We start from the raw sequence: 57,671 nt of genomic DNA, 5'->3' as shown, positions 1-57,671 counted from the left end.
GTAGTACACCGCATTGATCGGCTGCCGCACTTCCTGCGTCTGCCTGGCCAACAGCTGCACCAGGCGGCCATCACGCCGATCCTGGCGGGTCAGGAAGTCGGACAGGCAGGCGATGCCCAGCCCGGCCACCGCCATCTGCCGAAGCGTCTCGCCGCTGGATGAAGCGATCGCCGGCTCGATCACGAAAGGCCCGCCATCGGCATCGTGTAGTGGCCATTCGTTCAACGAACTGGGCTGGGTAAAACCCAGCAGGTCGTGCTCGCGCAACTGCTCCACGCGCGTCGGCGTGCCGTGCCGTCGCAGGTACTCGGGGCTGGCCACCACGCGGATGCGGCTGTGACCGATCGGTCGCGCATGCAGGGTGGAATCGCGCAGCACGCCGATGCGGAACGCCACATCGGTGCGCTTTTCGATCAGGTCGGTGATGCCCTCGTTGGAATTCAACTCCAGCTCCACCTGCGGGTAGCGATCACGGAAGCCCTCCAGCAACGGCACGATCACGTGCAGCATGAACGGCGTGGCGGCGTCCACGCGCAGGCGCCCGACCGGCTGCAGCCGCCGCGCCGCCATCTGTTCCTCTGCCTCGTCCACCGTGGCCAGGATCGTGCGCGCGTACTCCAGGAACGCCGCGCCCTCTTCGGTCAGTTCCAGCCGCCGCGTGGTCCGCCGCAGCAGGGTGGTCTGCAGCTTGTCTTCCAGCCGCGCCAGGGTGCGGCTGGTGGCCGAGATCGTCAGCTCCAGCGCCTCGGCCGCCGCCGTGATGGAGCCACCATCGACCACCGCCACGAAGGCCTTCAGCTCATCCAGGGTGGTTTTCATTATTTACCTCGCCGCAAAAGCATTTCCCATATACACGGCTTAATCAACAAATGTAAAGCGCCCACACTTCGCCCTGTCCCGAGCCGCCGGCTCGCAACGAAATCCCTGGAGTCCATCATGAGCGTTCCTTCCTTTGGCGTCGGCACCTTCCGCCTGAGCGGCCAGACCGTCATCGACTCGGTACGCAACGCGCTTGACGTCGGCTACCGTGCCGTCGACACGGCGCAGATCTACGGCAACGAAGCCGAGGTCGGCCAGGCCATCGCCGAATCCGGCGTGCCACGCGACCAGCTGTTCCTGACCACCAAGATCTGGGTCGACAACTACGCTGCCGACAAACTGATCCCGAGCCTGCGCGACAGCCTGGCCAAGCTGCGCACCGGGTACGTCGACCTGCTGCTGATCCACTGGCCGGCGCCGGGCAATGGCGTTGAGCTGCGCGAATACATGACCGCACTGGCTGAAGCCAAGACGCTGGGCCTGACCCGCCAGATCGGTGTGTCCAACTTCAACATCGAACTGACACGGCAGGCCATCGAGGTGGTCGGCACCGGCGAGATCGCCACCAACCAGATCGAACTGAGCCCCTACCTGCAGAACCCGGCGCTGACCGCCTTCCTGCAGGAGCAGGGCATCGCGGTCACCTCCTACATGACCCTGGCCTACGGCAAGGTGCTGAAGGACCCGGTGCTGGCCGGCATCGCCGACAAGCACCAGGCCACCGTGGCCCAGGTCGCGCTGGCGTGGGCCCTGCAGCGGGGTTACTCGGTCATTCCGTCCTCGACCAAGCGCGAGAACCTGGCCAGCAACCTGCTCGCCCAGGACCTGCACCTGGATGCCGATGACATGGCCGCGATCGCCGCGCTTGACCGCAACGGCCGCGAAGTCGATCCGCCGGGCCTGGCCCCGGACTGGGACTGAGGCGCCTCGCCATGGGCAGTGCGTTGACGCGTCTGCAGGCCGGTGGCTTCAGCATCGGCATCGAGGCACCGCTGGACAATGACTGGACGCCACTGGGTGAACAGGCACGACGCGCCGCGCGACGCCTGCCCGGCGAACCGGACCTGCAGCGCCATGCGGAACTGGCACGGCTGGCCGACCGCCTCGGCTTCCGTGCGCTCTGGGTACGCGACGTGCCGGTGTACGACCCGGCCTTCGGTGATGCGGCGCAGGTGTTCGAGGTATTCAGTTACCTGGGCTACCTGGCCGGCATCACCGAGCACATCCTGCTGGGCACCGGTGCGGTGGTGCTGCCGATCCGGGAGCCGTTGCTGACCCTGAAGTCAGCGCGCAGCGTGCAGCGGCTCAGCGGCGACCGCCTGCTGCTGGGCGTAGCCAGTGGCGACCGCCCGGTGGAGTACCCGCTGTTCGGCCGCGACTTCGACAGCCGTGGCCGCCGCTTCCGCGAGCAGATCGCACTGCTGCGCGAAGGCGCCGCTGCGCACCTGCCGCAGGGCTTGGACGTGCTGCCCGCAGGTGGCCCGGCCCTGCCGTTGTTCGTGGCCGGCCTGGCCCAGCAGCAACCGGCATGGATCGGCCAGCACATGGAGGGTTGCCTGGCCTACCCGGGCACGCCACAGGACCATGCGCAGCGCGTGGCGGCCTGGCGCGCCGTGGCCGGCAACAAGCCGTATGCCAGCTTCATCCACCTGGACCTGGTGGCCGATGCTGATGCCCCCTTGCAGCGCTGGCGCTTCGGCCTGCGTGGCGGCCGCAACGCCCTTTTGGCCGAGCTGCACGCCATGCAGGCAGCCGGTGTCGACCACATCGGCCTGCAGTTCCGCCGCAATGAACGGCCGTTGGCCGAAACCTTCCACGAAATCGCCGAGTACGTGCTGCCGCACTTCCCGGCCCATGCCGGCGCCGCTGCGCCGCATGCCCCGCTTGCCGCCGCCGCGACGGCCTGACAGTTACCGGAGCTTTGCCATGAAGATGAAGACCCTGGCCGCGCTTGCGCTGGCCACCCTGCCGCTGTCCTTCCAGGCCACCGCCGAGGACTGGTATCCCTCCGCCTACGGCGCCGACGACGAGATCGGCGCGGCCAACCTGCTGACCGCGGACGTGGTCAAGCACGCGGTCTCGCTGGTCAGGACCGGCAAGACCTATCCGCTGGCGGTGCCGGTGGACAAGAACCTGCCCGCGTTCCGCCACCGCAGCTTCCGCCTGTACAACGTGCAGGTCGGCCAGCAGGCTGGCAAGTCGCTGGGCCCCAACAGGTTCACCTTCAACGATGAACTGGTGAACGCCTGGACCGGCGTTGGCACCCAGCTCAACGGTATCGGCCATATCGGCATCGACAACGTCTACTACAACGGCAACAAGGCCGCCGACTTCGTCACCGTGGACGGTGTGCGCAAGCTCGGCGTCGAGAAGGTGCCGCCAATGGTCACCCGCGGCGTCGTGCTGGACATGACCGCGTACTACGGCAAGGCGATCGTGCCCGGTGGCACCGAGTTCACCGTGGCCGACATCCAGGCCGTGCTGAAGAAGCAGGGCCTGAGCCTGCGCAAGGGCGACGTGGTGCTGTTCAACACCGGCTGGCTGGAACTGATCGGCAAGGACGACAAACAGTTCCTGGAAGTGGAACCGGGCATCGGCATGGAGGCGGCGAAGTGGCTGGCCGACCAGGGCATCGTCGCCTTCGGTGGCGACACCTGGGCCTCGGAGGTCTACCCGAACCCGGACGGTGCCGAGGAGTTTCCGATCAACCAGTACATGCTGGCCAAGCGCGGCATCTACAACCTGGAGCTGATCGACAGCCGGGCGCTGGTGCGCGACAAGGCCTGGGAATTCCTGTTCGTGCTCGGCCAGCCGCTGTACGTCGGCTCGACCCAGGTGAACATCAACCCGGTGGCGATCCGATGAACACCGCCGCTGACCTTCCCGTGTTCGCCGGCCGCCGCTTCCGCGTCAGCTATGACGGCCTGGCCGCCGACAATGTCTACAGCGCCGATGGCCGCCACGTGCAGTACGCCATCGTCTCCGGCGCCCATGCCGGTGCGCAGGGCGAAGCCGCCTGCGAGTGGCAGCGGATCAGCGACGGGGTCTATGCCATTTCGTGGCAGGAAGCCGATGGCGCTACGGTCGTGCATGTCGACGATTTCGTGGGCGGGCGTTCGCTGGCCTGGTTCACCGCCACCGATGGCAGCTTCCATCGCATGCAGGGGCCGTTGGCAGCGCTGTGATGCCGGCCAGCGGCCGGCACTACCCCCTCCGGTCGGACAGCTTCGCGTGCTGTGTCGGTAGAGCCGGCCGCTGGCCGGCATCCTCGAACGAGTCGAACACTCCGGCCACCCAGTCGATGAACACCCGAAACCGGGGCGACGGCGTGCGATTGCGCGGGTAGACCAGGCTCAACGGACTCGGCGTCGGCGGCGCCTCCGGCAGCAGCTCCACCAGCTGCCGGCGCGCGATATACGGGTCCATCCGGTAGCGCGGTGCCTGGATGATGCCCAGGCCCGCCAGCGCAGCGCCGAGGAACGCATCCGCACCCGACACACGCACCCGCGCCGGCAGCGGCAGGTAGCGCACCTGCCCGCCCTGCTGGAACTCCAGCGGAATCAGCTGGCCGCTGGCGCTGGAGCGGAAGCCGACCATCTGGTGGCCGTCCTGCAGGGCATCGATGCTGCCCGGCACGCCCCTGGCCTGCACGTAGCCAGGCGAGGCGACCGTCACCTCGCGCAGCATCGTCAACCGGCGCGCCGCCAGATCGCTGTCGGCCAGCGTCCCGACCCGCAACGCCGCATCCACGCCTTCGCGCAGCAGATCGACATAGCGGTCGCCTTCGCTGACCTCCAGTTCGATCTCGGGGTAGCGCTGCAGGAATTCCGGCAAGTGCGGGAACAGCAGGTGCCGGCCCAGCGTGCCATGCACTTCAATGCGCAACGGGCCGCGCGGCGGCGCGTCACGGAACGCGGCCTCCGCATCATCCATGTCGGCGATCAGGCGCAGGCAACGGCCATAGAAGGCCTCGCCTTCCAGCGTTGGCACCACCCGCCGCGTGGTCCGGTGCAGCAGGCGCACGCCCAGCCGCTGTTCCAGTGCCTTGATCGCGTCGGTCACCGTGGCCCGTGGCAGGCCGAGGTCTTCGGAGGCCCGGGTGAAGCTGCGGCGCTCGACGATACGGACGAAGGCGCGCATGGCCGTGAAGCGATCCATTGTTCGGTGATCCGGATGATGTTGGCGGATTATGCAGGATTATCCGAACGGGCAATGTCGCGAAGATGGCTCTGCGCCACTCCGGCGTGCCCGACTGGAAGCCACCATGACCCTCTCCCCCGCCCGCCCTGTCGCCCTGGTCACCGGCGGCTCCCGTGGCATCGGCGCCGCCATTTCCCGCCGGCTCGCCGCCGATGGCCACGCTATCGCCATCAACTATTCAGGGCGCCGCGACGACGCCGAAGCGCTGGCGGCCGAACTCAACGCAGCCGGCGCACAGGCCATCGCGCTGCAGGCCGATGTCGCCGATCCGCAGGCGGTGCGGCAGCTGTTCGATGCCATCGAAGACCGCTTCGGCGGCATCGACGTGGTGGTCAACAGCGCGGGCGTACTGCAGCTGGCGCCGCTGGCCGACACCGACGACGCCCTGTTTGATCGGGTGATCGGCATCAACCTCAAGGGCGCCTTCAATGTGCTGCGCGAAAGTGCACGACGGGTGCGCGACGGTGGCCGGTTGATCACCCTGTCCACCAGCGTGGTCGGCATCCGGCTGGAGAACTACAGCGTGTACGCGGCCAGCAAGGCGGCGGTGGAAACGATGGGCGCGATCCTCAGCAAGGAGCTGCGCGGGCGCAACATCACCGTCAACGCGGTGGCGCCGGGCCCGACCGCCACCGACCTGTTCCTGGACGGCAAGTCACCGGAACTGATCGAGCGGTTGGCGAAGATGAATCCTCTGGAGCGGCTGGGTACGCCGGAAGACATCGCCGGCGCGGTGGCGTTCCTGGCCAGTGCCGATGGCGGATGGATCAACGGCCAGGTGCTGCGCGCCAACGGTGGGATGGTCTAGGTCGCGCGGACGGCATCCACGCATGGCGTGGATCTGCTTGGGAAACCGTGGCGGTTGATCGAATCCACGCAGGACGCGAAGCCGGTGTAGAGCCGAGCCCATGCTCGGCTGCTCTTCGCGCGAAGGCCAGATGCAGCCGAGCGCGGGCTCGGCGCTACCGTCAGGTCAGGCGCCATGGGCCTCGCGGCGCTGGTGTACCCAGTAGTACAGCGTGGGCAGTACCAGCAGGGTCAACAGCATCGCCGACAGCAGGCCGCCGATCACCACCACCGCCAGCGGCTTCTGCGTCTCGGCACCAATCGCATGCGAGGTGGCCATCGGCAGCAGGCCGAACATCGCCAGTAGTGCGGTCATCAGCACCGTGCGCAGGCGCTGCAGCGAACCTTGCACCACCGACTGCAGCAGGTCCATGCCCTGCTCGCGCAGCTGGGCGAAGCGACTGAGCATCACCACCCCGTTCAGCACTGCTTGCCCGAACAACGCGATGAAACCGATCGCCGCCGACACCGACAGCGGAATGCCGGTCAGCCACAGGGCCAGGATGCCGCCGATCATCGCCAGTGGCACGTTGGCCAGGATCAGCGCAGCGCTGCTGATGTCCTTGAAGGCATCGAACAGCAGCACGAAGATGATCAGCACCGACAGCGGAATCACCCAGCCCAGCCGCTCCATCGCACGCTGCTGGTTCTCGAACTCGCCAGACCACTCCAGCCGGTAGCCGTCCGGCAGCTGCACGCTGGCGTCCACGCGCTTGCGCATGTCGGCCACCACGCTGCCCATGTCGCGGCCGGCGATGAAGATGCTCACCGCCTTCACCCGCTGTGCGTTCTCACGCGAGATGTTGATCGCGCCACTGGCCATGCGGAACTCGGCCACGTCGGACAGCGTCACGGTGTGGCCATCGCCAATGCCCACCGGCACCGTGCGCAACCGTTGCAGGTCACGGTCGGCGTCGTCCAGGCGCAGCGTGATCGGGAACCTGCGGTCACCTTCCCACAGTTCACCAACCTGGCGCCCGCCCAGTGCGGTCTCGATCACCTCGTCGATGTCGCGCACATTCAGTCCATAGCGTGCCGCACGATCGCGGTCGATCTCGATCTGCAGCTGCGGCAATGAGCCGTCACGATCAATGAAGGCACTCTCTACGCCCTCCACGCCACGCACCTGCCCCAGGATCGCCTGCGCGTGCTGGTTCAGTACATCCAGGTCCGAGCCGCTGACCTTGATCACCACCTGGCCCTTGATCTGCGAGATGCTCTCCAGGATGTTGTCGCGCACCGGCTGCGAGATCGAGAACTCCGGCCCGGGAATCCGCTGCTCCAAGGTGCGCTGCAGATCGCTCACCAGCTGGCGCTTGTCCACGCCCTTCGGCCATTCCTTCTCAGGCTTCAACGCCACCAGCGCCTCGATCTGGTTGGCGCCCTTGGCATCGGATCCGTCTTCCGGGCGCCCCAACTTGGCCACCACGGTCGATACCTGCGGGAAAGTGCCGACCAGCTCACGGATGCGCCGCGACTGCTGCTGCGCCTCGGCCAGGCTGGTGCTCGGGTCGAGCGTGGCGGTCAACCAGATCGAGCCTTCGTCCAGCTCGGGCAGGAACTCCGAACCCAACCGGGTGCCCAATGCCAGCGTGCCGACCAGCAGCGCAACTGCGGTCAGTACCACCGCACGCGGGCGGGCCAATGCACGCTCCAGGATCGGCTTGTACCAGCCGGTCAGGCGGTCCATCAGCGGATTGCCATCGCGCATGCGGTCGCGGCGCAGCCACCAGTAGCAGAACAGTGGCACCACGGTCAGTGCGAGGATCAACGCACCGATCAACGCCGAGGTCACCGAGTACGCCATCGGCGCGAACATTCGGCCCTCCTGGCGCTGCAGGGTGAAGATCGGGATGTGTGCGGCGATGATGATCAGCATCGAGAAGAACGTTGGGCGCCCCACTTCGGAGGCTGCCGAGAGTACGGTAGAGAAGCGCGTCTTCCTGTCAGCGTTCGGCGGCAGCTTCGACAGCCGCGACACGATGTGTTCGGTCACGATCACCGCGCCATCGATGATGATGCCGAAGTCCATCGCACCCAGCGACAACAGGTTGGCCGGTACGCCCCACAGATGCAGGCCAAGGAAGGTCGACAGCAGGGCCAGCGGCATCATCGCCGCCACGATCAGCGCGGCGCGGGCGTTGTACAGGAACAGCCACAGCACCAGGAACACCAGCACTGCGCCTTCCAGCAGGTTGCGGAAGACGGTTTTCAGCGTGGTCGAGACCAGCCACGAGCGGTCGTAGAACGGCTCGATGCTGACACCGGCCGGAAGCTGGTTCGCTTCGATCTCGGCGATGCGCGCATGCAGGGCATCGAGCACGTCGGACGGGTTCTCGCCCTTGCGCATCAGCACCATGCCGAACACCGCATCGTCGTTGTCATCCTGGCCGACCAGGCCCTGCCGGGGCAGGCCGGTATCGGCGATGCCGGCCAGGTCGCGCACCAGGATCGGCGTGCCACTGCGCTGCGCGACCACCACGTTGCCGATGTCGGCCGGCGAACGCATCAGACCGACGCCGCGGATCAGGAACTGCTGCTGGCCGCGTTCCACATAGCCGCCGCCCGCGTTCGAACTCCCCTTCTCCAGCGCCTCGGCGAACTCACCGAGGCTGATGCCGCGGTCACGCAGCTTGTCCAAATCCGGTTTGACCTGGAAGGTGCGCGCAAAGCCACCGAAGCTGATCACATCGGCCACTCCAGGAACGGTGCGCAGGCTACGCTCCATCGTCCATTCCTGCACGGTGCGCAGCTGGGTCGGGGTCAGGTGCGGGCCTTTCAGCACATAGCGGTAGATCTCGCCCACCGCCGAGCTCATCGCCTCCAGCTCCGGGGTCACCCCTTCTGGCAGCTCCACGCCCTGCAGGCGCTCCAGCACCTGCTGGCGTGCGAAGTAGTCATCGGCCTTGTCGTCGAAGGTCAGGATGATCATCGACAGGCCGAACTGGGTGTGCGAGAACACCCGCACCGAATGCGGAATGCCAGACAGCGCCACTTCCAGCGGCATCGTCACCTCGCGCTCGACCTCTTCGGCGGCACGGCCCGGGTGCAGCGACACCACCGTCACCTGGGTGTCGGACACATCCGGGAAGGCTTCCACCGGCAGCACGCGGAACGCGGCGATGCCAGCGCCGATGAACAGCAGCAGCGCCAGCATCACCATCAGCGGCTGGCGCAGGCAATAGGCAATCAGGCGATCGATCATGGCGCGGCGCGCCCCGTGCCGGTGCTGACGGCTGCCGGCGCGCTGTCCACCAGCTGTTGCAGCAGCAGGCCACCCTCGACGACCACTCTGCTGCCCGGCGCCAGGCCTTCACGCACCCACAGGCGGCCGTCACCCAGCTCCTCGGCGTGCACCGCGTGGCGCACGAAGCGGCCCTTGCCTTCCTCCACGAACACCACCTGCTTTCCGTCGATCAGCAACACCGCGGCGTCGGGCAGCGAGACACCGCCCTCGGACGGCAACGCCACCTGGGCGCGCACGTACTGCCCGGCCTTGAAGCCACGTGCGCGGTTGTCCAGCTCGGCACGCGCCTGCACCACCCGGCGTTCGCTGTCGATGAAGTCATCCACGTGCTGCAGGGTCGCCTGCAGCGGCTGTCCATCGGCGCCGGGCACGCTCACCTGCATGCCGGCCTTCAACCGCCCTGCCAGGCTTTCAGGAACATCCAGCAGCAGCCACAGGCGGTCCGGATCGCCGATCACTGCCAATGGCTGCTCGCTGTCGGGACTGACCGACATGCCCGGATTCATCCGCCGCTCCACCAGCACGCCATCGATGGGGGCGCGCAGCGGCAGGAGCTGGTCCACGCGCTGGCCATTGCCATAGGCCCGGGCGAATGCAGTCGCGCGCGCATGATCGGCCTGGCTGCCGGCAAAGCTCGCTTCGGCTTCATCCAGTTCACGGCCCGACGCCACACCCGCGGCGTGCAGCTCGCGGGTGCGCTCCAGCTCCTTGCGTGCCTGCTGCAGTTCGGCACGGCCACGCGCGCCCTCGGCCTGGGCCTGGCCGAACTCCGGCGAGGTGATCCAGGCGATCACCTGCCCTGCCTTCACTCTCTGCCCCGGCTGCGCCTCGATGCGCGCCACCTGACCCGGCAACGGCGTGCGCAGTGCACTGGAGCGTGTCTCGTCCCAGGCCACCCGGCCCGGCAGCTGCAGGCTGGCGCTGGCGCCGGCGGTCACCGCCTCGCTGCGCAGCACGTCCAGCTGGCGGCTGCCGGCTGGAAACTGGATCTGGCCGGCACTGACCTGCGGCGCGTCCTCGGTATACGACGCCGGTTCGCGGCCGCAGCCGCCCAGCAGGGCCAGCGCCAGCAGGGCCGGCAGCACGGCATGTCGCGCACGCAGGCGACGGGCGACGGTGGACTTCATCGGGACTCTCCTTCAACAACGGATGTGGCCGCTTCCCAGCGCGCCAGGGCAATGGCATGGTCGGCACGCGCTTCGATCAGCGCGGCCTCGAATTCGCGCCAGCTGCGGCGCGCATCCAGCAGATCGGTCAGGCTGGCGGCGCCGCGCCGGTAGGCCAGTTCGATGCCCTGTACCGCCTTGCGCGCAGCGTCGGACTGCAGTCCTTCGTAGTCGCTGCGGCGCTGCGCGGCGGACTGCGCGCTGGCCTGCAGCAGGTCAAGTTCGGCGCGCGCTTCGCGCTGCAGCACCTGCAGTTCCAGCGCCGCACTATCACGGTCGGCCTCGGCACGCTGCATCGCGCCGCGTGCACGCGATGGGCCACCGAGTGGAATGGTCAACGACACGCCCCAGGTCACACCGCTGATGTCGGTCGGCTCGCGTTCGGCTTCCACACCCAGCTGGACATCGCGATGGCGCTCGCTGCGCGCCAGTGCTACACCGGCATCGGCCGCGGCCAGGCGCGAACGCGCTGCGCGCAGATCGGCACGCTGCTGCGGATCGAACGCGCGCGTTGCGGCAACGCCTGCGAGGTCCGGCCAGGGATCATCGGCGCTGAGGTCACCGCTGTCGTCACGCCCGAGCAGGAGGCCCAGCGCATGCCGTGCATCGCGCAGATCCAGGGCCGCCTCGCGCGCCGCGTCGGCCACCGCCAGATCGTCCACCGCCAGCCGCGCGCGGTCGACCGGCGCCATCGCCCCGGTGGCAACCTGCTTGTCGGCTGCCGCCATCTGTTCGGCCGAACTCTGGCGGTTGGCCTCGGCAATCTGCACCCGCTCCTGCGCGCGCTTCAGGCCGAAGTAGGCCTCATGCAGCGCCACCTGCTGGCGACGCCGCGCATCGAGCATCTCCAGCCCGGCCACCTCCAGCAGCGCATCGGCCTGGCGGATACGCAACGCGCGCTTGCCACCGCGTTCCCAGGTCCAGCCCAGGCCCACGGTGCTGTCCATCCGCTTGTCCTGCCAGCGGCCCGGGCCGACGCCGTGCCTGGGGCTGAGCTTGCTGGTGCCGATCGACAGCTCGGTCGCTGGACGCAGCGCCGCCGTCTGCGCGTCGCCCTGCACGCCACGCAGCGCCAGTGCCGCCACACGCAGGTCCGGGTTGTGTGCTTCCATGGCGCGCTGCGCCTCCTGCAGGGAAAGCGCCGACGCCGCAGGTGCGCACAGGAGGGCGGCCAACACAGCCGCAAGGCAAGGGAAGAAGTTCATGCGCGTCACGGTAAGGTGACGCACTTGCGCCAAACTTGCCCCAACCTTGCACGAAGCTTGCAATGCGAATCCTGCTGATCGAAGACGACGCCGCCCTGGCCGATGGACTGATCCGTGCCCTGCAGGGCGCGGGTCATCTGTGCGACCACCTCTCGCGCGGGCTGCATGCACCCGCTGCACTGGCCAGCGCGCCATATGACGTGATGGTGCTCGACCTTTCATTGCCCGACGTCGATGGCCTCGACCTGCTCTCGCGCCTGCGCAACGACGGTGTCACCCTGCCGGTGCTGATCCTCACGGCGCGCGATGGCGTGGAGGACCGCATCCTCGGCCTCGACCGGGGTGGCGACGACTATCTCGCCAAGCCATTTGCACTGGGGGAACTGGAAGCCCGCCTGCGTGCGCTGTCGCGTCGCCGCAGCGATGCACCGGCGCAGAAGCGGTTGGGCCGTTTGTGCTTCGACAGCATCCGCAATGAGGCGCAGGTGGACGGCCAGCGCATCGAACTGACCGCCCGCGAGCTGTCGCTGGTCGAAGCACTGATGCAGCATCCCGGCCGCACCGTCACCAAGCAGCGCCTGTTCGACGCTTTGTACAGCTGGGACCACGAGGCCAGCTTGTCGGTGATCGAAGTGCATGTCAGTCGCCTGCGCCGCAAGCTGGAACACGCGCGTGCCGGCGTCGGCATCCGCATGCTGCGTGGCCTGGGTTATCGCCTGGAGGCCAGCGGTGACTGAGCGCGTGCACAGCCTGCGGAGCCTGCTGCTGCGCCGCCTGTGGCTGCCGCTGCTGGTGCTGCTGATGTGCAGCGCGGTGGGTTCCTTCGCGCTGGCGCGCTTCTACGCCGGTCAGGTCTATGACCGCTGGCTGCTGGACTCGGCGATGTCCCTGTCCGAGCTGGTGACGGTACAGGAGGGTCATGCATCAATCGAGATCACGCCCGCGGTGTCACGTATGTTCAGCTGGGACACCGCCGACGAAGTGCATGGCGAAGTGGTCGATGCTGCGGGTGGACGCTTATATGGCGACTTGGCCGAAGCGCTGCCGCGCCCGGCCACCGCCGCATCAAGCGACGACGCGGTTTATTACGATGCGCGCCTGCGCGGGCAGCCGGTGCGCATGGTCGAAGTCCTCGTCAGTGCCGGACCGGGCCACGATATCCGGCTGCGCGTAGCCGAGACGCTGCGCAAGCGCCACCGGCTGGAGCGCAAGCTGCTGCTGACCAGCATCCCGTTCCAGGCTGCGATCCTCACGCTTGCCGCGTGGCTGGCCTGGTCCGGGACCGGCGCGGCCGCACGCCATGCCAACCAGGTGGCGCGGCGCTTGGCCAGCCCCCGCCCGGACCCACTGGCGCCCCTGGAACCCGCGCAGGAGGCGCCACGCGAGCTGTGGCCGGCGGTGGAGGCCTACAACGCGCTGTTGCAACGACTGGACGCCATGCAGGCCGCGCAACGGCGCTTCGTCAGCAATGCCGCGCACCAGCTGCGCACGCCGCTGGCGGCAATGCAGGTGGAGCTGGAGAGCTCACTCCGCCACCAGGATCCGCAGGCCCAGCAGCTGGCGTTGTCCGGCACGCTGGCCGGGCTGGCACGGCTGCAGCACCTGGTCAACCAGCTGCTGATGCTCAGCCGCTCGGAAGATCCACAGGGCAGCGCACTGCCGCTGCAGCCTCTGGATCTGGCCGCGCTGGCGCGTGGCGTGGTCGAGCGCTACGCTGACCGTGCGTTGGCTGCGGGCGTGGACCTGGGTTACGACGGACCCGACGACGGCGTGCAGCTACAGGGCGATGCGCAGTTGCTGCGCGAGGTGTTGGGCAACCTGCTGGACAACGCGCTGCGCTACGGCGCCACGCCCGGAGTCATCACCCTCGGCGTTCGGCAGGGAACCGACGGCGTGCAGGTATGGGTGGACGATGACGGCGCCGGCATCGCCGAAGCCGAACGCGCGCGCGTCACAGAACGCTTCTACCGGGCCAGCAGCGAGGGCGACGGCTGCGGGCTCGGACTGGCGATTGTGGCCGAGATCGCGCAACGGCATGGCGCGACCTTGATGATTGATACCGCCCCGATCGGCGGTGCGCGGGTGGGGTTGCGGTTCCGATGAGCGCTGTTGAACCGCCCTTGTAGAGCCGAGCCCATGCTCGGCTGCTCCTGGCACGATGCCTGAGCCGAGCATGGGCTCGGCTCCACAGGTTCCTGGTCACCCGTGAAGCGTGCCGACCAAGGTCGGCACCTACCGAGTGCGCGTCACCGGCTCATCGAATAGGGCGCCTGCGCGCCCTGCCCCGGCCAGTCCTTGTTCGGCTCGGCCTGCATGCTGAAGCGCAGTTCGCCACCGGCCAGGATCTCGTCGTGGCGCAGGAAGGTACGCTGCAGCGGCTTGCCGTTCAACGTCACGCTGCCCACATACGTGTGCGCGTCATCCAGCCCCTCGGCCACGATGGTGAACGTCTTGCCGTTCGGCAGACGAATCGCGGTCCTGGGCAGGAACGGACGGCCCAGGATGTACTCGCCCGAGCCCGGTGCCACCGGGTAGAAGCCCAGCGCGGTGAACACATACCACGCCGACATCTGGCCGACGTCATCGTTGCCGGCCAGGCCATCGGGACGGTCGGCATACTGGGTATCCATGATCTGCTTCAGCCGCGCCTGGGTGCGCCACGGCTGGCCGGCGTACGAATACAGGTAGGCCACGTGGTGGCTGGGCTCGTTGCCGTGCGCATACCAGCCGATCAGGCCGGTGATGTCTTCCATGTGCTCGAAGATCGATGGATCCACCTTGGCGTTGAACACCTCGTCCAGGCGCGCGAGCAGCTTGTCGCTGCCCCCGTGCGCGGCGGCCAGGCCAGCGACGTCCTGCGGCACGTACCACGAATACTGCCATGCGTTGCCCTCGGTATAGTCGGTGCCGTAGCCGCTGGCGCTGGGGTCGAAGGGCGTGCGGAAACTGCCATCGCGCTTGCGCGCGCGCATGAAGCCGGTGTCCTTGTCGAAGGCATTGCGCCAGTTGCCTGCGCGCTTGTCGAAGGTCGCCGCGATATCGGCCTTGCCCATGGCCTGCGCCATGCGTGCGATGGTCCAGTCGTCGAAGGCGTACTCCAGCGTCTTGCTGGCCGCTTCACCTTCCTCGTCGATCGGCACATAGCCCAGCTCACGGTACTGCGCGATGCCGTCGTAAGGGCCGTAATTGGCGGTCTCGACCATTGCCTTCAGCGCCTTGTCGGCATCGAAGCCACGAATGCCCTTCACGTAGGCATCGGCGATCACCGGCACGGCGTGGTAGCCGATCATGCACCAGTCCTCCAGGCCGTGGAACGACCACACCGGCAGCATGCCGTAGGGGCTGTGCTCGTGGTGGGCCAGCATGGAGTTGATGAAGTCGCTGTTGCGCTTTCCCGGCTGCACCAAGGTCAGCAGCGGGTGCAACGCGCGGTAGGTGTCCCACAGCGAGAACGTCGAATAGTGCGTGAAGCCATCGGCCTTGTGCACGGCATTGTCCGCGCCGCGGTACTGGCCATCGGCATCCATGAACAGCGTCGGCCCCAGCATCGTGTGGTACAGCGCGGTATAGGCACTGCGCCGCGCATGTTCCGGCGCGTCAATGTCCAGCACGGACAGTGCCTGCGTCCACTCCTGCTTCGCCTGTGCACGCACGCGGTCGAAATCGAAGTCGGCCACTTCCGCGTCGAGGTTGGCGATGGCACCGGCTTCACTGACCGGCGAGATCGCCACCTTCACCACCAGCGGTGCATCGAGCTTGCCGAAAGCGAACGTACCAACCAGCTGACGACCCTCGATCTGGGCGCGCTGTGCCGGGTCCTTTTCGCCCGGCGGCGGAAAGCCCTTGTAGACGATGTCCTGCTCGGTGTTGTGCAGCTCATGCCCGGCCAGCGGGCGTGAGAAGCGCATCGCAAAGTACAGCTGGCGGCCCGGCGCCCAGCCTCGGGTTTCGCGGAAGCCGGTCACCGTGCCATCGGCGCGCACCCGCACCCGCGACCACAGCACCTTGCCCGGGTAGTCGTACATGCTGGTACGCATGTCCAGCAGCACCTTGGCGTCGGTGCCCTTGGGGAAGGCATAGCGGTGCACGCCCACGCGCGCACTGGTGGTCAGTTCGGCGCGCACCTTGTAGTCATCCAGGGTGACCGCGTAGTAGCCCGGCTCGGCCTTCTCGTCAGCGTGGCGAAAGCGTGAGGCATAGCCGCTGCGCGGCTTCTCCGGATCGCCGCGCTCCAGGCCCGGATTGCCGGTGAACGGCATCAGCAGGATGTCGCCCAGGTCTGAATGACCGGTGCCGGAGAAATGCGTATGCGAGAAGCCGACGATGCTGCTGTCGTCATAGCGGTAGCCCGCCGCCCAGCCATAGGCCTTTTCACGCGGCTGGATACGCGTGTCCGGGCTGAGCTGGACCATGCCGAACGGCACCGTGGCCCCCGGGTAGGTATGGCCCTCGCCACCGGTGCCGATGAACGGATCGACCGAGGCGTATGCCTTGTCGGCGGCGGTTCTGGCTGGGGCCGCACTGGCCAGGCCGGAAGCGAACATCGCCGTGGCGGCGACAGCGATCAGGAGACGACGGTCCAGCGTGGGCATCGGCATTTGGATCGATTCAGGTGGTGGTCAGAGAGTAGCACCGGCCCTGCCCTGTCGCATGCTGCAGTGCGGCCGCCGGAACCGGCACGATGATTTGCACATAATTGCATGGCCGGACGACGAATCGCCTCATAGGCTTCCGGCTTCCCGCTTCCAGATCGGTGCCAATACGGCAGTGGATCTCCACACATGCACTTCTGAAAAACCGCGCCTTCGGAGCGGGACAAAGCGAGACGAACCATCAATTGGTGCGCAGCGCCTCGATCTGCCCAGAATGGCGCCGCAGCGGACATCCCGCTGCCGGGATTGGAACCCCCGAAAAGAAGGACAGAGATAGCTCGTCGTAACTGCGGCGGGCGCTGCGTGTGGCCGTCAGGCCCTCCGGTTTTCTCTGTTCCTTCCGGGAGTTCCAAGCACGCATCGCCCGCCACCCTTGCGGTGGCCCTCGCTTCCCAAGGAGTTTCCGCATGAAACACACGCGTCCGCTCAGCCCGGCCATGGAATCGCTGTTCCAGCGTATCGAACATGCCCTCAACAGTGCCGAAGGCATGGCCATCCTCATCGGCGAGCAGTGCGGCCCCGAGCCGAAGCCACCCGCACCGATGGGCTACAACGCCAAAGAGATCGCCGACGCGATGGTCATGCTGAGCCAGCATGGTCGGTCGTTGCTGCAGAAGCCGCGTGCGGAAGCGGAAAAGGTGACCTATCACTAGACCGCGACGCAGCCGAACCTGCTCGGCGCCGTGCTCACCGCACGCAGCGATTGCTGCCCTCAGCCCGGCAATGCGCCCTGCAAGGTGGCGAGGTCGGCGCTGTCGATCGGCCTCACCACCCGCGCCACCTCCTGGCCGTCATGCAACAGCACCACGGTGGGCCACAGTTTTACGTTGAAAGCACGCCCCAGCGGCTTTCCCTTGCCATCCTCGATCTTCCAATGCACCGGATCGTGGGCGTCGACAAGCGCCTGGAGTGCGGGCTGCGCGGCCTGGCAGTGACCACACCAGGGTGCACCGAACTCGAGCAGCAGCCAGCACGCCTGCGCGTCCACGTCCGCGCCAGCGGGCTCCGCCGCCAGGTAGTCACGCATGAACGGCATGCCGGTTACGCCGCCAACGCTTTCTGGATATCCGCCAGCGGGGCGTTTGTCAGGTCCTTGGCAATGTCGCCCAGCAGGCGGGCCTGGACCTCCTTGTGCAGCAGCGGGCGGATACGGCCCAGCGTGGTGGGGTCTGCCACCAGCACCAGGTGTGCAAAGCGGTTGTTGAGCGCATCTTCGTTCAACTGCTCCGCCACCTGCTTGGCGAACGTCGCCTCGTTGAGCTGCGAAATGGACATGTCTTTCGGCACCGCACCGGCCGGCCCCTGCCCGGAGACACCCTGCTCGCTGATGTCCTGCAGGCGCAGTTCGCCTTCCTGCTTCAACGCCAGTTGATGTTCGTTGCCGACGTTGGTGAACACGCGGGCCGAACCACCATCGGCGACGATGATCAGCGTACCTTCGGGAATGCGACGGGTCATGCGATGCTCCTTCTCGATTGCGTTCAGCGCTACCGTAGACAGCGTTGCGTGAGCGCTGCGGCCAGAGTTCGTTCAACGCATGTCAGTGCACGCTGCGCGGATGAACAGGCGTGATGGAACACAGCGTGCAGATCAGGCCGCTTCTCTGCATGCTCACGCCGATGCCGTTATGATGAACGGATGATCGACACGACCCACTACGTGACGGGCGCACCTGTTACGTGGAAAGCACTGCCGACCGGCGCTTCGCTTGCCACGATGGCTCCCGCCCTGCCCTTCCACCGCCTCGCGCTGGATCCTGGCGGATGACGCCCGCAGGCGCTCTGGCCTGCCCTCCCTACGCTGCTGTGACCTCCGGCCGCTGACTGCGCGACCGCAGTGATCCTGTTGCTGCGTTTCCGCCGTTGCGGCGGTGCGTTGCCGTGCGCGTGGCGTCGTGCCTGCACACATTCCCCGGCCCCCACGCCACTCACCGATGCCCCTGCGCCACCTGCGCCTGCATCGCCGTTTCCGATTTCCGGGACCTAGCCCACCGTCTATTCACCTCTTCCACTTACAAGGGAGCCCCATGCAGGACACCCCCGAGGCACACGCCCACTTCGGCTGGTTCAAACGCCGCCGCCACCTGAAGGTCGATGAGATCACCGTCGTCGACAAGCCCATGCTCAAGCGCGCCGTCGGCGCGGCCGCACTTGGCAATGCCATGGAGTGGTTCGACTTCGGTGTCTACGGCTATCTGGCGGTCACCATCGGCCAGGTGTTCTTCCCCTCCAGCAATCCCACCGCGCAGGTGATCGCCGCGTTCGCCACGTTCACCGTAGCGTTCCTGGTACGGCCGCTGGGCGGCCTGGTGTTCGGCCCGCTGGGTGATCGCTACGGCCGCCAGAAAGTGCTGGCGTTCACCATGGTCCTGATGGCGCTGGGCACCTTTTCGATCGGCCTGATTCCCGCCTACGAGCGCATCGGCATCTGGGCACCGGTGCTGTTGCTGCTCGCACGCGTGGTGCAGGGCTTTTCCACCGGCGGTGAATATGGCGGCGCGGCGACCTTCATCGCCGAATACTCCACCGACCGCAACCGCGGCCTGATGGGCAGCTGGCTGGAGTTCGGCACGCTGGGCGGCTATATCGCCGGCGCCGGTACCGTGACCGCGCTGCACATGGTGTTGAGCAGCGAACAGATGCTGGACTGGGGCTGGCGCATTCCGTTCCTGGTGGCCGGCCCGCTGGGCCTGCTCGGCCTGTACATGCGCATGAAGCTGGAGGAAACCCCGGCGTTCCGCGCCTTCGCCGAGGAAGCCGAGAAGCGCGAGCACGACCGGCCCGGGCTGGGCGCGCTGTTCCAGGTGCATGGCCGCCAGCTGCTGGTGTGCATGGGCCTGGTACTGGTGTTCAACGTGACCGACTACATGCTGCTGACCTACATGCCCAGCTACCTCAGCGTCACCATGGGCTATGCCGAGAGCAAGGGCCTGCTGCTGATCATCATCGTGATGCTGGTGATGATGCCGCTGAACATCGTCGGCGGATTGTTCAGTGACCGGCTGGGCCGCCGGCCGATGATCATTGGCGCCTGCATCGCGCTGCTGGTGTTGGCGGTGCCCTGCCTGCTGCTGGTGGGCAGCGGCAATGACGGACTGATCTTCCTGGGCCTGATGCTGCTGGGGCTGGCGCTCGTGTGCTTCACCAGCTCGATGCCGTCCACGCTGCCGGCGCTGTTCTACACCCCGGTGCGCTACAGCGCGCTGTCGATCGCCTTCAATGTGTCGGTGTCGCTGTTCGGTGGCACCACGCCGCTGGTGACCGCGTGGCTGGTGGAGCGTACCGGCGACCCGCTGGTGCCGGCCTATTACCTGATGGGCGCGGCGGTGATCGGCCTGGTGACCATGCTGTTCGTGAAGGAAACCGCCGGCCTGCCGCTGCGCGGTTCACCGCCGGCCGTCGGCAGCGACAAGGAAGCGGCCGCGCTGTTGAAGAGCGATGTGCCGGTGACGGTGGACCCGACCTTGCCGCCGCTGCCGGATGTTGCCGAGCCCGAGCAGGTGAAGCCTGCCTGAGGCCGGGTGCAGAATGCGATCCACGCATGGCGTGGATCGATGGGCCAAGTGGCGCCGGGTGGATACGCCCGGCGCTGCATGGCGCTACGTCTTGATGCGGGTCAGCTTCCCCGGCGTCCAACGCAGCGTCCAGGTGTAGTTTCCGTCCGGCGGACAGACGTGGCGGAAATCGCGGGGAATTTCGCAGACCGTTGCGCCTGCGGTAACGGTGAAGGCAACGATGATCCGGTTGCCTTCGATTCGGATCGACTGCACCGCGCCCGGAATCTGGATGCCGGCATCATCGCCATAGCCATACCTGCGGATGGCGGCATAGTCCTCTGCCTCCACCGGCGACAGGCTCTTCGGGTTCTCCTGGCCACGCGGATCGTTCGCTGTCAGCGCCGTCATCACCGCCACCACATTGCTCTGCGCGAAGCTGCCGCCGGTGTAGGTGGACGTGTAGAAATACACGACCTCGGCACGGCCATCGCCATCGAGATCGGCAACAGCGGTCCACACCGGACGGAACTCGGATTCAATGTCATCGCCGGGAATCAGCCGCAGATTGGCTTCGGCGGCCCGATACGCCTGTACCAGGCTGGGCGGCGCCACCATCCGCTTGGACGCGGCCGGCGCGGCCATCGCCGTCAGGCTGGACAGCGCCAGCGCAGCAAGCGCCAGGCAGGTCGAAGTGGAGCGGAACATCGCAGGTCCGTGCATGTCATCCTCCTTGGGTGTGCGGCCAGTCTAACCACAGCCAAGGCATCCCCGCATGGCGTGGATCTAGCGCGGGGTGTTCGATTCCATTGCACGCATCACGATGGGCTTGGCCCAGCCGGGCGTGTGCAGCAGGTCGGCTACGGCAATCGGGTACTGCAGTTCGCCTGCAGCCATGGCCAATACCGGCAGCGGCACCACGCAACCCTGCGCGTCGGCCGGTGCGCTGTTGTCGTAGACGTGCAACTCGGCCAGGTGCGGCAGCAGCTCCAGCAGGTTCGCGCGCGCGGAATCGAAACGCGCGCGGATCTTCTCGACTGGAATGTCATGGCCACCGGCGGCCACCCGCGCAGCAACACGGGCGATATGCAGCTCAACATCGGCCAGCCCACAGAACCAGATCGCCACCTGATGCCGTTCGCAGGCCTCACGCAGCAGGCGCGGAATGGTGTTGCCGCCGAGCGTCGTCTCGAAGGCGAAGTCGGTGCCATCGGCCATGGTCTGGCGCAGGCGGCGGGTGCCTTCCTGCCATGCCTCGGCGTTGGCCTCCGGCAGCGACCAGCCGGCGTCGACCAGGCGACGGGTGAACGCGTCCGGGTTGAACCAGCTCAGCCCTTCGGCGTCCAGCCAGGTGCCCAGCAGCGAACTCTTGCCGGCGCCATTGACACCGGCCAGCGCCAGGATGCGTCCCATCGATCAGAGCGGGCGGCCGAGGGTGACCTTGCGGCCGCGCCGGATCGGCTGGCCCAGCACCTTGCCCAGCCCTTCACCGCGCTGCAGCCCGGCCAGGGTCTGGTCGAACTCGTTGCGCAGGCGCTGCAGTTCCTCGTTGCGCTCACCGGCATCGCCGCCAGCGGCCTTGGCCAGCAGTTCCTGGTAGGTGCGGATGTCCACGATCACCGCTTCCGGGTGATTGTGGTTGGTGATGACCAGCGCCTGCTTTTCGCGCACGGTGCGCATCAGGCTCGGCCAGCCGCGGGTCTTCACCGACGAGGCCGGGGCCTTTTCGAGGCCAGGCAGATCCAGCGGCAGGGTCATGGCACGGCTCCAGGCGGGGCGGATGGGAACCACTATACCCAATTTGGCCAAATTGGAGATAAATGCCCTTTTACCCAGGCAGCCCGGTGTCCGGGGCGTCGGTCTGCAGCAGGCTGTCGCGATCGCGCAGCGGGAAGCGGATCCAGGCATCCAGGCCTTGCGGGGTAAAGCGCAGCTCGCCGCTGCCGGCCAGTTCATAGGGCACCCGCTGCTCGATCAGGACCCGGCCCAGGCCACGCTGGCGTGGCATCTCCCACCCCTCCACCTCGGCATGGCGCTCGCACCAGTGCAGGCCCAGCCACGGCTGCCCGTCCTGCACCTGCAGGTGCCAGCAGACATCAACCCGCCCGTCCTCGTGGGCCAACGCGCCGTGCCGGAGCGCATTGGCGGCCAGCTCATGGATGGCCAGCGACAGTACTTCGGCCGCCTTCGGTGGCAACAGCACATCCTCGCCCTGCAGGTGACAGGCGGCGGCCGCCGGTGCCTGCGCCGCGATCTCCTCCTCGAGCATGCCGCGCAGGCAGACCCCTACATTGGCGCCGCGGGTCAACAGGCTCTGCGTGCGCGCCAGTGACATCAGCCGCGCGCACAGGCGCTCGGCATACTCGTCCACGCTGCCGACCGATACGCGGGTCCGCCAGGCAATGGCATGGATGGTCGACATGATGTTGCGCACCCGATGCTGCAGTTCGGCCAGCAGCACCGACTGGCGCTCGGTGGCACGCTTGAGATCGTCGATGTCCACTGCGATCGCGAACACGCCACTCACCGCGCCATCGGCATCACGCAGCGGTGCGGCGGCGACGCGTGTCCAGCGCGCGCGCCCGTCGTCATGGATGAACTGGAACTCCAGGCCCGGGACCATCGTCTCCCCCCGCAGGGCGCGGGCGATGGCGAAATCGTGGGGTTCGATGCGCGAGCCATCGGGATGCACCCCCTGCCACCGATAGTGGTTGGGGCGATCCGTGGAGGGCACCTTGCCGGTGGGAAGATAGGTCCGCATCTGGTCGTTGGACAGCTGCAGGTTGCCGTCGGCGTCGACAATGCAGACACCCACCGGCAGCACCTTGAAGGCCAGCGCCAACCGGCGGTCGCTCTCACGGCGCTTCTGTTCCTCGCGTTCGCGGGCCGCCTGCGCGACGTGCGCAGCGGTCGTTTCGAACATGGTCACCAGCACGCCGTTGATGCACCCGTCCTCTCCGCGTATGGGGCTGTAGGTGATGGTGAACCAGACATCCTCCAAGCGCCCACGCCGCGCCAGCGGATAGAGCTTGTCCTCATAGGTGATGGTCTCGCCCTGCCACACACGCTGGTAGATCGGGCCATTGATGTGCCAGACCTCGGGCCAGCACTCGCGCGTCGGCTGGCCCAGTCCGCCAGGATGCTTGTCAGCCAGGATCTCGGCATAGCCATCGTTGTAGAGCTGCACCAGCTGCTCGCCCCACAGCACAATCATCGGGAAGCCGTGCGCAAGCATCAGGTCGACGGTGGCGCGCAGGTGCGGCGGCCATTGCTCGATCGCACCCAATGGCGTGCCTGACCAGTCGTGCCGGGCAATGCGGGCGGCCATGCCGTCATGGCGCGCATGGGCCTGCAGCGACGGCGGCATGCCTGCCGGGCGCTCAACGGCCCGGAGGCCTTCGGTGCGGCGCGACATGCCGCGCAATCAGGCGATGCCCGCAGGGGCCTGCGGCGTCGCCACCAGTCCTGCCAGCTGCTGGACCAGGGCCTCGATGTGATAGGGCTTGGTGCAGCGAGGCGCATCCGCGAAGCGGCTGGGCAGGTTGTCATCGTAGCCAGAGGTCAGCATGAACGGCGTACCCGCTTCGGCCAGCCGGTCGGCCAGCGGATACACCTGTTCACCGCCCAGGTTGATGTCCAGCAGGGCCACATCGATGGGGTTGTCATCCAGCAGCCGGCCGAGTGCCTGCAGGTCCCCGGCCGGTCCCACCACCTGCGCGCCCTTCAGCTCCAGGTAGTCCACCAGGAACATCGCGATGGCGAATTCATCTTCCGCCACCAGTACTCTCAACCCTTTCAGGCCTTCTGGTTTGTTGCCCGCTTCCAGCACGACCGGCGCTCCTCGATACACGCGGCCCACCTCCGCCGCAACGGTCGTAGGATGCGCGAACCGGGCTACAAGGGCGCGTGATGATCGATGAAGATCGCAGCCGCGGCGCATTCACTCCGGCATTGCAGCTTCCATGCCGAGCTGCGCTCGGAACGTGACGAGGATGGCCGTTTCCACGTGCACCGCGTGCTGCATGCCAGCGCTGGAAGTGGCGGAGAAGACCCTGGTGATGCGCGAGGGTGCACGCATCACCAGTGAGCACGGGGGTGCTGCGTAACCCCATCCACGCATGGCGTGGATCTACTGTAGAGCCAAACCCATGCCCGGCTCTGCAAAAGGCTCAGCGCCGTGAATGCAGTACGGTGCGCTGGCGCATCGCGTTGAATTCCTGCTCTACCTGCTGGATATCCTCGGCCTGGAACCCGGCCGCGTCCAGCAGTTCGTCGGCGGCGGCGGCGGCCAGCGGATCATCGTCACGCTGGCGCCAGCAGCGCGCTGGCAGGAAATACCCCACTTCGCTGCGCCCGCGCATGATCACCACCGGCCGGCCTGCGTACAGCAGGAACTCCGCCAGGTGCTGGCGCAGCCCCTCCACCGAGACATAGGCCGGGCCGATGCCCAGCGATCGGCTGGACGGTTCGGAACTCTCGAACAGCTTGCGACGGCTCATCCACTCCTCCTTATGTGCAGCGTGTGGTCTCCTTTCCTTAGACGGGCGCATCGCTGCGCCCCCGCCACGCACTACGTGATCCACATCACGCCGTCACTCAGAACCCGGTATTGAACTCCAGCTGGAACACATCGATCGACAGTGGGGCACCGGACACTTCCTTGGCCGCCATCCACTTGCCGCTGATCCAGCTGCGCGCGTCCAGCGCGTAGGCGCCGCCCACGTAGTAGCCGCGGGCATTGGTGCCTCCGAGGTGGAAGTTCGGGTCGTTGTAGGCGTCCGGCAGCGCATCGGCCTCGATGCGCTTGTAGCCCAGCAGCGCCTGCCACTGGCCCTTCTCCTTCAGGTCGGTGGCACCGAAGGTGGCCTGCACCATCCAGGCGGTGTCGCCGCTGCGGAAGGTGTCGATGCTGGCGGTACCACCGGCGCCGTAGTTGTTGACGATGCCGTTGTTGGCGCGGCTGAGCATCGCCTGCTTGTCGTAGGCCAGGTTGCGGATGTAGTCGCCGTCCAGGCGCAGGCCGATGCCCTGGGCCAGCTGCGTATCCCAGCGCAGGTTCAGCGTGGCCAGGCGGAATGCCGAGGCCAGGCCGACGTACTGCGGGGTGGGCGTGTTGGCTGGATCCAGCGGGTTGCGTGCGATGTCGCGGATCAGCATCAGGGTGTTGCCCTTCTGCATGAAGGCCGGGCGCGACCAGTCGGTATCGCAGCCGACCGCGCCTGCGTACAGCGCGCACGGCGAGGACAGGCGGCCGCTGATGTTCTTGAAATCGTAGTAGCCCAGCGCCGCGCGCAGCGCGTTGTCGTCGGTGAAGCGCCAGTTCACGCCCACCTGCGCACCGGACAGCCACTTGTTCTCGTTCGGGGTCTTGACCCGGCTCTGGCTGGGCGCGCTGTCGGAGGTGTACTCCAGCGGTACCACTGCCAGGTTGGCGAACAGGCCGAGGTCACCGCCGTCGGAATCGTACTGCAGGTTGGCGGCCAGGCCGTCGAAGTTCAGGTCGTTGGAGAACAGCGTATCGCTGGTCCAGAACGGATTGCCGAAGCGGCCGCCGCGCACCGTCACCCAATCGGCCGGACTGTAGGCCAGCCAGGCCTGGTCCAGCCACACGTCCTTCTTGCTCAGGCCACCGCCCAGCTGCTCGGTGGTCGACACCGGGCCATTGCTGCTGCCGCTGGCCAGGCGCACGCCAGCCGTGGTGTGCTGGCCGATGGTCGCCTCGATGCCGAGGCGGGCGCGGATGCGCCACAGGTTGCGGCGGTCCTGGCGGGTGTTCAGCAGCGGTGGCAGCTGCAGGTTGGTGTTGGTATTGGTGTCGAAGCCGTTGCCGGAATTGATCGACGACCAGTTGCTGACGATGTCGCTGTTGCGTTCGGAGAAGAAGCGCGACTCGCTGCGCACGCGCATGTCACCGGTGACCTTGATGCGTTTGGTCCACTCAGCCACTTCGTTCGGCGCCGCCCAGCCCTCGGACCTGGCCTGCGTCATCACCTCCTGGCGCACTTCGTCACGAATGCCGTCGCGCACGCTCTGCGGTACGTACGGCACGCGCACGTCACCGGCCTCCAGGGCCACGCCACCACTGGCGGCCGGTGTCCCGGCGGCTGCGGTGTGCTGCAACGCTGCTGCTTCGGCCTGCGCCTGCACCAGCAATGCCTGGCCGTCTTCGGGTTTCAGTGCACCGCTGGCGATCAACCCCTTGATCAGCTTGACCATGGTGGTTTCGGCGGCCATCGCGCCGGCCGGGGCGGCCAGGCTGAGCAGCACGGCGCAGCACAGCAGCGCCCGTCGGGCCGGCGGCGGGCGGCGGGAATCGGTTCGTGCGCGGACGTGGTCGTTCATCACGGTTCTCATCGAATGAAGGGAAATCATGGAGGTCGGGAATCAGGCCCCGGGCCGGCGGCCCTGGATCAGGACGCGGGCGGGGAAATCAAGCGACGGCGGCGGTGCCTGGTCGACCTTGCCGATGCGACGCAGTGCATCGAGCACGGCCGCGTCGGCCTCCTCGTTGCCACTGCCACGCACCAGCTCGACCTTTTCCAGGCGACCATCGCTGGCCAGCCACACATTCACCTGCAACTGGAACGCCAGGCGCTTGACCTTGTCGTCGCGCGAGATCGCCTGCTGCATCAGGTAGCCGAGGTAGCGCCCATAGGTGGCGTTGCCGGCACCGCCACGACCGACACCGGACGAACCGCCACCACTGCCGGACTGGATGCCGAAGTTGTCGCCACCGGCCTGCGCGTCGGCGTTCATCGTCACCGGATCGCTGTTGTCCGGGGTCGGCGTCGGCTCTTCGGCCGGCGTCGGCTGATCCAGCGGCTCCGGTTCGGGCATCGTCTCTTCCGGCGGCGTTTCCGGTTCCGGCGGTTCTTCCGGTGGCGGCGGGGGTGGCGGAGGCGGTGGCGGCAACGCCAGCATCGGCGGCTGCACCACCGGCCGGCGGGTGCTGGCGGTGTCCTTGAACAACAGCCACCACAGCGCGACGCCAAGCACCAGCAACGCGACCAGCACCAGCGCGACGGTCACCAGCAACGGGCGACCACGCATGCCGGGCTCCGGCCGGGGGGGTTGATGGGCGGTCATGCCTCAGCCCTGCGCCTTGCCGGTGACCAGGCCCACCTGGGCCAGCTCCAGGCGCCGCAGCAGGTCCAGCACCTCGACCACCCGGGCGTACTGCACTTGCGCGTCACCGCGCACGATCACCGGGAAATCCGGCGTGGTCGCGCGCTCGGTGCGCAGGCGGTCTTCCAGCTCGGCCATCGTCACCGGGTAGGCATCCAGGAACACCTGGCCACTGGGGTCGATGGTGATCGCCTTGGTCTTCGGCTTCTCCAGTGCCACGCTGTTGCTGGCCTTCGGCAGGTTGACCTCGATGCCGGGGATGGAGGCGTTGCTGGTCAGGATGAAGATCACCAGCACCACCAGCAGCACGTCGACGAAGGGCGTCACGTTGATGCCCTTCTCGCGCTTCTTGATGCCGAACTTCGCCTTCTGGCCCATGGCGCGCTCCTCAGCCCTGGACCGCGGCCGGGCCGCGCCCGTCCTGCTCTTCGGCCAGGCGCGCGGCGAACTCGTCGATGAACACCGCCATGTCCGCACCGATCGCTTCGGCACGCGCGCCCAGGTAGTTGTAGCCGAACAGTGCAGGGATCGCGACGCCGAGGCCAGCCGCCGTACACAGCAACGCTGCGGCCATGCCGGGTGCCACCGAGTTGATGTCGACCGCGCCAGCCATCGCCGCCACCACGAACACCAGCATGATGCCGATCACGGTGCCGAACAGGCCCACATACGGGGCCCCCTCGATGGTGGTCGACAGCCAGTTCATGCGCCGTGCCATCGCCTCCTGCTCACGCACCATCACCGCATCCATCGAGGCACGGATCGCCGCGATGGTGGCACCACTGAGGTAACCGCTGTTGCCATCGCGCTGGTGGCGCTGCTGCATTTCATCGATGGCCACCTGGTAGATGCGCCACAACGAGCCATCGTGCATCGCGGCCGGCGCCTTGCCCTGGCGGTCCATGTCGGACAGGGTGCGCAGCGGCACGCCGGACAGCTTGCCGAAGCTCTCGGTGAACACCGCATTGGCCTTGCTGGTACGGCCGAAGTGCCGCCCCTTGGCGATCATGATCGCCCACGACAGCAGCATCATCAGGCCGAGGATCGCGACCACCACCCAGGCATCGAACGGCATCGCCTTGAGGATGAAGGCGAAGTGGCTCTGACCGGCGGACTGCTCGTCCGCGCCGTAGCTGATCAGCCGCGAATCGGCACCCTGTGCGGTGGCATCGGCCAGCAGCAGCGCGGCCGGCCGTGCCACGCGCGAGACGCGCAGTTCATCCAGCGCACCTTCGAAGTTGGCCAGTGGCTGCACCGCCCCCGGCGCATCGGCACCCACCACCGGAGCCGTGCCCAGCGCCGGCAGCGCACCGCTCAGCTGGGCAACGACGCGCCCGTTGAGGTACAGCTGCAACGCGCCCTTCTCTGCCGTCAGTGCAACGTGTGCCCACTGTCCTTCCGGAACCGGCTGCGCGGGCGTGCTGCGCTGGCCATTGAGCTGCACGAACGGCACGCGGTTCTCGATGCCCAGCACCAGCTCGGATGCGCCGTCGCGACGCGCATAGATCGCCTGCGCCGCAGTGTTGCCGCCCGGCTTGATCCAGGCTGAAACGGTGAGCGGCGCGCCCGCTTCCTGAGCCAGCGATGCGCTGGCCGGCAGCGGCAGCGGACCGGCGCCCAGCTGCACGCCACGGCCGATCACCGAGCCTTCCGACGGCGGCACCACCGCACCGGCATTGTTGCCATAGGCGGTGGTGTCGCGTGCCGGCGCATTGGCCTCGGCAAAGTGGTAGACCAGCGTGTAGTCCGGATCGAACACCTGCTGGCCGTTGCCGCTGGCCGGTGCCTTCTCATTGCCGTAGTACATCCAGATCGTCTGCGGCGCGGCAGCGCTGACTGCCGGTACGTCGACCCAGACCAGGGCCAGGCCCATCCTGGGATCGAACTGTTCGATCTGGTGGGCCAGCACGGTACGGCCATCACCCGAGACGAAGCGCAGGTCGTTGCCCGCATCCTGGGTTCCGTCGAAGCCGAAGTTGCCGGTATGCAGGCGCAGCAGCAGCGGCGTGCGGCCCGGGTCACCGGCCAGGCCCGCGCCCTGCGGGCCGGCGTCGATGGTGATCGGCTTGCGGTACTTCCATTCGGCCTGCCACCAATTGGCATCGGCCGCAGCCACCGGCAGCGCAACCAGCGCGGCCAGCAGCAACAACACTCGGGAAAGCAAACGGTCCATGCGAAGGGTCTCCGGAGAACGCATGTTCAAGGGAAGGGTCAGTAACTGGTGCTGATGTTGAAATGCAGGCGCGGGTCGTCCTTGCGCGTGACCGGGCCATCGGCATACGGCCAGGCGTAGTCCAGGCGCAGTTGCAGGTGTTGACCCAGGCGCAGCTGCGCGCCCAGGCCGACCGAGGCCAGGTTGTACTTGTCGCGCTGTTCGGGCAGCGGCTGGCGCAGGCGCAGATAGGCCGCGTCGGCAAAGCTGTAGACGCGCAGGTCGGTGCCGCGCCACAGTGACCACGCAGGCGTGCGCCATTCCAGACTGGCCAGGCCGCCGTAGTCGCCGATCGCCTCGGCCGACAGGTAGCCGCGCACGGTGTACATTCCACCTGCGGCGAACTGCTCGGCCGACACCAGTGGCGCATCGGTTACCTGCAGCGAGCCGCGCGCATACCATTGCCAGTCGCTGCCGAAGGTATGCGTGTTAGCCACGTCGGCCTTGAACGCCACGAAACTCGGGTCGGCCCAGTAGCGCTTCTGCCCGAACGCGGTGGCGTCACTGCCGTAGCCGAACAAGCGACGCGTACCGGCCACCAGCTGGGTGTTGATGCTCAACTGATCCTGCTCGCCCTGGCGTACACCGACAAACGCCAGAGTGATCGGCGCGTACCTCAGCGGCGTCTTCAGGCTCTCCTTGCCCATCTGCGTGTCTTCCTCGGTGTCCTTGAAATCCACGCCGAGGCTGAGCTGGCGCCACCACTGGCTACTGCCCGGCAGGCGATAGTTGAGCTTGAGGCCGATCGAATGGCCGTTGCCGATCACATTGGTACCGGTGCCGGTACCGACCTGCCCACCTGCATTCAACACGCGGCTGTCGGATCTGTGGCCGGAGGCTTCCAGGCTCCACGGCGTACCTTCGAACGGCATCGTGTACGAGGCCGAGAACACCTTGGCCTGCTTCGTGTCTTCCGGCGCCAGATACACGCCGAGGTTGGCGCTGTGCCCACGCTTCCACAGGTTGTCGTAGGCCAGCGATGCACTCAGGCGCAGCTTCTCGGTGTCGGCGCTATGGTCGTTGTTGAGTGACGCACTGGCACGCCACGGCGACTTCTCCTCGACCTGCAGGTCCACATCCATCGTGCCCGGCACCTGGCCTTCGCGCACCAGTGGCATCACCTGGCGACGTCCGCCTTCGTTCAGTGCGGTCAGTTCCTTCTGGGCCTGGTCAAAGTCAGGCACCTTGCCCTCGGCCAGCGCCGGTACACGTTCCCGGATGCGTTCGGGCGACTCGTGGCGGGTGCCGACCACGCGCAGCTGGCCGATCGGCGTCTGCTGCACCTTCAGCAGCACCACGCCCCCACTGACCTGCTGCTCGGGTAGCTCGACGTAGACCGACTGGTAGCCGGCCTGCTGATAGAGCGCGTGGACCGCATCGCGCGCCTTCTCGACATCGGCCAGGGTCTTGCCCGGGCCGAGGAACGGTTCCACCGCACGTTCAATCTGCCGCGGATCGAGCACCGTGTTGCCGCGCACGACGTATTCGTTGATGTTCACGCTGGGCGCGGGTGCTGCCTCCTGCGCGAACAGCGGCAGCGGCATCGCGGCCAGGGCCAGCACCAGCGGATGCAGGCGCAGCGGAAGGCGAACGGCTCGGCACGGAACAGGATTCATCGAAGGCATCGCGTCGTATCGAAGGGAGGGGCCAGGGAGCGGCGCGTGGATCTACCAACAGGACGTGTACATCGCGTCAAAGCCGCCAACAGTTTTGTGACAGCACTGTCATCTTTTGAAAGCGCCGCAACGCACGCAGGCGGACCCTGCCTTGGCCACCCGTCTTCATTGCAGGACATCGATTGCTGCGGGAGATTCGAGATGTGTGAATCGTTGATGCCGGACCTGCGCGCTGCCCTCGCCCTCGCCCTGCTGCTGGCGCTGCCATCGGGTCGCGCCGACGAAGCGAAGAAGCAGGAAGAAGCTGCGCCCTGCATCGAAGTACTGGTCAACGGCGAGCGGATTCCGGCCTGGGACTGTCTGCAACGCAAGCTGGCGCCTGCGACAAGGCCGGCGAAGTCGGCGGCGCTCCCCGAAGCCGAACGCCTGATGCAGCAGCCCGGCAACCAGCTGATGCAGTACAACCTGGAAGGCACGCGGCAGCGCATGGGCGATGCGTTCGGTCGCTCGGTGGTGCCGCAGCGACCTGCGCGCTGAGCCAGCGCCTTTGTAGAGCCGAGCCCATGCTCGGCTGTCTTTGCATTCATCGGCGATGCCGCGCAGGAGCAGCCGAGCGCGGCCTCGGCTCTACAAGTCAGCCGGCACGATGCCATCAGTTGGCACTGGTGGCAGCGCGGGCACTGGCAGGCTGCGCGATTGACCGGCCTGGTTCAGTTCCACTGCGCTGGCATTGATGCTGGCCAGCACCGTACAGGGCCCCAGCCGCTGGCCGGGTGCGTACGCTTCGGCAGGACGCCCATCCACCGAAAGCAGCGCCAGCGGCGCGTGGTCGCCGGCCATCACACCCAGCACGACCACCTCGGTCTGCACCGCGCCCGGGGACAGCAGCCGCACCAGCGGCAGGCTTGCCACCGCATCGAACATCGGCCGCACCGCCGCCTCGGTCTTCGCCTCGCTGGCCACGGCCGCCGGCGCCACCGCAGACAGAGTGATGCTCCAATAGGCGACTACGGCCAGCAGCAGCGCCGCCGCCAGCAGGGTCAACATGCGATTGCGATCCCAGCGCCTGCCGTCCATGTTCCGCACCATCGCCACGTTCATGTCTGCCCACGCTAGCAGGTGCGGCTGACGCTTTTGTTTCATCATGCGGGCCTACGCTGGCAGGCATCGACCCGGACAGAAGGCAACGTCGATGCAGCGCGTGCCGCGTGGTTTCACCCTGCTGGAACTGATGGTGGTGCTGGTGATCATCGGTATCTGCACGGCGGGTATCGGGCTGGGCCTGGGCAGCCTGCTCGACCCGGGCCGGCAGCTGCGACAGGAAGCCGAACAGTTGGCGCAGCGCCTGCAGGTGGCGCGCGACGAGGCCCGCATCGATGGCCGCCCCCTGCGCTGGCAGGCCGACGCCGTCGGCTACCGCTTCAGCCGCCGCGAAGGCACCCGTTGGGTGGATGTGCAGCGCGACGACCTGCTGCGCCCACAACCATGGCAGCTGGCGGGCATCGCGGTGCAGCCGACCACGCCGATTGAACTGAGCCCCGAATGGATTGGCGTGGCGTGGGAGTTGACGCTGTCGTTGCAGGGCCGCCAGCTGCGTCTTCGTGATGATGGCAGCGGACAGTTGCAGGTCGTGCAGTGAAGCGGAACAGGCACGGGTTCACCCTGATCGAAGTGCTGATCGCATTGGCGATCGTTTCAATCGCACTGGCGGCGGTGATGCGTTCGGTGGCGGTGGCTACCGACGATCAATCGCGCCTGCGCGACCGTCGGCTGGCACTGATGTGCGCGCAGGACCGCTGGCAGGAGCTGCGCCTGGCTGGGCAGCCGCCGCAGGATGCACGGCAGCGCTGCGTGCAGGGGCGCAGCACGTTCCTGGTGCTGCAACATCTCGGCACCGGCAGCGACAGCCAGCCGCAACTGGAACTGAGCGTGGTGGCCGAAGATGCACCGCAGCAGTCCCTGGCGCGGATGCAGCTGCCATGGACCACCATGCAATGAAGCGGGTCGCGCGTGGCTTCACCCTGATCGAAGTGATGATCGCGATCACCATCATGGGTGTGCTGGCGCTGATCTGCTGGCGTGCGCTGGACAGCGTGGCCAGCAGCGACCAGCGCCTGCGCCGGGCCGATGCCGAAACCACGACGGCGCTGCGCATCCTGCAGCAGTTCCAGCGCGATATCGAGATGCGTGCCGACGACGCGCTGATGAATGGTGCAGTGCGTCCGGCCGATCAACCGCAGCGGCTGCTGCCTCCGTCCCTGGTAAGCGAACGGCACCCGGATGGCAGCTTCGCGCTGGAGATCACCCGCAGTGTCGGCAGTGATGGACTACGCTGGCAGCGGGTGCGCTGGTGGCGGCAGGGCAATACGCTGTGGCGGGCCAGTGGCGCGGCGACGGATCGATACCCCCTGCCCGCGCCTGAGCCGTCGAAAGGCATTGCGGTGGCCAGGGATGTGCAGCGGTTCGAGGTACGCGCCTGGCAGCCGGGCGCGGGGTGGGCGCTGTTGCCGAGCGAAGGCGAGGTGCTGCCGGCCACCGGGCTGGAACTGCGGTTGGGCCTGCGCGATGGGCGTGGGCCGCTGAGCTACCGGCGGGTGCTGGAGCTTTAGGATTCCTCCCAGGCAAAGCATCCACGCATGGCGTGGATCTACTGCCGAGCGGCTTCTACTGCCCGGCCTGCTTTGGTGGGTGCCGACCTTGGTCGGCACTGATGCTGGCCCAGCCATCCACGCATGGCGTGGATCTACTGCCGAGCGGCTTCTACTGCCCGGCCTGCCCTGGTGGGTGCCGACCGTTGGTCGGCACTGATGCTGGCCCAGCCATCCACGCATGGCGTGGATCTACTGCCGAGCCTGCCGCCGGGTGCCATCCTGCGCCCGGCGGCGCCGTGTCGGTGGTCCTCACCGCCGATGGCCGCTCCCTGCCCTCCGTGCCGTCCTGGCTGGGGCCGCCACCATTCCCTGGCGGCTGGCCCGATGCCGTCCGTTCTTCCTGGTCAGTCCCATCCACGCATGGCGTGGATCTACTGCCGGCCGCGATCGTGCCGATCAGGGTCGGCACCTAGCGGCGCTGCGTGCCGTCGTCGCGGCTGGCCTGCGGGAACTGGAATGCGCTGTCGGCGTCGTAGCCGCTGTTGGCGGTAGTGCCACGGGCCGGCGGCGCTACGCTGCTGGTGCCGCTGCCGAAGCCCAGAATCTGCACGCTGATCACTGACGGCTGGTTGCGCCGTGCGTCGTCCTGGCTCTTGCGCATCACGTCCTGTGCCGCCTGGCTGGCGCTGTTGGCTGCCGCACTGGCCGCGGCCAGCGCATTGACGTTGACCGATGCCAGCACCGGCAGACCCTTGCTCTCGCCCTGCACCTGGATGTTGGCCGCGTTGAGCACCTGCAGCGCGGCCAGATTGATGTTGCCGGAGACGCGTATACCGGCCTCGCCCGCATCGATGGTGCCCAGCGGTGCGATCAGATCGACGTCGCCCGGCGGCACTTCGGCGATGGGGTTCAAGGTCGCGATGCCAGCACCGCTGGCCGGGGCCTGCGGCGACAGGATCACATTGCCCCAACCGTCATAGACGCGGCGCGGTGGCGTGTACAGCAGGGTCGTGCGCGAACCACGACCGGCATTGATGTCACCCTGCTCCGACCACGCCAGGATGTCGCCGCCGAACGTGGTCATCACCCGCGACAGGCCCAGCAGCACGCTGTCCTGGCCGAACAGCCGGATATCGCCCTGCCCTTGGGTCACCAGTCCGGCACTGGCCGGGGGCACCACGCCCTGCACACCGATCACGATCTGCCCACCCGGCGCCATCAGCTCGATGTTGCCACCCGCTTCGGTGCGCACGCCGGAGCCGCCGTACATCACGATGTCGCCGGTACGGTCGATCGTCGCGCCGGTCGCAGCCTTGTCTGGCATCAGCGTAGCGATGGCCTCTCGCCCACGCAGGTAGGAGCCGAAGCGGGGTCCTTCTGCATCGGTATATTCCCGTCCACCTTCGCGCAGCTCGGCGTAATAGATCTGGCGCAGGAAGATGTGCTGCTGTTCCTGCGGCAGCGCATCGAAGGCAGCCAGCGCCCCGTCGCCGTCGGCAGCCACGCCGAAGCGCTGCTGCAGCCACTGCTTCAGTTCCTGGTCGTAGACCTTGACTGCCTTGCCCGGCTGCGACGCAAGCGATTGCGCGGGATCGGCAAGGTTGACGGGGTCCAGATAGCGGGCACGCAGGGCCGCGAAATCGATCTGCTGGTTGCCGGCCGTCAGCGCGATGCTGGCGCCGGGACGGGTGTCGCCCTGCACGATGCCACCGAGGCTGACGATGCTGCCCGCATCCTCCTGGCGCAGCTGGCGGCCGGCACTGATCTCGGTGTTGCCGGGGCCGGCGACGGTCGCGTTCAGATGCACGACGTCGCGGCCCGCCGCTGCCACCGTGATATCGGTGGGCGCGGTGTTCAACGCGGTCATCGACACCCCGAGGATGTCCCGGCCTGCCCGCAGTTGCACGGCGCCGGCGGCCTCGAACCAGTTCAGCTGGGTGCGCTGCCCCACGTTGGGATCCAGCGTGCGCCGGGCGCCGGTGGCCAGACCGATGATGTCGCCCTGCACCGCGTAGAAACGGCTCGGCGCCAGGGCCGCAGACACGGAGGACAGCGGAGTATTCGGACCGAACGCAAACAGCGGAAGCGACGCGTCCGGCGATGCAATGTTGCCGTCGACCGACAGGTTGTGCCGCGAGCGGGTCACATTGCCGCCGGAATCCCCCAGCTGGGCCAGGAATGCGGGGTCGAAGGGTCCCGGCAGGCGCGCATCCGCGCCCGAGCGCGCGATCTGGGTCGCGCCACGTTGGGCGAAGATGCTGCCACCGGCCAGCACGTCCAACCGTCCCGTTGCCGAGGGTGCCAGCAGGATCACATCCTGCGTCCCCGGCGTGGCGCTGATCCGGTCCAGCTTGATGTCGCCCTGCGCAGCAATGGCGCTGAAGCGCGAAGGATAGAGCCAGTAATTCAGCAGATCATCACCACCACGCACATCAAGCTGGACCTGCTCGCGCCACAGATTGCTGCCGGTCACGTTATCCAGCCCGGCGAGGCCTGGCGCGAGGTCACCACCGGCACTGAACAGATCCACGGCCGTGCTGGCGGTCCACAGGGAGAACCACGTGCTGCCTGCAGCGCGCGCGCCATCATCCTGCAGCACCGCGCTGTAGTTGGCCAGCGGAACCCGGCCTGCATCGGCGACCCCGCCAAGCACCACATCGCCCCGTGCCTGCAGCTGCGCGACCGCATCGCCCAGCACCAGCACGGGTCCGCCCATTGCGCGGGCGGCGTCGGGCGCAAACAGGTCTGCGGCGCGCTGCTCACCCAGCGTCGCGTAGTTTTCCAGGGTGACGCCCATTGCACCGATGCGCCCGGCATCGAGCTGCAGGCTGCCACGCAGATTGCTGAAGGTACCGTTGAGGTCGAGATTCTGTCCCGCCCTGGAGGGATTGAGGCTGGAGATCGTCGCCTGCAGATTCGGATTCAGTGCGCCACCGATGCGCAACCGCAGGTCGCCGCCACCGGTCAGGTGCAGCTGGCCATTGCTGACGCGGCCGGTCGATCCCACCGCCGCGATGATCGCGCCCGAGCGTGGTGCGCTCAGCGAGCCCAGCGCGTCGCCGATCGGATCGCGGACGCCGGCATTGCGCCCGGCCTCAAGCGTCAGGTCGCCGCCACCCAAGGTGCCGAAGCCGGTGAAGCCGACCATCCGCGGAGAGGCGCCAGCGGCAGCGGACACGTTGGTGTAGGTACCAAAGTTCACCCACCAGCTGGTCGGCACCGGCTCCACGCCGGTGGTGCTCCCGGTTCCCTGCCGCCACAGCCAATTGCCGACCGCGGCACTGGAGTACAGCGCCCAGTCGCGCTCGCTGGTGCCCGACTCCGCGCGCGCTGTCCAGGCGTCGCCGACGATATCGCGCCCGGCTTCGACCCGCAGGTTGCCACCATGATCGGGATACCAGGCCTGGTAGCCTGCGATCGCTGCGTCATAGCTGCCCGGCACCAGGTTCGGCCCCAGCAGTGCGGTGTTCCAGGGAGCCGCTGCACGGGGCGAATTGAAGGCAGCGTCGTGGCCCCCACCCAGCGCGGTGGGAGTGCCGGCGGTGTAGACACCGAAGCCTGACTTCATCACGACGTCACCGGCAGCGAGCAGTTCCATGTCCCCCTTGCCGGTGCGCAGCACGCTCCACGCCGGCGTGCCCGCGCGCTTGCCGTAGGTGGTCACTTCGGTCTGCGTGCCGCCGCCGGCGCAGTAGGTGGGCGCGGTACTGCAGAACTCGTCTTCGGTCATGCCGAACATCGCGGCGAAGTCCTTCGCAGGGGTGCCCACGTAGGTCTCGTCACCCCAGTAATCCAGCGAGCCCTGCGCGGCCACCTGGCGGGGTGCCGGGCCGCAGTAGTCGGCCGACATCGCGCAGAACTCATCTTCGGTGAAGCCGAACATGTCGGCCAGCTCTGCGATCGGGCGGCCCGCATAGGACGTGTCGCCGATCCAGTCCAGCGATGCCCGCTCGGTCAACGCACGATCACCCACCCAGATGATCTCGGTCTTGACCGTACCGATCGAGCCCTGGTGGGTATCGGCCAGCACCACGCTGCCTTCGCTGCCCCAGCGCCGGCTGCGTGGATCGGCCGCCCCGGCATCGGCACCGGCAACCACGGTCAGGTCCCAGGAGGTGGTGCCCTCGGCCAGCATCGGCGCCAGCGCCCAGTTGCGCCCCTGGTTGCCGTTGGCATCGGCCGGCCTCAGATTCACCGGCGCGTCGCCGGGTAGCTCCACCTTGGTCAACGAGGGAATGTACGCGCCCACCTTGAGCGCGACTTCCCGTGCCAGGCGCAGCGCAACCGGCAACACCGCGCCGGCGGGCCACTCCTGTGCCGCCACCTGTACCGCACTGCGCAGGCGGAAGCCGGCTCCCAGCCGCGCACCTGCCGCCAGCACCAGCGGCTCCTGCAGCACGGTGCCCGCGGCCAGCGTCTGCCCGGAGTCGGTGGTCACTGCCGCACCCAGTACAGTACCCGCGGGCAGGCGCAGATTCTGCGAGATCACCATCGGCGCGGGCAGCACGGTACCAACCGGAAGCGTTACCGATTCGACCGGCACGTCGTAGTTCAGGCGGGTGCCGGCCTGGAACTCGGTGCCGGGCTGCAGCTTCACTCCGTCCACCGGCACCACCAGGCCGCTGCCGAAGGGGGTGTGCCCCGCGCTGCCATTGCGGCCCTCATACAGCTGCCAGCCCCCCTCATCCGGCGTGGGCGGTGGCGGTGCGAAGCCATCGTTGATGCTGCCGTAGACGTTGATGTTGCCTTCGGCCCGCAGCACCAGCGAGGCCGATTCGCCGAAGCCACGCCGCGATGGATCGGCGCGGTTGGCTTCGGGTCCGTAGCGGTAGCCGGACAGATCGATGTCGCCGGCAATGGTCAGGTCGCCGTCCGGGTTGGCGTCGCTGCGCCGCGCCACCACCTGCACGCCGGGACGAAGGCGGACATCACCCAGCGCGCGCGTGCGCTGCTGCAGGTCCGGGTTGCCCAGCGCACCATCGACCCACGCCACGCTGTGCGGATCGACCACCTGGTCCAGCCACTGCTGGGTAACCAGCTGCGCGCGGTTGCCGCGCACATCAGCGGTGCTGGCCAGGGGCGCATCGTCGTAACGACGGACACCATTGAGCTGGATGTCGGCCGCGCCATCGATGCGCAGGCCATTGGCCGCGGCAATCGCCGCGTCGTTGCTGCCCACCCGCGGCACATCGATCTTCAGCGATCCCCGCGCCATGCCGTCGTTCTGTCCAGCGCCGTCGCCGACGGCCACGCCGCTGCCGGCACGCAGGTCCAGGTGCGCCGCGCTGCCCAGACCCACGGCGCCTTCGGCGCTGCCCAGCGTGATGGTGGCCCGGTTCGGACTGTCGATGATCTTGCCATGGCTGTCCACGCGCAGGCCGGTACCGTGCGCGTCCAGCGTGCCGTCCACCTGCAACTGGTCGCGGGCGTACAGGCGGATGCTGCCGACCTGCTCGCCGCTGGCATCGATGCGGCCGGCCACGGTCAGGCTGCCCGCGTCGACACTGATGTCGACCCGGCGCGCCTTCACTTCGTCGCCGATCCGAAGATCGCCTTCACCGATCTGGAAGCTGCGGCCGCCGACGACACCGCCGGCGGTCAATCGCTGGTTGAGGCCGGCGAAGTCCTGCAGCTGGCGTGCCCGCACCACCAGTTCGCCACCGTCGTAGGGCACCAGCGTGCCGCCGGCATCGTAGCGGCCACTGGCGGCACCCTGCAGAACACCGGCCAGATCGGCTTGGCCGGCCATTGCGGTGACCGTCAGGCGCCCGCCGCGGTTGTTGCGGGCGGAAACATCGATGCGGGAGGCCGCATCGGTGCGGATGTCACCCGTGTCGGTAGACAGCAGGACATCGCCGCCCCAGCTGAACTTGTCCACGTCGTACAGCGGGACCTTGCGCCCGGCCAGATCCAGCGCGGCCCGGCTACCAAGCGTGATGCCCTCGCGCGCGTTCGCAGACAGCCGTCCTGACGCCAGCGCGATCGTGCTGTCCAGCGTGATCCGGTTGGCGTCGATGCTCAGCTCGCTGCCCAGTGCATCGCCGCCCGCCTTGCCGGTGCCCCCCTGCAGGCGGAACTCGCCGCCAGTGCGCACGCGCAGCTGCGCGGCGGGATCGGCGGTCAACAACGGGGCATCGATGCCGAGGCTGCCTCCGCTGTACTGCCAGCCCTTGTCGGCCAGATAGTCGCCGCGCTGCTGGAACACGTCCAGCGTGCCCTGCGCGGAGAACGACAGCTGCTCCGAAGCACTCAGGCTCAGCGCACTGAATCCGAGCACCTGCCGGTTCGCAGGTACTTCAGAGCTGGGACGGCTGAATGGTGCCCGCCCGAGCTGCAGCTGGCGGGTGACGAGGTCCAGCTGCCCGGCGCCGAGCCGGTCCACCATCGGATCGGCCGGCGGCACCGACGCGTCGCTGCCCGGCGCCTGGCTCGCCGCCAATGCGCCGTCCCAGACCAGCGTGTCCACCAGGATGCGCGCACGGTCGGTCGCCGCGCCGTAGCCGCGGATGGCCTGCGCACCCAGCACAAGCGTCTGCAGGCCACTGCGGCCGGTGGCACTGTCGCGCGCGTCCAGGTCGACGCTGCCGAACAGGTTGACAGACTCCCGCGCGACCAGGCTCAGCGTGTCCAGCGCCGGCGCGCCGGTGGCATCATTGCCGCGCAGCAGTTGCTGCAGCACGGACTGGTTCATGGTCATGCCACTGGGCAGTGCCCCTGCCGCAGCGGCCTGTGCGATCGCTTCGGCACTGCCGAGGTTCAGCGCCGCCATGCTCAGGCCGAGCTGACGGGTGCCATAGCTGACCGAGTCGCGCATCTGCAGCGTGCCATCGGTCGCTACCGCGATGCTGCCATCGGAAACCAGCCGGGCCTGGCCGTCGCACGCCGCCTGGCACCCCCCGATGTCGATCGCCACCGGACCGGCCTCCACGCCCGTGGTGCCGGTGATCAGGTTCAGGCGCTGGTTGGACACCGCCAGCAGGCCGCCGGAGACCTGGTAAGGCAGCGTCGCGCTGGCACCCGCGTTGGCGGTTGCGAACGGCAGTGTATCGAGGGTCGCACCGGCCTCGACCAGCACGCCGCTGCCACCGGAGGCCGCTGCCACCAGCACTTCCGGTGCGTTCAGGGTGACGCCGGAACGGATCGCCACACTGCGCGCCTGGCCGGTCACCGCCACCTGCGAGGCCTCCTGGCTGAACTGCCCGCCGATGATCATCCGCGCAGGCAGGAAGGCATTGAGCGCGTCGTCGCTGAAGGTGGCGCCGCGATCACGGGCCTGCGATTGCGCGCTACCGTCAACGATCTCCAGTGAACCGACCGCCGGGCTCGCCAACGTGGCTGCCAGCGTGCCGCCGCGCCCATTGTCGGTGGCGGCGCCGAACCGCGCGGTGCCGGCGAAGCGGATGGCAGGCGTGTCTGCACGACCTGCACCTTCGCCCAGCGCTAGGGTCAACCCGAGCGCATCGATGGTCTGCCAGCCACGCGACTCGCCGCGGCGGTCGGCCACCGACTGCGCGAAGCTGTTGTAAGAGGTTTCGTTGTAGCCCGAGTGCCGGCGTACCACTGCGGCGGGCGTCAGCAGGATGTCGGTGAGCAACGGCGAGATTGCCGCGCCCAGCGCCGTGCGCTGCTGCCCGGACACACGCCAGGTGCCGGTGCCGGTCGCAATCGGTTGCACGATGCCAGAGGTGCCGGTAGCGCCCAGCTCCACCCGGAATGCACCGGGCTGCAGCGCATAGCTTGCCGGCATCAGCGTGTAGGTGCCGGCCGCCAGGCCGGGCACGCCAGCCGGCACGGTGATCTGCTGGCCCACCGCCGGAGCTGAGAATCCTTCTTCGCCGCTGGGGGCGAACGCCTCGGCGCGTCCCGGTACGATCGCGTACACCGGGTTGCCCGACGCACTGAACGCGTAGCGCGGATTGGCGTCGGCCAACGCCGTGCGCAGCACGTCGACGGAGCCGCCGCGCCCGGACACGAAGGCGGCACCGGTCAACTCACCACCGCCGGACATGTCCAGCAGTGCCCCCGACGCCACCTCGATCTCGTTGGCCTTCAGGGTCACCCCCATCGAGGAGATGCCGGCCGGCGCCAGCGAGCTCAGGCTGCGCGTGCCTACCCGCCAGTCGACACCATCGACGGTGCCACCATAGGGCAGCGACAGGCCGGCACCGCTGGTGGAGGTAACGCTGCCTGGCAGCAGTTCCACCCGGCTGCCGATGGTTCCGTTCTGGATCAGGCCGCCCAGCTGCAGCGTGCCCATCGGCGCCTGCACGTTGCCGCCCTGCTGCACCGTGGCGGCCACCAGGCAAAGCGTGCCCAGCGCCGATTCCGGCGCCGGCTGCGTGGCCGCACCTGTGCCGTGGATTCGCAGCACGGCAGCTGGATCGGCCCAGTAATCAGCGGTCTGCACGGTCTGCGCCGAAGCGCCGGCCACCAGTGTGCCGACCGCGCCTGCGGTGGGGTACAGGCGCGCAGCGGTGACGTCCATCGAACCGGCCGTCATCAACGCGCTGGTGTTGCCACTGCTGGCAATGCCGTTGGTCAGGCGCACGTCACTGCGGCTTTCCAGCGCCACGTGGTCGAACCCGGGCAGCCAGGTGACGTCGCGGATGTCGATCAGCGCGGCCTGCACCGCCAGCGCGTGATCGTCCGGCCCGGCCGAAGCGACCGCCGCAGTGCCCTGCAGGTTCTCGCCCGCCAGCTGGCCCCAGCGCGCCTGCGCCAGGCGGACGTAGGGCGCACTCAGCCGCAACGCCGACGACGGCCCGGCATCCACGGCCATGCCCAGGCTCGAAGTGCCCTGGCCATGGATGCGCAGGCTCTGGGCCAGGCGCAGGTCGACATCGCCAACGGCGCGGATGTCACCGAACACGGACAGGTTGTCGAAGCCGCCCGCCTGCAGCTGCTCGACCGACAACGCGGCGTGGCCATACTCCAATGCGGCCGGCAGTGGCTGCACCGGTGCGCTGTGCTGGCTGAGGGTGATCGCACGTGCCCGCAGTACCTCCTCGCTGGCGCTACGTGCATGGATGCTGCCGCCGAAGGCCAGCCCAAGCGTGCCACCGCGTGCGCCGGCACCACCGGCGGCCGCGTCCATTCCGCCCTCCAGATACAGCGCATTGGCCGAGCGCAGCACGATCTGCCCGCCGTCGCTGTCCACGCGTACACGGCCTTGGCCGTCGATATCCAGCTCGGCCGACGCCCCCCGCGCCTGCAGGCGCGCGCCGCGTTCGACCACTACGAACGCTTCCGGTGGTCGGTTGTCGACGAATGCTGCGGTCTCCCAGTCCAGCGCCCCGCCGATCTCGATGCGTCCACCCGCGCGCACCTGCCCACGCAGACGGCCGCTGGGATCGGGCAACGAGATTGCGTCTGCATCGGCATCCAGCAGCGCGCCTTCGGCGAAACGCCAGGTGCGTTCGGTGCGCTGCCCGGCGTACAGCGCATTCTGCGGACGCACATCGTCGATCACGATACGGCCGCCCTTCGCAAGCAGTGTGCCTTCAACATCGATGTTGCCTGCACCCAGCAGCGAGATCGTCTGCCCTGGATCGACCGCCACCAGCGCATCCTTGCCGACCCGCAGGTCACCGCCCACGCTGTTGCGGTCCGAACGCAGGCTGATACTCGCACCGGCGCGCTGGCTGACGCGCCCGTTCGACGGATCGGCGCTGTACAGCGGCACATCCCACGCCGCCAGTGCGGACGCCCGATCGGTTGCCATCTGCGCGTCCTGGGTCAGGCGCAGGCCTGGCAGGGCAGCGACCAGCCGCGCGCCGTCGGCCACCGCCACGCCTTGGTGGCCGTTGATGTCGTACTGTGCGAAGCCACTGCCGAACAGGCCGGGATCCAGTCGCAGCGACGCGTCCGCCGGGTCCGCATCGCCCACTCGAACGCGGCCACCGGTTCCCAGCGAGAAGGCACCACTGCCCTGTCCTCGGCCACTGAACCGGCTCCCCTCGCCCAGTTGCACCCGGCCACTGCCGTCCGTCGTAACCGTGCTGCTGTTGGCCTGCAGGCTGACGCTGCCCCCTTTGCCGATGCGGCCTTTACCGCGCAGGTCCAGCGCGGCGCCGGCCTCGACGTCCACCGTTGCCTCGGCGCCCACGACCACGTCATGACTGTTGCTCAGGCTCAGGCGGCCGCCATCCGTCCAGGCACCGCTGGCGTCGAGCGGCATCGCCAGTGACGCGTTGCTCCATTCACCGGAGAGATCGATCCGCGTGCCGCCGGCAATGGCGGTGCGGGCGCGGCCATCGTGCAGCAGCGCCGTCGGCCGCCCCTGGACATCCAGCAGGTTGCCCGCCGACAGCTGGCCGCCGGCAATGCCGATGTCGCCTGCCAGTTCCACCTCGCTGCCGGTCAGGTTGAGCTGTCCACCTGCCTGAAGCCGAAGGCTGCCGTCGATGCGGATGCGATCGGCGGTCGCCAGGTCGATCCGTCCCCACTGCTGGGCACTCAGCGCTGCGAAATCCAACCACACCGTGTCACGCCGCTCCTCGTTGACCGGAGCCAGCAGCGACCACGCCGCCTTCGCCGGAGCCTTGTCATCCAGGCGCACATCCGAGCCGAACACACCACTGCGGCCCTGGCCGTCGTAGCGCCCCAGGTACAGCTGCGCATTGCGCGCCACTGCCGTCTGCGCCTGCGCATAGCCATCCAGCGCGGCCTCCGGCCTGCGGTTCTGCTGCGCGCCCTGGAAGGTGGTCGTCTCAACCTTCCCATCCAGCACTGCGGTCGGTGCGGAGACGATCAGCCGACCTGCATCGCGGCCGACGGTGTATCCGTTATCGACACGCTGCGCCGCGAATACGATCGGATCACGGAAGGTCTCAGTGATGCCCCAGCGCTCCTGCTTTACTTCATGGCCGCTGTACAGGCCATCGAACAGCATCTCCGCCGGCGCCTCATCAAGGCGGTAGACCTGGCCGTCAACGCCGCGCACCCAGCTCTGCCGGACCACGCCGCTCTGCACATCCAGGCTGCCGCCGGCAAGGTTGATGCGTGAGCCACCGTTCGTGATCACTTCCCTGCCACCCAGCAGGACGGTGCCTCCCTGCGCAGCCCACTCGCCGATCGAGTGCCCCTGGTTGTCGAGGTAGCCACCCACCTCCAGCAGGCCGCCTGCAGCGTACCAGCGCTCCCCCTCGTAGCCCCCGGTACCGGCCGGAACGTGGACCAGCCTGCGGCGATCGACCCAGACTTCACTGCTGGTCAGCTTGCCGCTGTCGCGGTTGTCCAGGGCATCGCGCAGTTCGTTGCCCTGCACCTTGACCTGGACATTGTTGCTTTCCATCGACACCTGCACGCCCACTGCGCCGGACACGTCCACGCGCGCGGCGTCGTCTACGTAGCTGCGGGCCGCCGCATCGGCGATGATCTGGCCGCCCGTGGCAACCGTCAGCGAATCCCTGCTGAAATGGATGTTGCCACCCGAGACGATCTCCACCCGCGACTGGTCCCGGCGATCATTGTGCTGGGACAGATTGTCGAAGGTTGCCGAGCGCGCGCCAGCGCGGATCGCGTCCTGCTCTGCCGACTCCTTGATGAGGCTGTCGCGCTGCGTATCCAGCACCGTGGCCTTGCCATCGTCCTCGATCAGCACCGCCGTAGTGGCGCCATCGGCCAGCGTGACGCTGCTGCCGGCATCACTGGCCGAGGCCAGAAGATGCACGGTGCCGCGCTGTGCGAGCGTGGTGCTGGCCACGGCCACACCGGCCTGCTCGACGCTGCGCCCGGCCAGAGTCACGTCACCCTCAAGCGCGCGCAGCAGGCCGGTGTTGCGCACGCTGCCAGCCGTGCTGCCGGCGATGAAGCGCGGCGCGATCTCATTGCCCCGGGTGGTGGAGCTGGTGTTGGTGGCCGTACCCACGCCGCGCCGGATCACGAAACTGTCTCCCGCAGCGAGCTGCACCTGGCCCTTGCGCGCCTCGATATGGCCAGCATTCTCCACGCTGTGCCCGGCCAGCAGCACGTAGCCACCGCCGCGCGTCGCACTGGTCGGCTCATGGGTCGCGATGCGGGCACCCTGCTCCACCATCACCTTGCCGAATGCATCGCTGAGCGTGCTGCTGCTGGCGTCGGGGCTGTACAGGCCATTGTCGCGGAACTGCGCATCGCTGATCCGTGCTGCAGCCGCCAGCAGATTGCGTACATTGACCTGGCTGTTGTTGCCGAACACCACGCCGTTGCGGTTGGCGACGAACACCGTGCCATTGGCCTTCAGCTGGCCCAGGATCTGGCTGGGCCGCGCCTGCGGATCGTTGACGCGGTTCAGTACTGCCCAGTCAGGGTGCTGCAGGAAGTTCAGCGTTGTGTTGCCGCCGATGTTGAAGGTCTCCCAGTTCAGGATCGCCTTGTCCGCGGTCTGCTCGACCGTGACCTGCACCCGCCCGTCGCTGCCCTGCGACTGGATCGCCTCGCGCGCATTGAGCCAGCCACGGGTCAGCGGATTCTGGTCGACGCTCAGGCCGTCCTTGCCGAGGCCATCGGCAACGATGAAGCCAGCTTCGCGGCGCGCCTGCCGCGCCTGTTCCTGCAGGCGCTGCTGCAGGGCAATCGCCTGCGCCGCCGTGCCAAGATTGTCGATCGACTGCTGCAGCTTCTGCCGTGCTGCGTCCTGCTGCTGGGCCGGCAACTGGAACTGGATCGGCACGCCGTTGGGCATCCGGCCACTCTGTGCCGCGCTGCCCTGGGCCGCGCCTCGTTCGGCGAACCAGCCCGGACTGAACGCCTGCTGCGCTTGGCTGGCCGGGGCCACCATGCTCCCCAGTGCGACTGCGATGGCCCACGCCATCGGATGATTGCGGCGCATCGACGCGGCCGGACGAACAACGGACGGGAGCGGGTGCGACATCGGAACCTCATCAACCTGGTGGGCCGCGGCTGCGGCGACGATCGGGGAGACACGCGCAACGCATGCCCTGCCACTGATAGACGGTTCACGTGGCACGAAACCGACAGCGAAACACTGCGGCGGCGGCACCGTCGCGTCAAGCAGGATTCAACCGGTGCTGCGGATTACAGCGGACGACCGATGCCGGCGCAGGTGCTGGGGTTGTTCAGGCCGGCCGTGCTGCTGGCCAGCACGAAGCGGTTGCGGATCGCATCGCGCCACGCCTTGGTCAGCGGGATGAAGCCGTGGTCGGTGATCGACTTCTCATACGCGACGGTGTAGGTCGCCGGATAGTGGCGGGCCAGGAAGCCGCGCAGGCTGGTGGCGACGCTCGAATCCTTGTAGCACTGGCCGATCACCAGGTTGGTGTAGCCGGCGATCGGATAGCCAGCCGACGGGTTGCCGAACACCGGCACCCAGTTGGCGGGGTTCTCAGCATCGGTGCCGGTCGGCGGAGCGACGGTGTCCAGGGTGGCCTGCACGCTCACCTGGTCGGGCGAGAAGCCCTTGACCTTGGCGACCTTGGTCGCATCGGTCAGGCTCGGGATCACGTCCGGGCCAACGTAGCCGATACGGCCTTCAGCAGCGTAGACCGTGTTGTACAGCGAGGTGCCACCGGTGGCCGGGGCGGCCACGAGGAACGCCGGCAGGTTGCCGTTGGCATCGCGCTTGTACAGGTCGGCGAAGGTCGACTTGATGGCGAACTTGCCTCCCACCAGCTTCGAGGTTTCAGCGTTCTCAGCGGCACAGGCCGCGGTCAGGAAGCGGCTGAACATTTCACTGGTACCGCTGCTTTCCGCGCGGTACACCACCTGGATCGGGCCACTGCGGTTGGCATCGATGGTCGACCAATCGCTGATCGCACCCGAGAACACGCCGCAGATCTGCGCCACGCTCAGGTCCACCGCCGAACCGGCCTTGTTGAACGGAATGGTGACCGAGGTGGCCACCGACGGCACCTGGATCAGCGCGCCGTAGCGGTTGGCGTTGGTCGCCTGGTTGAAGTTGGTGGTGTAGTTGCTCAGCTCGGTGCTGCTCAGCACCGAATCGCTGCCGGCGAAGTGCACGGTGCCGGTGGTCGAGAACAGCGCCGAGTTGTTTTCCAGGAAGGCCTTCTTGCCGGTACCCGAACCGGTCACGGCGTAGGTGAAGTTCGCCGGCAGGATGCTGTCGGCCGAACCCTTGTAGAGGTCGGCCGGCAGCGAGGCACCGCCGCCGGTAACGGTCTGCGCCGAGGCGGCGCCCACGGTAGCGAGCAGCGCGGTGGCAACCAGCGCGGCCAGGGTCTTGTACTTGGTCATGATCTTCTCCTGAAGGGTTTACTGCGAAGGGAAACGCCAAGGGAGGAACGGTCACTACACGCCTGCTGCCGCCGAGGGCCTCCCAGCCCACTCTGCGGCGACGGGTCCATGCTGGTCCGCGCCGATGACAGGCCGCTTAAGAAACCTGTGGAAGATCGGAAAAAGGTGTGGAGGATTGTGTGGAGAATCGAAAGCGTGCCGCGCTGCGCGTTGCGCATCACTGCACCAGCTGATTCATTTCCATGATCGGCATCAGCACGGCCAGCACGATCGTCAGCACCACGCCACCCATCACCAGGATCATGGTCGGTTCCAGCAGGGCGGTCAGCGCCATCGCGCGACGCTCGATCTCGCGCGAGATGGTCTGCGCGGCGCGATCCAGCAGCGGCGCCAGCGAGCCAGTCTTCTCTCCGCTGGCCACGAGATGCACCAGGATCGGCGGATACACTTTCTGTATTTTCAATGCAGAACCCAACGCAGCGCCTTCGCGTACGCGCGCGGACACATCATCGGCGCAGCGCGCCAGCAACGCGTTGCCCAGGGTCTGCCGCGCCGCCTCCAGTGCACGGAGAAGCGGCACGCCGGCATCGAGCAGGATCGCCAGCGTCGAGGCGAAACGCGCACTGTTCACGCCCAGCACGAAGCGCCCGACCATCGGCAGCCGCAGCAGCATCGCGTCCCAGCGCAGGCGCAGTTCCGGCCGGCGCAACGCCAACCGCCATGCCACCACCAGCGCAGCGATGCCGAGCCCCACCCACATGCCCCAGCTGCGCACGAACGCGCTGGCGGCCAGCATCACCTGGGTCAGCATCGGCAGCGTCTGCCGCGCCTGCACGAATGCGGTCACCACCTGCGGCACCACGTAGCTGAGCAGGAAGATCACGATCGCCACCGATACCAGGCTGATCGCCGCCGGGTAGATGAAGGCGGTCAGTACCTTGGCCTGCAGCGCATTGCGTTCCTCGATGTAGTCGGCCAGACGCTCCATCACCCGCGCCAGATCGCCGGAATCCTCACCTGCACCCACCAGCGCCCGATAGATCGGCGGGAAGTCGCGTGGCCGCGCGGCCAGTGCCACGGTCAGGCGCTGGCCGGCGCGCACGTCGGCGCGCACAGCGGTGAGTGCCTGGGCCACGTGCGGGCGCTCGGCCTGTTCGATCACCGCACTCAATGCAGCTTCCAACGGCAGGCTGGCCGCCAGCAGGCTGGCCAGCTGGCGCGTGGCCCAGGCCAGCTCGCTGGCCGACAGGCGGCGAGCGCCCCAGCCAGTGCCTGCACTCCGCGCCGCGCTGACCTGTACGGGTGTCAACCCGCGCCCACGCAGCAGCTGGCGAGCACCGCGCGGGCTGTCGGCATCCAATTGACCTTTCTCGATGCGGCCCTGCGCGTTGGCAGCCTGGTAATCGAACAGTGCCATGCAGGCCTCAATCGTCGCCGGTGACGCGCAGGATCTCTTCCAGCGTGGTCACCCCGCTGTCGACCCAGCGCTGGCCGTCCTGCCGAAGGGTCCGCATGCCGGCCCGCCGCGCCGCCTCGCGTAGCGCAGGCTCACCCTGCCCTTCATGGATCAGTGCGCGTACCCGGTCGTCCACCACGAACAGCTCATGGATGCCCGTGCGTCCGCGATAGCCACTGTTGGCACAGGCCGTGCAGCCCACTGCGCGCCATACGGTCCGGCCTTCGCCATCCAGCTCGGCACGCCGGCACTGCGTGCACAGCCGCCGCACCAGCCGCTGCGCCAGCACACCGCGCAGCGACGAGGCCAGCAGGAACGGTTCCACGCCCATGTCGGCCAGGCGGGTCACCGCCGAGACCGCATCGTTGGTGTGCAGCGAAGCCAGCACACCGTGCCCGGTCAGCGACGACTGCACCGCGATCTGTGCGGTCTCCAGGTCACGGATCTCGCCGATCATGATGGTGTCCGGATCCTGGCGCAGGATCGCGCGCAGTGCGGTGCCGAAGCTCATGCCGATGCGCGCATTGACCTGGATCTGGCCGATGCCGGCAAAGTCGTACTCCACCGGATCTTCCACGGTGAGGATGTTGCTGGTGCTGCTGTCGAGCTGGCCCAACGCGGCGTACAGCGACGTGGTCTTGCCGCTGCCGGTCGGCCCGGTCACCAGCACGATCCCATGCGGCTGGCGGATCAATCCGGTGAACGTGGCCAAGGTGTCATCGGCCATGCCCAGGCGCTGCAGCTGCAGGCGGCCGGCATCCTTTTCCAGCAATCGCAGCACGGCGCGCTCGCCATGCCCGGTCGGTACAGTGGAAACACGGATGTCCAGCGGCCGCCCGCCCACGCGGATCGCGATGCGCCCGTCCTGCGGCAACCGCTTCTCGGCGATGTCCAGGTGGGCCATGATCTTGATGCGCGACACCAGCGCCGCGTGCAATGCGCGCCGTGGCTGCACCATGTCGCGCAGGGTGCCGTCCACCCGGTAGCGCACTACTGAATGGGTCTCGAATGGCTCGATATGCAGATCGCTGGCGCCATCGCGCGCGGCCTGTGCCAGCAGCGCATTGATCATGCGGATCACCGGTGCATCGTCCTGCGCATCCAGCAGGTCGGTGACCTCCGGCATGTCCTGCATCAGCCGGTCCAGATCGACTTCGCTTTCGGCGGCACCGACCACGGCAGCGGCATCACCGCCGTCACGGTACTGCTCACCCAACCGCTGCTGCCAGGTCGCGGCATCCAATGCCTGGAACGGAAGCGGGCCATGCCGCCGGCGCAGCTCGGCCACGGCCCACGCTGCGGTATCGTCCGTTCCCAGCAGCACCGGCTCGCCACCGGCTTCGGTCAGCATCACGCCGTGGCTGCGCACCCACGCGTACGGCAGCGGCACAACGGCGCTCACGGCCCGATCACCAGTTCCGGCGTGTAGCCCAGCCCGCGCAGCTGCTGCAATGCCGGGTCCAACTTCACCGGATCACGCGGCAGCCGCACGCGCAGGCGTTGCCCACTCTCGCCCGGCGTCGCCTCCGCGTAGGCCTGCAGGCCCAGCGCCCGCACCTGCGCCACGCCCTGGCTGGCACGGCTCGGCTCCAGCCCCTGTGCGAACTGCACCAGCTGCGCATCGCCGTCACCGGCCGGATACAACGCTGCCAGGCTGGTGTTCTGCAACGGCTGGCCGTGGCCATCGCGCGCATTGCCCTGGCCGAGTACCGACAGGTCCTGCGGTGGCAGCTGCGGCGCCGACAGCGCGGGCAAGGCCCAGCTCTGTACGGGCTGCGCGCCGGCCTGCGCATTGCGCATGTAGTCGTAGCGGTCGCGGGTCAGGCGCTGTCCTGCGGCCGGGTCGCGTACCACGTGCGGACGCAGGAACACCATCAGGTTGGTCTTGGCGCGCTTGCGCGAGTCGCTGCGGAACAAGGCACCCAGCACCGGGATCTTCCCCAGCCCCGGCACCGCATCACGGCCGTGGCTGACGCTGTCTTCCAGCAGGCCACCGAGCACCATGATCTGGCCATCGTCCAGCAGCACGCTGGTATCGAGTGCGCGCTTGTTGGTGATGATGCCGGCCGTGCTGTTCGCGCTCTGCGCGTCGATGCTGCTGACTTCCTGGTAGATGTCCAGCTTCACCGTACCGCCCTCGGAAATCTGTGGGCGCACCCGCAGCTTCAGGCCCACGTCTTCGCGCACGATGGTCTGGAAGGGGTTGTTGCTGCCGCCGCCACCGTCGGTCACGTAGCGGCCACTGACGAACGGCACGGTCTGGCCGACCATGATGCTGGCTGCCTCGTTGTCCAGCGTCATCAGGTTCGGCGTCGACAGGATGTTGGCGCCGCCCTTGCTCTGCAGCGCAGTGGCCAGCGCCTTCATGTTGAGGATCTGGCCGACACCGGGCAGATTGATGGTGCCGTCGATCACGCCGATCTTCAGGCCATCCTTGGGCAGCACGTCCAGCGTGGTACGCGCACCGGTATTGAGCCCGCTACCGCCGGTAGCGCCCCCGAAATGGGTGCCGCCAAACGTACGGCCGTTGCCCAGCATCCACTGCACGCCCAGCTCGGCCGCGTCGGTCTGGTTGACCTCCACGATCAGGCTTTCCACCAGCACCTGCGCACGGCGCTGGTCGAGCTGGTCGATCACCCGCCGAAGGTTGCGGTACACCGGCTCCGGCGCCGAAATCAGCAGGGTGTTGGTGGCCACGTCCGCCTGTACCGAAATGCCGTTCTGGCTGAAGCCGGTGCTTCCTGCATCGATCGGGTCGCCCCGGCTCGGGTCCAGCCGCTGCGATTCCAGCGCATCGCCCCCGGGCTTGGCCTGCTGCGGCTGCGACGTCTGGGTGGGCGTGGGACGGTTGGCGTCACCCGGCAGCGGGGTGATTCCTTGGTTGCTGCCCATTGCCGGTGCATCGCTCTGTCCGGCTACCACGCCACGCAGCACACCGGCCAGCTGGTTGGCCTGGGCGTTGCGCAGGTAGACCACATGCAGGTTGCCGGACTCGTCCTGGGCACGGTCCAGCTTTTCCACCAGCTGCCGCGCCAGGCGGGTGCGGCCCGGGCTGCTGGAACGCAGCAGCACGCTGTTACTGCGCGGGTCGGCCATCACCACCACCTTCTGGCCCGGCTCGGCACCCTGCGCATCCAGCAGCGGTGCGACCATTGCCGCCACGTCCACCGCAATGCCCTGCTGCAGCTTCACCACATCGGTGTCCATGCCGGCGGGCGTGTCGACGCTGGCGATCACCCGCGCGATGCGATCCAGGTTGTCGGCGTAGTCGGTGATCACCAGGGTGTTGTTGCCTGGATTGGCGGTGATCGGATTGTCCGGGCTGATCATCGGCCGCAGCACAGCCACCAGCGCCGCCGCATTCTCATAGCGCAGCGCAAAGGTGCGCGTGGCGATCTCGCCCCCTGCACCACCGCTGCCCACCCGTCCACCGAGCAACTTGGCATCGGCCTGCGGCACCACCCGGCTGACGCCGCCGTTCTCGACCACGGCGAAGCCACGCATGCGCAATGCGCCCAGCAGCAACTGGTAGGCCTGGGTACGGCTGACCGGGCCATCGGAAACCACCGTCATCTTGCCGGTCACGCGTGGGTCGACCAGGAACTGGCGCCCGGTGAAGCGCGCGGCCATGCGCAGCACGCCGCCGATGTCGGTGTCGACCAGGTTCAACTGCACCGGTTCATCGCGGGTGTCCTGCGCCAGCACGGGTGCCGGCGCGTGGCCCATGCACACGATCAGCGCCAATGCGGCACTGCAGGCAAGGCTGCGCATCGCCCTCATGGATGGGCACCCGCAGTTGCCACCATCACGATGTGTCCTGAAATCCGTGCCGCCGGCATGTTCGCATCCCCTGTGCGTGTCAATTGCAGCTGCTGCAACTCGATGGCCGGGTCGGCCAGCAGCGGCAGCAGCCAGTTCCATAGCGCATCGGCGGGTACGGCCCGTACCTGCAGGTGCCAGCGCCCGTCGCGCGCTTCGATATGCAGGCCGTCGGCCAGACCGGCAGCCTTGATCTGGTCACGCAGCCCGGCCAGGGTCGGATGCTGGCCCTGCGCCAGCTGCTGGCGCTCACGCGCGCGCAGCAGCGGCGCCAGTGCGCGGGACTGCGCCTGCAGCCGTGGCAGTTCGGCCTGCCAGTGCATGCGCTGCTTCAGCAGGGGCTCCAGCCATAACGACCACAGGCCCGCTACCAGCAGCGCCACCACCATCACCCACAGCATCAGCCGGTCGCGCGGTGGCAGGCGTTGCCAGCGCTGCTGCAGGCCCACCAGCCCCTGGCCCAGCCGCAGGGTTCGGGTCGTCACTGTCCCGCTCCGCTCACCCGCAGGCGTCCACCGGTATCGCGCGCCAGGTGCAGTCCCTGCGCCTGCATCGCTTGCTGCCAGCGCTCAAGCCGCTGTGGATCGTCGGCCAATGCCTGGGCATCGGCGTCCAGCTCCAGGTACACCTGCCCGGGTTGGTAGTGCAGGCTGTGCACCTGACCCGCCAGCTCCGGAACCGCGTGCAGCGTGCTGGCGATCTGACGTTGCAGCGCCGGCAACGGCGGCGTCGGCGGTGGAACCGCAAGGGCTCGCCTTGCCTGCAACACCGGGTCCACCACATCGGTGACCTCCGGAAAGCGTGCGCTGAACTGCCGTGCCATGCCCTGCTGCAGCGCCTCACCCTCGATCCGCCAACGCGAGACCTGCCACTGCAGGCCAAGTGCAGCCAGCAGCACCGCCGCCAGTGCCAGGCCGATCGCCAATCGCGGCGCTTGACGGCCTGCGCCGGGCAGCGGCAATGACCAACCCGGCAACGGACCACAGGCCTGCTGCTCATGTGCAACGGCGCTGGCCGGCAGGCTGTCCGGCCACGCCGGCGGTACGCTGTCGATCCATTGCACGGCCCGCACCCCGGCCTGTTGCAGGCGGGGGGCCAACGCCTGCATCACCGCGGACGCGTCACGTCCGCCATACCATTGGACAAGTCCCCGATCGCGCCCGCTGCGCACCAGCAGATGCTCGCCGCTGACCTGCAGCGTGGCGTGGCCGCGCTGCCAGGGCAACAGCAGTGGCGTCGGATACAACGCCTGCAGCTGCAGCGCACACGAGGCCAGCAGCTGCTGCACCTGCGAGATGACCTGCTGGCCGAGCCAGGCCACCGGAACCGTACCGTCTGCCGCCTGCGGACCGTGGGCCAGCGCCACGTCCTGCAGGTCATCCAGCAGCATGGCCTCAACCTCACCCTGCAACGCCGCCTGCAGGCGGCGCCCGGACAGCGGCGGCAGCTGCAGTTCCAGCAGGATCAGGTCGTTCGGGTCAAGGCAGGCATGCACTGTGGCCCGCGGATGCCGCAGACCCAGCGCGGCCAGCGTTTCGCGGCCGTGTGCCACTACCTCGTCCTTGTGCAGCTGCGCCCAGTCCACCGCGCTGTCGGCGCGCAGGTGCGCCAACGGCGGCAGGCGCACCCGAAGCTGCACCGTCATGCGCCGATCCTCGTCCACACCCGTTGTACACGTACCCCGTCGTCGCGGTACTCGCGCCAGAGCAGCGCGCGAAAATCAACCGCGCTGCCGTCAGCCTGCACCCGGCCCACGGCCAGGAACCACTCGCTATGGATACCCAGCGGAAGCACGGCCATCTGTTCGTTGCTCAGTTGGAGTCGGTTGGCGATGTCACCGCGGTTGAGCAGCCAGTGGCCGGCGTCGCGCTCAGCGAGCAGCGCCTGCAGCCTTGCCGGTTCCACCGCAGGCGCCACCGCCTGCAGGACGCTCAGGTCGCAGGTGTTGGCGTTGACCAGGGTCTGCGCCGGCAACACCACTGTGCGCCGCACCAACGCCTGCAACGCCACCGGGTCAGCGCCGACCAGCGCCTGTTCGATCAGTGATTCGCGCGGCAGCGGTGCCTGCGCCTGCACATCGCCGTCGCGCAGGCGCGCCTGGATGTGGTCCACCGCGGATGCGCAGGTGCCCTGGCCCAGCCCCTGCCCGGCGCACAACGCGACGAACGCGCCCCGCGCCTCGGGGTCCGGTCTGCCCTGTGCCAGCAGGTTGCGCAGGTTGAACATCGACTGCGCATCGACCAGTTGCAGCTGCACCGGCAATGGCGCCTGCAGTTCCAACGGGCGCGCCCAGCGCCCGCTGCGCACCGTGGTCAGCTGTTCCTTGACATCCTCACGCAGCTGCTGCGCCGCACGCTCCAGCGTCGCATCCACCGCCATGCGTACCTGTGCGCGCAACTGGTCGCCGCGAAGCGCGCGCAGCTGCGCCGACTGCCGGGTCAGCAGCGCAGTGGCAATCACGGCCACCAATGCCACCACCAGCAAGGCGACGATCACCGCCACGCCACGCTGGTGGATGCATGAAATCGAACGCGTCCGGGCTGCCATCAGCACGCCTCACAGCTGCCAGGAGCCGATGTCTGCGTTCCCGGCGTCGCCACCGGGCTTGCTGTCCGCACCCAGCGAGAACACATCGATGTCGCCATGAGTGCCTGGAACCTGGTACTGGTACGGATGGCCCCACGGATCATTCGGCAGGCGATCCAGATACGGCGTCACCGGCAACGCACCGCTGCCCTGCGGCGGCTTCACCAGCGCCTGCAGGCCCTGTTCGGCACTGGGATAGCGCCCATTGTCCAGCTTGAACAACTTCAGCGCCTGCATCAGCGCCGCGATGTCCTGGCGCGCCGCCACCACACGCGCCTGGTCCGGACGGTCCATCAGCCGCGGCACGATCAGCGCGGCAAGGATGCCGATGATCACCACCACCACCATGATCTCGATCAGGCTGAAGCCCTGCTGCCGAGCCCTGCGACCACCTGCCTGCCTTGCCATTGTTCCGCCCTCGTCATCCTGGAAGAGACCGCTGCACCATGGTCAGCGGTGCATGTGTCACTACGATAAACATCCGCCTGCGATTCGCTGCGCGGTTGCCTGTGCGGCCGCTCGTGCAGCCGGCGCGCGCGCCGCCTCGAACAGGTGAGGCGGCACGCTGGCCAGTGTTTCGTCGATGCATTCGCGCAGCAACGGATGCACGCATGCCTGCAACAGGCGCACGCACTGCGTCGGCGACCACGCGGTGCCGTGGTCGAGGCCAATGAACATCCGGTAGGCCTGGTGGTAGCGCAGGTCGTCGTACACACGCTGTGCACTGTTGAGATCACGCACGACCACCAGCAGCGCTGCACGTTGCAGCAGCCGCGCATCGGCTGCGCCAAGCGGCAGCGCGCTCATGGCCGCGTCGGGCCAGGGCCACAGCCGCAGGTCGAGGGCCTTTCGAAGTGCCGCCAGTGGATGCGCACTGCTGTCCAGTGCCGCCCAGCGTGCCGCATCCACCCAGGCGTCACTGGACAGCACCCAGACCCACGAGCGCCCGTAGCGCTGCACGTTCAGTGGCGTGTGCCGTGCCTGTTCCAGTGACTGGCTCAGGTGGCGATCCAGCTCCAGCATGCTGATCCTGCGACTGTCTTCCATCTGCGCCGCCCGTGCTCCGCGACGCGTGGTGCGTCGTACTCTGGAGAAGACGTCAGCAAGGCAGGTGAAGCGACACCGCGAATGCAACTCTGTGCACGGGGTGGCGTTTCATCGGCAACGTCATCGCAGCGTCATCCGCCTGCAGGCTTCGCGCTGCAGCCGCGGTGCGTCACCCCCACAACGGCGGGCCAGTACCGCCACGTCGCTGCGGGCAGCGAATGCGACCAGTGCATCGGTCATGTCCACGTCATCGCACCATGACGCCAGCGCGACGCGCAGTGCGGGCAGCTGCCACCCGTCCATCACCCCATGGGCGCCCGCCACGAACCAGTGCCAGAGCCGATGATGCAGCACCTGCTCATGCAGCTGCGTGAGATCGTCGATGCCATGGATGTCCGCCAACAGCAGTGCGCGTGCAAGCGCCGCAGGCGGCAGCGCCCCGGATTCGACCAAGGGCATCTCCTGCTGCTGCAGCCGCAGCAGCATCGCCAATGGGTGTGACTGCGGATTGAAGTCCAGCAGCACCGCCTGCTGCTGCCACTGCGCGTCAGACACCACGCACACCCAGGGCGAACCATAGCGATGCACCATCAAGGGCCTTCGCTGGGTGGTTTCCAGCAATGCAGACAGATTGCGACGCAGATCGAGCACACCGATGGTCTCGTTGCGCATCCTTGGCTTCTCCTCGCTTGCAACAGCCCTGCGCGGCGCGCACGGCCAGCGCCTTCATCTATCCAAGGACGGCGATGCCACCCGGAAAGCGACGCAGATCCAGCGACATCGTCAGTCGCAGCTGCTCCAGCGCCGCGTCCGGATCATCGATGCGGAAGCGGCCACTGACCGGCGCGCGCGCCAATGCCGATTCACCCAGCAGTACCTTGCCCCGCCGGTAACGGTTGATCTCGTCCACCACATCGCCCAGCGGTGCGCGGCGGAACACAAGCATGCCTTCGGTCCAGGCACTCACTTCCGAAGCTACGGCCTCGGCCACGACGCCACTGAGGCGCTCGTCGAACCGGGTCTGCTGGCCAGCCTGCAGCTGCAGGCGGCCCTGCGGGTGCTCGATACGGGCGCTACCCTGCAGGCAGGTCACCCGTACCTGGCCGTGGGTGTTGCGCACGTCCAGGCGCACCGCACCTTCATCGGTAATCACGCAACCCGGGCCCGCGAACAGCGCCAGGCGAAGGCCAGCGCCGGTTTCGATCGAGGCCTGGCCCTGCACCAGCTCGAAGCCTTCGCCCTGCGCGTGCGCGCGGCGACGCAGGCTGCTCTGCGTATCCAGTTCGATCTTGAGCTGCGGCAAGGGCGCGATCTGTAGTCGTTCACCTGTGCCGGTGTGGAAATCGGCCGCCATCGCCGTCACCGAGGGCCACAATCCCAGCGGCGGGCGGAGCGCCG

At 67.9% G+C, this 57,671-nt stretch carries 45 protein-coding genes and 1 pseudogene (1 of these 46 running past the window's edge); 14 read left to right on the top strand and 32 right to left on the bottom strand.

The annotated features are described in order from the left end of the window. Positions 1-819, bottom strand: the 5' portion of a protein-coding gene (locus N5E02_RS02175) for a LysR family transcriptional regulator (RefSeq protein WP_005416723.1). 84 nt of this gene lie to the left of the window's left edge; the window shows 819 of its 903 coding nt (coding positions 1-819); it begins with the start codon at positions 817-819; the stop codon falls past the left edge of the window. A 117-nt stretch (positions 820-936) separates the two neighbouring features. On the opposite strand from N5E02_RS02175, the gene dkgB reads away from it, so the two are divergent. Genes dkgB through N5E02_RS02155 form a run of 4 tightly spaced genes read left to right on the top strand, consistent with a single transcriptional unit; the run spans position 937 to position 4,004 of the window. Then, positions 937-1,740, top strand: a complete 804-nt coding sequence (gene dkgB / locus N5E02_RS02170) for a 2,5-didehydrogluconate reductase DkgB (protein ID WP_164229108.1) — start codon at positions 937-939, stop codon at positions 1,738-1,740. Between the two features lie 11 nt (positions 1,741-1,751). Next, on the top strand, positions 1,752-2,726 hold the full coding sequence (locus N5E02_RS02165) for a TIGR03571 family LLM class oxidoreductase (RefSeq protein WP_065177704.1): 975 nt from the start codon (positions 1,752-1,754) through the stop codon (positions 2,724-2,726). Between the two features lie 19 nt (positions 2,727-2,745). Then, entirely contained in the window at positions 2,746-3,684 is a 939-nt protein-coding gene (locus tag N5E02_RS02160; RefSeq protein WP_111176457.1) for a cyclase family protein, read from the top strand. Then, a complete protein-coding gene (locus N5E02_RS02155) occupies positions 3,681-4,004 on the top strand; it encodes an adenylate cyclase (protein ID WP_065177703.1) in 324 nt (107 codons plus the stop codon). Before N5E02_RS02160 ends, N5E02_RS02155 begins: the two co-directional genes overlap by 4 nt. A 19-nt stretch (positions 4,005-4,023) precedes the next feature. On the opposite strand, the gene N5E02_RS02150 is transcribed toward N5E02_RS02155, so the two are convergent. Continuing rightward, positions 4,024-4,977 (bottom strand): LysR family transcriptional regulator, encoded by a 954-nt coding sequence (locus N5E02_RS02150; RefSeq protein WP_164229105.1) that lies wholly within the window; start codon positions 4,975-4,977, stop codon positions 4,024-4,026. Between the two features lie 106 nt (positions 4,978-5,083). Here N5E02_RS02150 and N5E02_RS02145 point away from each other — a divergent pair, with 106 nt between their 5' ends. Next, on the top strand, positions 5,084-5,827 hold the full coding sequence (locus N5E02_RS02145; protein ID WP_188238535.1) for an SDR family oxidoreductase: 744 nt from the start codon (positions 5,084-5,086) through the stop codon (positions 5,825-5,827). Positions 5,828-5,992: 165 nt separating this feature from the next. Here the strand turns inward: N5E02_RS02145 and N5E02_RS02140 are convergent, their stop codons facing one another. From N5E02_RS02140 to N5E02_RS02130, 3 genes are read right to left on the bottom strand one after another with little or no spacing between them, the layout of a single operon-like run. Next, on the bottom strand, positions 5,993-9,070 hold the full coding sequence (locus N5E02_RS02140; protein WP_188238534.1) for a CusA/CzcA family heavy metal efflux RND transporter: 3,078 nt from the start codon (positions 9,068-9,070) through the stop codon (positions 5,993-5,995). Beyond that, positions 9,067-10,239 carry an efflux RND transporter periplasmic adaptor subunit gene (locus N5E02_RS02135; protein ID WP_164092811.1) on the bottom strand — a complete coding sequence of 391 codons (1,173 nt, stop codon included), beginning with the start codon at positions 10,237-10,239 and terminating at the stop codon, positions 9,067-9,069. Before N5E02_RS02135 ends, N5E02_RS02140 begins: the two co-directional genes overlap by 4 nt. Next, entirely contained in the window at positions 10,236-11,483 is a 1,248-nt protein-coding gene (locus tag N5E02_RS02130) for a TolC family protein (RefSeq protein ID WP_065177698.1), read from the bottom strand. The genes N5E02_RS02135 and N5E02_RS02130 overlap by 4 nt, the downstream gene beginning before the upstream one ends. Before the next feature lie 62 nt (positions 11,484-11,545). On the opposite strand from N5E02_RS02130, the gene N5E02_RS02125 reads away from it, so the two are divergent. Both N5E02_RS02125 and N5E02_RS02120 read left to right on the top strand, forming a co-directional pair. Further along, positions 11,546-12,220 carry a response regulator gene (locus tag N5E02_RS02125; protein ID WP_065177697.1) on the top strand — a complete coding sequence of 225 codons (675 nt, stop codon included), beginning with the start codon at positions 11,546-11,548 and terminating at the stop codon, positions 12,218-12,220. After that, the gene (locus N5E02_RS02120) at positions 12,213-13,586 is read left to right on the top strand and encodes a sensor histidine kinase (protein WP_279945786.1); all 1,374 of its coding nucleotides are present in this window, start codon (positions 12,213-12,215) and stop codon (positions 13,584-13,586) included. Before N5E02_RS02125 ends, N5E02_RS02120 begins: the two co-directional genes overlap by 8 nt. A 143-nt stretch (positions 13,587-13,729) precedes the next feature. Here N5E02_RS02120 and N5E02_RS02115 read toward each other — a convergent pair whose 3' ends face one another. Then, positions 13,730-16,081 (bottom strand): GH92 family glycosyl hydrolase, encoded by a 2,352-nt coding sequence (locus N5E02_RS02115; protein WP_188238533.1) that lies wholly within the window; start codon positions 16,079-16,081, stop codon positions 13,730-13,732. 461 nt (positions 16,082-16,542) lie between these two features. Here N5E02_RS02115 and N5E02_RS02110 point away from each other — a divergent pair, with 461 nt between their 5' ends. Beyond that, on the top strand, positions 16,543-16,788 hold the full coding sequence (locus tag N5E02_RS02110) for a hypothetical protein (protein WP_188238532.1): 246 nt from the start codon (positions 16,543-16,545) through the stop codon (positions 16,786-16,788). Between the two features lie 59 nt (positions 16,789-16,847). Here N5E02_RS02110 and N5E02_RS02105 read toward each other — a convergent pair whose 3' ends face one another. Together N5E02_RS02105 and N5E02_RS02100 are read right to left on the bottom strand one after the other, a co-directional pair. Next, the gene (locus tag N5E02_RS02105) at positions 16,848-17,171 is read right to left on the bottom strand and encodes a thioredoxin family protein (protein ID WP_188238531.1); all 324 of its coding nucleotides are present in this window, start codon (positions 17,169-17,171) and stop codon (positions 16,848-16,850) included. 5 nt (positions 17,172-17,176) lie between these two features. After that, on the bottom strand, positions 17,177-17,593 hold the full coding sequence (locus tag N5E02_RS02100) for a host attachment family protein (protein ID WP_065177692.1): 417 nt from the start codon (positions 17,591-17,593) through the stop codon (positions 17,177-17,179). A gap of 568 nt (positions 17,594-18,161) precedes the next feature. Between N5E02_RS02100 and proP the strand changes: the two genes are divergently transcribed. Beyond that, on the top strand, positions 18,162-19,649 hold the full coding sequence (proP, locus tag N5E02_RS02095; protein ID WP_188238530.1) for a glycine betaine/L-proline transporter ProP: 1,488 nt from the start codon (positions 18,162-18,164) through the stop codon (positions 19,647-19,649). Between the two features lie 84 nt (positions 19,650-19,733). On the opposite strand, the gene N5E02_RS02090 is transcribed toward proP, so the two are convergent. The 5 genes from N5E02_RS02090 to N5E02_RS02070 all read right to left on the bottom strand — a co-directional run bounded on the left by N5E02_RS02090 (position 19,734) and on the right by N5E02_RS02070 (position 23,457). Beyond that, a complete protein-coding gene (locus N5E02_RS02090) occupies positions 19,734-20,351 on the bottom strand; it encodes a hypothetical protein (protein WP_188238529.1) in 618 nt (205 codons plus the stop codon). Between the two features lie 63 nt (positions 20,352-20,414). Next, a complete protein-coding gene (locus tag N5E02_RS02085) occupies positions 20,415-21,041 on the bottom strand; it encodes an AAA family ATPase (protein WP_065177689.1) in 627 nt (208 codons plus the stop codon). 3 nt (positions 21,042-21,044) lie between these two features. Further along, positions 21,045-21,386, bottom strand: a complete 342-nt coding sequence (locus N5E02_RS02080; protein WP_065177688.1) for a type II toxin-antitoxin system prevent-host-death family antitoxin — start codon at positions 21,384-21,386, stop codon at positions 21,045-21,047. A 70-nt stretch (positions 21,387-21,456) separates the two neighbouring features. Beyond that, on the bottom strand, positions 21,457-23,043 hold the full coding sequence (locus N5E02_RS02075) for a PAS domain-containing protein (RefSeq protein ID WP_065196385.1): 1,587 nt from the start codon (positions 23,041-23,043) through the stop codon (positions 21,457-21,459). A 9-nt stretch (positions 23,044-23,052) separates the two neighbouring features. Next, entirely contained in the window at positions 23,053-23,457 is a 405-nt protein-coding gene (locus tag N5E02_RS02070) for a response regulator (RefSeq protein WP_005416747.1), read from the bottom strand. Positions 23,458-23,586: 129 nt separating this feature from the next. Between N5E02_RS02070 and N5E02_RS20915 the strand changes: the two are divergent. Next, positions 23,587-23,734, top strand: a pseudogene (locus tag N5E02_RS20915) (OsmC family peroxiredoxin); the annotation flags it as partial. A 63-nt stretch (positions 23,735-23,797) separates the two neighbouring features. On the opposite strand, the gene N5E02_RS02065 reads toward N5E02_RS20915, so the two are convergent. The 6 genes from N5E02_RS02065 to N5E02_RS02040 form a co-directional block, all read right to left on the bottom strand. After that, entirely contained in the window at positions 23,798-24,127 is a 330-nt protein-coding gene (locus N5E02_RS02065) for a hypothetical protein (protein ID WP_053500994.1), read from the bottom strand. Positions 24,128-24,224: 97 nt separating this feature from the next. Beyond that, a complete protein-coding gene (locus N5E02_RS02060) occupies positions 24,225-25,970 on the bottom strand; it encodes a putative porin (RefSeq protein ID WP_188238528.1) in 1,746 nt (581 codons plus the stop codon). Between the two features lie 42 nt (positions 25,971-26,012). Further along, entirely contained in the window at positions 26,013-26,678 is a 666-nt protein-coding gene (locus N5E02_RS02055; RefSeq protein WP_065196393.1) for a cell envelope integrity protein TolA, read from the bottom strand. A 39-nt stretch (positions 26,679-26,717) separates the two neighbouring features. Then, positions 26,718-27,131: a biopolymer transporter ExbD gene (locus N5E02_RS02050; RefSeq protein WP_005409874.1), complete on the bottom strand. Its 414-nt coding sequence runs from the start codon at positions 27,129-27,131 to the stop codon at positions 26,718-26,720. A gap of 10 nt (positions 27,132-27,141) precedes the next feature. Beyond that, entirely contained in the window at positions 27,142-28,926 is a 1,785-nt protein-coding gene (locus N5E02_RS02045) for a MotA/TolQ/ExbB proton channel family protein (protein ID WP_065196395.1), read from the bottom strand. Between the two features lie 38 nt (positions 28,927-28,964). Further along, positions 28,965-30,581 (bottom strand): ShlB/FhaC/HecB family hemolysin secretion/activation protein, encoded by a 1,617-nt coding sequence (locus N5E02_RS02040; protein WP_188238527.1) that lies wholly within the window; start codon positions 30,579-30,581, stop codon positions 28,965-28,967. Between the two features lie 201 nt (positions 30,582-30,782). Here N5E02_RS02040 and N5E02_RS02035 point away from each other — a divergent pair, with 201 nt between their 5' ends. Beyond that, positions 30,783-31,118, top strand: coding sequence for a hypothetical protein (locus tag N5E02_RS02035; protein ID WP_053500982.1), 336 nt, complete (start codon positions 30,783-30,785; stop codon positions 31,116-31,118). A gap of 90 nt (positions 31,119-31,208) precedes the next feature. On the opposite strand, the gene N5E02_RS02030 is transcribed toward N5E02_RS02035, so the two are convergent. Next, entirely contained in the window at positions 31,209-31,670 is a 462-nt protein-coding gene (locus N5E02_RS02030; RefSeq protein ID WP_181453220.1) for a general secretion pathway protein, read from the bottom strand. 103 nt (positions 31,671-31,773) lie between these two features. Between N5E02_RS02030 and gspH the strand changes: the two genes are divergently transcribed. From gspH to N5E02_RS02015, 3 genes are read left to right on the top strand one after another with little or no spacing between them, the layout of a single operon-like run. Further along, positions 31,774-32,220 carry a type II secretion system minor pseudopilin GspH gene (gspH, locus tag N5E02_RS02025; RefSeq protein ID WP_188238526.1) on the top strand — a complete coding sequence of 149 codons (447 nt, stop codon included), beginning with the start codon at positions 31,774-31,776 and terminating at the stop codon, positions 32,218-32,220. Further along, complete coding sequence (gspI, locus tag N5E02_RS02020) at positions 32,217-32,579, top strand: type II secretion system minor pseudopilin GspI (RefSeq protein WP_005416768.1); 363 nt, start codon at positions 32,217-32,219, stop codon at positions 32,577-32,579. The genes gspH and gspI overlap by 4 nt, the downstream gene beginning before the upstream one ends. Next, on the top strand, positions 32,576-33,190 hold the full coding sequence (locus N5E02_RS02015; protein ID WP_164263492.1) for a prepilin-type N-terminal cleavage/methylation domain-containing protein: 615 nt from the start codon (positions 32,576-32,578) through the stop codon (positions 33,188-33,190). Before gspI ends, N5E02_RS02015 begins: the two co-directional genes overlap by 4 nt. Before the next feature lie 451 nt (positions 33,191-33,641). Here the strand turns inward: N5E02_RS02015 and N5E02_RS02010 are convergent, their stop codons facing one another. From N5E02_RS02010 to N5E02_RS01955, 12 genes are all read right to left on the bottom strand, one after another. Then, positions 33,642-46,025 carry a filamentous haemagglutinin family protein gene (locus tag N5E02_RS02010; protein ID WP_279945785.1) on the bottom strand — a complete coding sequence of 4,128 codons (12,384 nt, stop codon included), beginning with the start codon at positions 46,023-46,025 and terminating at the stop codon, positions 33,642-33,644. A gap of 164 nt (positions 46,026-46,189) precedes the next feature. Further along, entirely contained in the window at positions 46,190-47,365 is a 1,176-nt protein-coding gene (locus N5E02_RS02005; RefSeq protein ID WP_065196400.1) for a substrate-binding domain-containing protein, read from the bottom strand. Between the two features lie 217 nt (positions 47,366-47,582). Next, positions 47,583-48,782: a type II secretion system inner membrane protein GspF gene (gspF, locus tag N5E02_RS02000; RefSeq protein ID WP_065177670.1), complete on the bottom strand. Its 1,200-nt coding sequence runs from the start codon at positions 48,780-48,782 to the stop codon at positions 47,583-47,585. Between the two features lie 7 nt (positions 48,783-48,789). Continuing rightward, a complete protein-coding gene (gene gspE / locus N5E02_RS01995) occupies positions 48,790-50,223 on the bottom strand; it encodes a type II secretion system ATPase GspE (RefSeq protein WP_053499838.1) in 1,434 nt (477 codons plus the stop codon). Beyond that, on the bottom strand, positions 50,220-52,601 hold the full coding sequence (gene gspD, locus N5E02_RS01990; protein ID WP_235649226.1) for a type II secretion system secretin GspD: 2,382 nt from the start codon (positions 52,599-52,601) through the stop codon (positions 50,220-50,222). The genes gspE and gspD overlap by 4 nt, the downstream gene beginning before the upstream one ends. After that, positions 52,598-53,125 (bottom strand): type II secretion system protein GspM, encoded by a 528-nt coding sequence (gspM, locus tag N5E02_RS01985; protein WP_171956491.1) that lies wholly within the window; start codon positions 53,123-53,125, stop codon positions 52,598-52,600. The genes gspD and gspM overlap by 4 nt, the downstream gene beginning before the upstream one ends. After that, positions 53,122-54,285, bottom strand: a complete 1,164-nt coding sequence (gene gspL / locus N5E02_RS01980) for a type II secretion system protein GspL (protein WP_279945784.1) — start codon at positions 54,283-54,285, stop codon at positions 53,122-53,124. Before gspL ends, gspM begins: the two co-directional genes overlap by 4 nt. Next, positions 54,282-55,187, bottom strand: a complete 906-nt coding sequence (gene gspK, locus N5E02_RS01975; protein WP_032954238.1) for a type II secretion system minor pseudopilin GspK — start codon at positions 55,185-55,187, stop codon at positions 54,282-54,284. The genes gspL and gspK overlap by 4 nt, the downstream gene beginning before the upstream one ends. Before the next feature lie 9 nt (positions 55,188-55,196). Further along, the gene (gene gspG, locus N5E02_RS01970) at positions 55,197-55,634 is read right to left on the bottom strand and encodes a type II secretion system major pseudopilin GspG (RefSeq protein ID WP_005416799.1); all 438 of its coding nucleotides are present in this window, start codon (positions 55,632-55,634) and stop codon (positions 55,197-55,199) included. 60 nt (positions 55,635-55,694) lie between these two features. Next, complete coding sequence (locus N5E02_RS01965; protein WP_279945783.1) at positions 55,695-56,249, bottom strand: hypothetical protein; 555 nt, start codon at positions 56,247-56,249, stop codon at positions 55,695-55,697. Positions 56,250-56,393: 144 nt separating this feature from the next. Next, on the bottom strand, positions 56,394-56,945 hold the full coding sequence (locus tag N5E02_RS01960) for a hypothetical protein (RefSeq protein WP_005416804.1): 552 nt from the start codon (positions 56,943-56,945) through the stop codon (positions 56,394-56,396). 58 nt (positions 56,946-57,003) lie between these two features. Next, positions 57,004-57,671 (bottom strand): FecR domain-containing protein (locus N5E02_RS01955; RefSeq protein ID WP_279945782.1); only part of this gene is annotated, 668 nt, incomplete at its 5' end.

The sequence above is a fragment of the Stenotrophomonas sp. GD03777 genome, from assembly GCF_029842485.1.
Taxonomy (GTDB): Bacteria; Pseudomonadota; Gammaproteobacteria; order Xanthomonadales; family Xanthomonadaceae; genus Stenotrophomonas; species Stenotrophomonas sepilia.
The sequence above is the reverse complement of the archived record's forward strand: the minus strand, read 5'-3'. Positions and strand labels throughout refer to the sequence as shown.

Excerpts from the sequence above, each read along its gene's own strand:
- dkgB (WP_164229108.1), top strand. The coding sequence starts at position 937 with ATGAGCGTTCCTTCCTTTGGCGTCGGCACCTTCCGCCTGAGCGGCCAG.
- N5E02_RS02165 (WP_065177704.1), top strand. The coding sequence starts at position 1,752 with ATGGGCAGTGCGTTGACGCGTCTGCAGGCCGGTGGCTTCAGCATCGGC.
- N5E02_RS02160 (WP_111176457.1), top strand. The coding sequence starts at position 2,746 with ATGAAGATGAAGACCCTGGCCGCGCTTGCGCTGGCCACCCTGCCGCTG.
- N5E02_RS02155 (WP_065177703.1), top strand. The coding sequence starts at position 3,681 with ATGAACACCGCCGCTGACCTTCCCGTGTTCGCCGGCCGCCGCTTCCGC.
- N5E02_RS02150 (WP_164229105.1), bottom strand. The coding sequence starts at position 4,977 with ATGGATCGCTTCACGGCCATGCGCGCCTTCGTCCGTATCGTCGAGCGC.
- N5E02_RS02145 (WP_188238535.1), top strand. The coding sequence starts at position 5,084 with ATGACCCTCTCCCCCGCCCGCCCTGTCGCCCTGGTCACCGGCGGCTCC.
- N5E02_RS02140 (WP_188238534.1), bottom strand. The coding sequence starts at position 9,070 with ATGATCGATCGCCTGATTGCCTATTGCCTGCGCCAGCCGCTGATGGTG.
- N5E02_RS02135 (WP_164092811.1), bottom strand. The coding sequence starts at position 10,239 with ATGAAGTCCACCGTCGCCCGTCGCCTGCGTGCGCGACATGCCGTGCTG.
- N5E02_RS02130 (WP_065177698.1), bottom strand. The coding sequence starts at position 11,483 with ATGAACTTCTTCCCTTGCCTTGCGGCTGTGTTGGCCGCCCTCCTGTGC.
- N5E02_RS02125 (WP_065177697.1), top strand. The coding sequence starts at position 11,546 with ATGCGAATCCTGCTGATCGAAGACGACGCCGCCCTGGCCGATGGACTG.
- N5E02_RS02115 (WP_188238533.1), bottom strand. The coding sequence starts at position 16,081 with ATGCCGATGCCCACGCTGGACCGTCGTCTCCTGATCGCTGTCGCCGCC.
- N5E02_RS02110 (WP_188238532.1), top strand. The coding sequence starts at position 16,543 with ATGAAACACACGCGTCCGCTCAGCCCGGCCATGGAATCGCTGTTCCAG.
- N5E02_RS02105 (WP_188238531.1), bottom strand. The coding sequence starts at position 17,171 with ATGCCGTTCATGCGTGACTACCTGGCGGCGGAGCCCGCTGGCGCGGAC.
- N5E02_RS02100 (WP_065177692.1), bottom strand. The coding sequence starts at position 17,593 with ATGACCCGTCGCATTCCCGAAGGTACGCTGATCATCGTCGCCGATGGT.
- proP (WP_188238530.1), top strand. The coding sequence starts at position 18,162 with ATGCAGGACACCCCCGAGGCACACGCCCACTTCGGCTGGTTCAAACGC.
- N5E02_RS02090 (WP_188238529.1), bottom strand. The coding sequence starts at position 20,351 with ATGCACGGACCTGCGATGTTCCGCTCCACTTCGACCTGCCTGGCGCTT.
- N5E02_RS02085 (WP_065177689.1), bottom strand. The coding sequence starts at position 21,041 with ATGGGACGCATCCTGGCGCTGGCCGGTGTCAATGGCGCCGGCAAGAGT.
- N5E02_RS02080 (WP_065177688.1), bottom strand. The coding sequence starts at position 21,386 with ATGACCCTGCCGCTGGATCTGCCTGGCCTCGAAAAGGCCCCGGCCTCG.
- N5E02_RS02075 (WP_065196385.1), bottom strand. The coding sequence starts at position 23,043 with ATGTCGCGCCGCACCGAAGGCCTCCGGGCCGTTGAGCGCCCGGCAGGC.
- N5E02_RS02065 (WP_053500994.1), bottom strand. The coding sequence starts at position 24,127 with ATGAGCCGTCGCAAGCTGTTCGAGAGTTCCGAACCGTCCAGCCGATCG.
- N5E02_RS02060 (WP_188238528.1), bottom strand. The coding sequence starts at position 25,970 with ATGAACGACCACGTCCGCGCACGAACCGATTCCCGCCGCCCGCCGCCG.
- N5E02_RS02055 (WP_065196393.1), bottom strand. The coding sequence starts at position 26,678 with ATGCGTGGTCGCCCGTTGCTGGTGACCGTCGCGCTGGTGCTGGTCGCG.
- N5E02_RS02050 (WP_005409874.1), bottom strand. The coding sequence starts at position 27,131 with ATGGGCCAGAAGGCGAAGTTCGGCATCAAGAAGCGCGAGAAGGGCATC.
- N5E02_RS02045 (WP_065196395.1), bottom strand. The coding sequence starts at position 28,926 with ATGGACCGTTTGCTTTCCCGAGTGTTGTTGCTGCTGGCCGCGCTGGTT.
- N5E02_RS02040 (WP_188238527.1), bottom strand. The coding sequence starts at position 30,581 with ATGAATCCTGTTCCGTGCCGAGCCGTTCGCCTTCCGCTGCGCCTGCAT.
- N5E02_RS02035 (WP_053500982.1), top strand. The coding sequence starts at position 30,783 with ATGTGTGAATCGTTGATGCCGGACCTGCGCGCTGCCCTCGCCCTCGCC.
- N5E02_RS02030 (WP_181453220.1), bottom strand. The coding sequence starts at position 31,670 with ATGGTGCGGAACATGGACGGCAGGCGCTGGGATCGCAATCGCATGTTG.
- gspH (WP_188238526.1), top strand. The coding sequence starts at position 31,774 with ATGCAGCGCGTGCCGCGTGGTTTCACCCTGCTGGAACTGATGGTGGTG.
- N5E02_RS02015 (WP_164263492.1), top strand. The coding sequence starts at position 32,576 with ATGAAGCGGGTCGCGCGTGGCTTCACCCTGATCGAAGTGATGATCGCG.
- N5E02_RS02010 (WP_279945785.1), bottom strand. The coding sequence starts at position 46,025 with ATGTCGCACCCGCTCCCGTCCGTTGTTCGTCCGGCCGCGTCGATGCGC.
- N5E02_RS02005 (WP_065196400.1), bottom strand. The coding sequence starts at position 47,365 with ATGACCAAGTACAAGACCCTGGCCGCGCTGGTTGCCACCGCGCTGCTC.
- gspF (WP_065177670.1), bottom strand. The coding sequence starts at position 48,782 with ATGGCACTGTTCGATTACCAGGCTGCCAACGCGCAGGGCCGCATCGAG.
- gspD (WP_235649226.1), bottom strand. The coding sequence starts at position 52,601 with ATGAGGGCGATGCGCAGCCTTGCCTGCAGTGCCGCATTGGCGCTGATC.
- gspL (WP_279945784.1), bottom strand. The coding sequence starts at position 54,285 with ATGACGGTGCAGCTTCGGGTGCGCCTGCCGCCGTTGGCGCACCTGCGC.
- gspK (WP_032954238.1), bottom strand. The coding sequence starts at position 55,187 with ATGGCAGCCCGGACGCGTTCGATTTCATGCATCCACCAGCGTGGCGTG.
- gspG (WP_005416799.1), bottom strand. The coding sequence starts at position 55,634 with ATGGCAAGGCAGGCAGGTGGTCGCAGGGCTCGGCAGCAGGGCTTCAGC.
- N5E02_RS01965 (WP_279945783.1), bottom strand. The coding sequence starts at position 56,249 with ATGCTGGAGCTGGATCGCCACCTGAGCCAGTCACTGGAACAGGCACGG.
- N5E02_RS01960 (WP_005416804.1), bottom strand. The coding sequence starts at position 56,945 with ATGCGCAACGAGACCATCGGTGTGCTCGATCTGCGTCGCAATCTGTCT.